This window comes from Vibrio sp. 10N.222.52.B7, from assembly GCF_041474275.1.
GTDB classification, from domain to species: domain Bacteria; phylum Pseudomonadota; class Gammaproteobacteria; order Enterobacterales; family Vibrionaceae; genus Vibrio; species Vibrio crassostreae_C.
Genome location: NZ_JBFRTU010000052.1, coordinates 16,139 through 66,375 on the forward strand (window position 1 = coordinate 16,139; position 50,237 = coordinate 66,375).

39 protein-coding genes and 1 pseudogene are annotated in these 50,237 nt (G+C 44.4%); 16 read left to right on the top strand and 24 right to left on the bottom strand.

The genetic code is table 11. The annotated features are described in order from the left end of the window. From AB4512_RS14400 to dsrO, 3 genes and pseudogenes are all read right to left on the bottom strand, one after another. Positions 1 to 743 (bottom strand): annotated as a pseudogene (locus AB4512_RS14400) (tetrathionate reductase subunit TtrA); the annotation flags it as partial. A gap of 14 nt (positions 744 to 757) precedes the next feature. Continuing rightward, complete coding sequence (gene nrfD / locus AB4512_RS14405) at positions 758 to 1,906, bottom strand: NrfD/PsrC family molybdoenzyme membrane anchor subunit (RefSeq protein WP_017064228.1); 1,149 nt, start codon at positions 1,904 to 1,906, stop codon at positions 758 to 760. Next, a complete protein-coding gene (gene dsrO, locus AB4512_RS14410; RefSeq protein WP_372175090.1) occupies positions 1,903 to 2,739 on the bottom strand; it encodes a sulfate reduction electron transfer complex DsrMKJOP subunit DsrO in 837 nt (278 codons plus the stop codon). The genes nrfD and dsrO overlap by 4 nt, the downstream gene beginning before the upstream one ends. Positions 2,740 to 2,996: 257 nt before the next feature. Here dsrO and AB4512_RS14415 point away from each other — a divergent pair, with 257 nt between their 5' ends. The 3 genes from AB4512_RS14415 to AB4512_RS14425 all read left to right on the top strand — a co-directional run bounded on the left by AB4512_RS14415 (position 2,997) and on the right by AB4512_RS14425 (position 7,009). Further along, a complete protein-coding gene (locus AB4512_RS14415) occupies positions 2,997 to 4,865 on the top strand; it encodes a PhnD/SsuA/transferrin family substrate-binding protein (RefSeq protein ID WP_372175091.1) in 1,869 nt (622 codons plus the stop codon). 14 nt (positions 4,866 to 4,879) lie between these two features. Continuing rightward, positions 4,880 to 5,482 carry a response regulator transcription factor gene (locus AB4512_RS14420; protein ID WP_108151820.1) on the top strand — a complete coding sequence of 201 codons (603 nt, stop codon included), beginning with the start codon at positions 4,880 to 4,882 and terminating at the stop codon, positions 5,480 to 5,482. A 315-nt stretch (positions 5,483 to 5,797) separates the two neighbouring features. Beyond that, a complete protein-coding gene (locus AB4512_RS14425) occupies positions 5,798 to 7,009 on the top strand; it encodes a tetratricopeptide repeat protein (RefSeq protein ID WP_372175099.1) in 1,212 nt (403 codons plus the stop codon). Positions 7,010 to 7,201: 192 nt separating this feature from the next. Here the strand turns inward: AB4512_RS14425 and sstT are convergent, their stop codons facing one another. Next, positions 7,202 to 8,416 (bottom strand): serine/threonine transporter SstT, encoded by a 1,215-nt coding sequence (sstT, locus tag AB4512_RS14430; RefSeq protein WP_004732110.1) that lies wholly within the window; start codon positions 8,414 to 8,416, stop codon positions 7,202 to 7,204. A 636-nt stretch (positions 8,417 to 9,052) separates the two neighbouring features. Here sstT and AB4512_RS14435 point away from each other — a divergent pair. From AB4512_RS14435 to AB4512_RS14445, 3 genes are all read left to right on the top strand, one after another. Beyond that, positions 9,053 to 9,373 (top strand): hypothetical protein, encoded by a 321-nt coding sequence (locus AB4512_RS14435; RefSeq protein WP_017072398.1) that lies wholly within the window; start codon positions 9,053 to 9,055, stop codon positions 9,371 to 9,373. After that, positions 9,374 to 10,597, top strand: a complete 1,224-nt coding sequence (locus AB4512_RS14440; RefSeq protein WP_017081815.1) for an HlyD family secretion protein — start codon at positions 9,374 to 9,376, stop codon at positions 10,595 to 10,597. Between the two features lie 206 nt (positions 10,598 to 10,803). Next, positions 10,804 to 11,466 carry an OmpA family protein gene (locus AB4512_RS14445; RefSeq protein WP_029224309.1) on the top strand — a complete coding sequence of 221 codons (663 nt, stop codon included), beginning with the start codon at positions 10,804 to 10,806 and terminating at the stop codon, positions 11,464 to 11,466. A gap of 56 nt (positions 11,467 to 11,522) precedes the next feature. On the opposite strand, the gene AB4512_RS14450 is transcribed toward AB4512_RS14445, so the two are convergent. Then, positions 11,523 to 12,530 (bottom strand): helix-turn-helix domain-containing protein, encoded by a 1,008-nt coding sequence (locus AB4512_RS14450; protein ID WP_372175092.1) that lies wholly within the window; start codon positions 12,528 to 12,530, stop codon positions 11,523 to 11,525. Between the two features lie 285 nt (positions 12,531 to 12,815). On the opposite strand from AB4512_RS14450, the gene AB4512_RS14455 reads away from it, so the two are divergent. Together AB4512_RS14455 and AB4512_RS14460 are read left to right on the top strand one after the other, a co-directional pair. Continuing rightward, entirely contained in the window at positions 12,816 to 13,784 is a 969-nt protein-coding gene (locus AB4512_RS14455) for an alpha/beta fold hydrolase (protein WP_372175093.1), read from the top strand. Between the two features lie 149 nt (positions 13,785 to 13,933). After that, positions 13,934 to 14,125, top strand: coding sequence for a hypothetical protein (locus AB4512_RS14460; RefSeq protein WP_017072403.1), 192 nt, complete (start codon positions 13,934 to 13,936; stop codon positions 14,123 to 14,125). Positions 14,126 to 14,455: 330 nt separating this feature from the next. Here AB4512_RS14460 and AB4512_RS14465 read toward each other — a convergent pair whose 3' ends face one another. The 7 genes from AB4512_RS14465 to malT all read right to left on the bottom strand — a co-directional run bounded on the left by AB4512_RS14465 (position 14,456) and on the right by malT (position 22,943). Continuing rightward, on the bottom strand, positions 14,456 to 14,989 hold the full coding sequence (locus tag AB4512_RS14465) for a DUF4136 domain-containing protein (protein ID WP_136973656.1): 534 nt from the start codon (positions 14,987 to 14,989) through the stop codon (positions 14,456 to 14,458). 387 nt (positions 14,990 to 15,376) lie between these two features. Continuing rightward, positions 15,377 to 16,441 (bottom strand): ribosome small subunit-dependent GTPase A, encoded by a 1,065-nt coding sequence (gene rsgA / locus AB4512_RS14470; protein WP_372175094.1) that lies wholly within the window; start codon positions 16,439 to 16,441, stop codon positions 15,377 to 15,379. A 507-nt stretch (positions 16,442 to 16,948) separates the two neighbouring features. Further along, positions 16,949 to 17,407 (bottom strand): copper chaperone PCu(A)C, encoded by a 459-nt coding sequence (locus AB4512_RS14475; RefSeq protein WP_017068936.1) that lies wholly within the window; start codon positions 17,405 to 17,407, stop codon positions 16,949 to 16,951. 83 nt (positions 17,408 to 17,490) lie between these two features. Continuing rightward, positions 17,491 to 18,087 (bottom strand): SCO family protein, encoded by a 597-nt coding sequence (locus AB4512_RS14480; protein ID WP_004732104.1) that lies wholly within the window; start codon positions 18,085 to 18,087, stop codon positions 17,491 to 17,493. After that, entirely contained in the window at positions 18,084 to 18,524 is a 441-nt protein-coding gene (locus AB4512_RS14485) for a hypothetical protein (protein WP_017061864.1), read from the bottom strand. The genes AB4512_RS14480 and AB4512_RS14485 overlap by 4 nt, the downstream gene beginning before the upstream one ends. 203 nt (positions 18,525 to 18,727) lie before the next feature. Continuing rightward, positions 18,728 to 19,648: a DUF368 domain-containing protein gene (locus AB4512_RS14490; RefSeq protein ID WP_017068934.1), complete on the bottom strand. Its 921-nt coding sequence runs from the start codon at positions 19,646 to 19,648 to the stop codon at positions 18,728 to 18,730. Between the two features lie 586 nt (positions 19,649 to 20,234). Further along, entirely contained in the window at positions 20,235 to 22,943 is a 2,709-nt protein-coding gene (malT, locus tag AB4512_RS14495) for an HTH-type transcriptional regulator MalT (protein ID WP_372175095.1), read from the bottom strand. A 567-nt stretch (positions 22,944 to 23,510) separates the two neighbouring features. Here malT and AB4512_RS14500 point away from each other — a divergent pair. The 3 genes from AB4512_RS14500 to glgB all read left to right on the top strand — a co-directional run bounded on the left by AB4512_RS14500 (position 23,511) and on the right by glgB (position 30,685). Then, positions 23,511 to 25,964 carry a glycogen/starch/alpha-glucan phosphorylase gene (locus AB4512_RS14500; RefSeq protein WP_372175096.1) on the top strand — a complete coding sequence of 818 codons (2,454 nt, stop codon included), beginning with the start codon at positions 23,511 to 23,513 and terminating at the stop codon, positions 25,962 to 25,964. Positions 25,965 to 26,149: 185 nt separating this feature from the next. Then, complete coding sequence (gene malQ / locus AB4512_RS14505; protein ID WP_017067441.1) at positions 26,150 to 28,330, top strand: 4-alpha-glucanotransferase; 2,181 nt, start codon at positions 26,150 to 26,152, stop codon at positions 28,328 to 28,330. Between the two features lie 174 nt (positions 28,331 to 28,504). Next, positions 28,505 to 30,685 carry a 1,4-alpha-glucan branching protein GlgB gene (gene glgB, locus AB4512_RS14510; protein ID WP_017064240.1) on the top strand — a complete coding sequence of 727 codons (2,181 nt, stop codon included), beginning with the start codon at positions 28,505 to 28,507 and terminating at the stop codon, positions 30,683 to 30,685. Positions 30,686 to 30,765: 80 nt separating this feature from the next. On the opposite strand, the gene AB4512_RS14515 is transcribed toward glgB, so the two are convergent. The 6 genes from AB4512_RS14515 to AB4512_RS14540 all read right to left on the bottom strand — a co-directional run bounded on the left by AB4512_RS14515 (position 30,766) and on the right by AB4512_RS14540 (position 36,373). Then, positions 30,766 to 31,236: a TetR/AcrR family transcriptional regulator gene (locus tag AB4512_RS14515; protein WP_004732091.1), complete on the bottom strand. Its 471-nt coding sequence runs from the start codon at positions 31,234 to 31,236 to the stop codon at positions 30,766 to 30,768. Between the two features lie 223 nt (positions 31,237 to 31,459). Continuing rightward, positions 31,460 to 32,299, bottom strand: a complete 840-nt coding sequence (locus AB4512_RS14520; RefSeq protein ID WP_017064241.1) for an energy-coupling factor transporter transmembrane protein EcfT — start codon at positions 32,297 to 32,299, stop codon at positions 31,460 to 31,462. Continuing rightward, positions 32,296 to 33,990 (bottom strand): ABC transporter ATP-binding protein, encoded by a 1,695-nt coding sequence (locus AB4512_RS14525; RefSeq protein ID WP_372175097.1) that lies wholly within the window; start codon positions 33,988 to 33,990, stop codon positions 32,296 to 32,298. Before AB4512_RS14525 ends, AB4512_RS14520 begins: the two co-directional genes overlap by 4 nt. Before the next feature lie 6 nt (positions 33,991 to 33,996). Then, positions 33,997 to 34,545, bottom strand: a complete 549-nt coding sequence (locus AB4512_RS14530; protein ID WP_017066579.1) for an ECF-type riboflavin transporter substrate-binding protein — start codon at positions 34,543 to 34,545, stop codon at positions 33,997 to 33,999. A gap of 302 nt (positions 34,546 to 34,847) precedes the next feature. Continuing rightward, the gene (locus AB4512_RS14535) at positions 34,848 to 35,978 is read right to left on the bottom strand and encodes an HlyD family secretion protein (RefSeq protein WP_017061874.1); all 1,131 of its coding nucleotides are present in this window, start codon (positions 35,976 to 35,978) and stop codon (positions 34,848 to 34,850) included. Beyond that, positions 35,978 to 36,373: a DUF3302 domain-containing protein gene (locus AB4512_RS14540; RefSeq protein ID WP_017061875.1), complete on the bottom strand. Its 396-nt coding sequence runs from the start codon at positions 36,371 to 36,373 to the stop codon at positions 35,978 to 35,980. Before AB4512_RS14540 ends, AB4512_RS14535 begins: the two co-directional genes overlap by 1 nt. Positions 36,374 to 36,623: 250 nt before the next feature. Between AB4512_RS14540 and AB4512_RS14545 the strand changes: the two genes are divergently transcribed. Continuing rightward, positions 36,624 to 37,526, top strand: coding sequence for a DMT family transporter (locus tag AB4512_RS14545; protein ID WP_017061876.1), 903 nt, complete (start codon positions 36,624 to 36,626; stop codon positions 37,524 to 37,526). 32 nt (positions 37,527 to 37,558) lie between these two features. On the opposite strand, the gene AB4512_RS14550 is transcribed toward AB4512_RS14545, so the two are convergent. The 4 genes from AB4512_RS14550 to deoD form a co-directional block, all read right to left on the bottom strand. Then, on the bottom strand, positions 37,559 to 39,139 hold the full coding sequence (locus tag AB4512_RS14550) for a GGDEF domain-containing protein (protein ID WP_017061877.1): 1,581 nt from the start codon (positions 39,137 to 39,139) through the stop codon (positions 37,559 to 37,561). Then, positions 39,139 to 40,608: a hypothetical protein gene (locus AB4512_RS14555; protein ID WP_017061878.1), complete on the bottom strand. Its 1,470-nt coding sequence runs from the start codon at positions 40,606 to 40,608 to the stop codon at positions 39,139 to 39,141. Before AB4512_RS14555 ends, AB4512_RS14550 begins: the two co-directional genes overlap by 1 nt. A 186-nt stretch (positions 40,609 to 40,794) precedes the next feature. Then, a complete protein-coding gene (locus tag AB4512_RS14560; RefSeq protein ID WP_017061879.1) occupies positions 40,795 to 42,264 on the bottom strand; it encodes a lactate dehydrogenase in 1,470 nt (489 codons plus the stop codon). A gap of 82 nt (positions 42,265 to 42,346) precedes the next feature. Continuing rightward, entirely contained in the window at positions 42,347 to 43,057 is a 711-nt protein-coding gene (gene deoD / locus AB4512_RS14565; RefSeq protein ID WP_017061880.1) for a purine-nucleoside phosphorylase, read from the bottom strand. 346 nt (positions 43,058 to 43,403) lie between these two features. On the opposite strand from deoD, the gene AB4512_RS14570 reads away from it, so the two are divergent. Beyond that, positions 43,404 to 44,378 carry a L,D-transpeptidase family protein gene (locus AB4512_RS14570; RefSeq protein WP_372111989.1) on the top strand — a complete coding sequence of 325 codons (975 nt, stop codon included), beginning with the start codon at positions 43,404 to 43,406 and terminating at the stop codon, positions 44,376 to 44,378. A 157-nt stretch (positions 44,379 to 44,535) separates the two neighbouring features. Here AB4512_RS14570 and AB4512_RS14575 read toward each other — a convergent pair whose 3' ends face one another. Next, a complete protein-coding gene (locus AB4512_RS14575; RefSeq protein ID WP_017061882.1) occupies positions 44,536 to 44,802 on the bottom strand; it encodes an Lpp/OprI family alanine-zipper lipoprotein in 267 nt (88 codons plus the stop codon). Positions 44,803 to 45,163: 361 nt separating this feature from the next. On the opposite strand from AB4512_RS14575, the gene AB4512_RS14580 reads away from it, so the two are divergent. After that, on the top strand, positions 45,164 to 46,495 hold the full coding sequence (locus AB4512_RS14580; RefSeq protein ID WP_017061883.1) for a DEAD/DEAH box helicase: 1,332 nt from the start codon (positions 45,164 to 45,166) through the stop codon (positions 46,493 to 46,495). 115 nt (positions 46,496 to 46,610) lie between these two features. Here the strand turns inward: AB4512_RS14580 and AB4512_RS14585 are convergent, their stop codons facing one another. Further along, on the bottom strand, positions 46,611 to 47,858 hold the full coding sequence (locus AB4512_RS14585; protein ID WP_372074510.1) for an SGNH/GDSL hydrolase family protein: 1,248 nt from the start codon (positions 47,856 to 47,858) through the stop codon (positions 46,611 to 46,613). Positions 47,859 to 48,324: 466 nt separating this feature from the next. Between AB4512_RS14585 and AB4512_RS14590 the strand changes: the two genes are divergently transcribed. Beyond that, positions 48,325 to 49,266, top strand: a complete 942-nt coding sequence (locus AB4512_RS14590) for a lipase family alpha/beta hydrolase (RefSeq protein ID WP_372175098.1) — start codon at positions 48,325 to 48,327, stop codon at positions 49,264 to 49,266. Between the two features lie 38 nt (positions 49,267 to 49,304). After that, entirely contained in the window at positions 49,305 to 50,192 is an 888-nt protein-coding gene (locus tag AB4512_RS14595) for a lipase secretion chaperone (protein WP_372074472.1), read from the top strand. Positions 50,193 to 50,237: the final 45 nt, after the last annotated feature.

The window sequence follows — 50,237 nt, forward strand, 5'->3', positions numbered from 1 at the left end:
GTGCCGTAGCTGTTAAATGCAAAGCGCTTCAAGATGTCGTCACGGCCTTCATTACCGGCATTGGTCACAAGCAGTTGGTTGGCTTTTGGTCCGTATTCAGGGTTGTTTGGATCGAGTGGTGTTTCGATGTCACGAATCGATCGTAAGCCCTCAACTTTACCTTCACCGAATAAGTCACCACCCTCGGTGATCTCAGAGATAAGTTGTTCGTAGCTGATCGGCTCCCACTTGCCTTCACCTCGTTTACCAACACGTTTTAACGGTTGAGTGATTCGGTATGGGCTGTTTTGAATCTCCAACATGCCGTTACCACGGGCACAGGCTGTCGAGCGGTTATTGATGCCTGACTCACCAGACAAGCCAATGTAGGCGTCTTTTACCGGTGTTTTGAACGGGATCTGCTGATCACTTGATAGTGGGTGATACGGATTACCTGAGATACGCAAGATCTCGTCATTGCGATTATCGATACGTACACGCAAGCCACACAGTGTCCAGCAACCAAAACACATTGATGGTGCAACGCGTTGGTTTGGATTCGGCGAGATCTTACCTTGCTCATCGACACTGTATTCCGTCTCTAGCGAATTACCGTGATGGATGTGGTTGGTTTTCTTACCCGCGGTGCCATCGATAGCACCGTGAACCATGTGTTTTGTGGTTGTCGCATAACCTGCAGCAAAAGCTCCAACACCACCGGCAGCAAGGCCTGCTTTTAAAAATTGACGACGTTTGTTATCCATGATGATTCCTCAGACTACAAGCTATGTGAGCGGTTAAGTGGTGAAGGTGTATTTTGGTTTGGCTTCGATGTTGTCTTTGGTGCAGAACCAGTTGTTCGTGTAGAACCAGTAGACACGATCTCAGAGGCGAACAACGCAAGTGCTAACCAAAGACCACACATACCAACAATGCCGAGTAATCCTGCGCTACCCATCGGCAGTTCATAAGGGAATGGGCCAACATCGAAACGTGGAATGGTTTGAACTTCCATCATGGTGACCCAACGTACCGCCCATGCAGAAACTATGGTCGCAAGCGCAACACAGATAATTCCTAGCTTACTTTGCGATAGGCGTTGCAGTGGTAGAACCAAGATCATGCACAGCAAAATGCTGGTGGTCATAATGCCTAAATTGATGCCCCAAGCGTCATTCTCATACAGGCTGAAGTGACCATGGTTAGATGCCCAAATCGACGTGAGAATGATGGCAAGGCCACCCGTTAAGGTAATGGTTCTTTGTATCAGAGCTAGGTCTGTTGGTTTTAAGCTTGGCTTGCTTGAAGGCAGAAGAGCCCAAATCAACAGCGTTAAACCCGTTGCAGCAAAGAATGCGGTCGTGAACCAAAGTAGTGGAGAAGCCGGTTGATGCCAAAGCGGTCGGCTCGCCAAAATCGCAATCTCTGCGCCTGTATAAAGCGCGATGCTTAGGCCCGAAATAGCCGTCACAGCAGCGAGTGCAATCATCAGCTTTGATGATATTTGCCATTTACCTAGCGTCAGCCAAGACAAACGTTTTAGAAATGGGTTTTCACTTTGTTTAAGCTGTGCGATGTCGTCACGCAGGTAAACCCAAGCCGTCGTGACAGCCAGACCAGAAAATAAAGGTAGAAACAAAGAGCCCAATGACATCCATGACCAAGGCGTAATATGAGCATAGAAGTGCCACGCACGTCCGGGTTGGTGCAAGTCACCGGTTAATGCTAATGGTCCAACAATCGCGCCAATGGCCATCACAAGCACAAGGGCAGAACGGAATTGGTGACTGGTTGAGTTTTTAAAGATCAGTGCAATCAAGAACAAAATAGCGGCCGCGTAGGCTGAACCTATGTAGAAGAAATATTGAACCGCCCACGGTAGCCAAGCGATCTCTTGAGCGGGGACTAACACCTCAGTGATATTCATGCTGTCTCTCCTTGTTTGCCTTGTGTCGCGATTGCCAATTCTTGTTTGCTAGAGGATGAGTTATCGATGGCGGCTGGATCATAAATCGCAGGTTGGCCTTCAATGTGACTAACGAATCGCTCGTTCATGCCGATATAGAAAACATGGGGGTTGGTATTCTGCTCTGGCTTAAGCACCTTGATGTCGTCTTGGTTTTCATTGAGCAGACGGTTGATCTCGTTGTTTGGATCTTTAAGGTCGCCAATGACACGCGCGCCACCGACACAGGTTTCTACACAAGCAGGCAGTAAGCCGTCTTCAAGGCGGTGTGCACAGAAGGTGCATTTGTCTGCGGTAAGGGTGTCGTTATTAATGAAACGAGCATCGTAAGGACAAGCTTGAACACAGTAAGCACAGGCTACGCAGCGTTCGTTGTCGACCATGACAATACCGTCTTCGCGTTGGAAGGTCGCTTGAACTGGACAAACCTTGATACAGGGGGCGTTGTCACAGTGATTACATAGGCGAGGTAACATGAATGATTTCACGTCTTGTTGAGCCGTCGAACCATCATCAAGGGAGACTTCATACTGTTTTACGGTGGTTCTGAACTGGCCAATTGGCGCTTGGTTTTCAACGCTACAGCCAACAGTGCACGCCTGACAGCCAACGCACTTACGTAAATCAATCGCCATGGCGTAGCGTTTGCCTATTTTGCCTTTGCGGTCAGGTTGGTTGTTATTGCGAATGGCTGTGCTTGCGACTGCGGTGTTGATTCCGGCAATGGGAATGAGCGCAGCACCAGCGGAAACCTTGCCGAATTGGCTGAGAAACCGTCTTTTCAATGAGTCCATAGAGGTACCTATAAATGGGTATTCGATCTGTTAGGCTCATTGTCAGTTTTTGACCGTTCACGGGGTATTGTGGATTTCCACATACCCAGATCAAACTTGATCTAGAACAAATGTGGTTTTCGCTATCTAGCTGTTATGCTTTGTTTTAGAGGCTTATTTAAGGCGCTCAAGCATGAGCTAAGCGCGAAACACGCCGCTGACATAAAATGAATCGAGAATAAATTGAATAAACAGTCCGTTTGGAGAAAGAGATTTCAGTGACAGTCAGAAACCTAATGACAATCGTTGGCCTTTGTTGGTTGAGCCTAACCGCAGGCGCGTGTTTAGCGGCTCAATCGGAGCAAGATATTGCAACGACAAGCACTGTTGGGTCTGAGCAAATCATAGAAGTTGGCGTGTTGGCGACTCGAGGTAAGCTTTCCGCACAGCAGCGTTGGCAGCCGACGATGGATTGGCTGTCGGAGCGCATTCCCGGAAAACACTTTGTTCTCAAGCCTTTCAACTTGGAAGAGATGGCCGAAGCGGTAAAAGATGTGACTGTTGATTTTGTTATCACCAACCCCGGTCAGGCGGTTCGATTAGGACGCCAGTATGCGCTTTCTTGGATGGCGACCATGACCAGTCATAACTTTGAAGCTCAAGGCTCAAGTAATACACGCAGCATTGGTTCCGCCTTGGTGGTGAGAAGAATGTCGCCTTATATCTCTCTCGAACAACTTAGCGGTAAGCCGATTGCGGCAGTCTCTGAAAATGCTTTTGGTGGTTACCTCACTATGCGTTACCAAGTGATGCAACAAGGGCTCAACCCCAATCACTTTTTCTCTAATACTCAGTTCTTAGGTTTCCCTATTGATGCTAGCTTGTATCAACTACGTGAAGGGCACATTGAAGCTGCGGTGGTGCCTGCGTGTTTGGTCGAGAGCATGATCAGCGAAGGTTTGCTGGTGGCGGGTCAATATCGTGTTATCGAGAATCAAGCACCAGAAGGGGTCCGATGTCAGGTGTCTACACCGTTGTACCCTAACTGGTCGTTTGCCAAAACAGAGCGAGCGTCTTCGGCACTGGCGAAACAAATGAGTCAGGTGTTATTTGCGATGCCAAAAAGCAGTGCGCCAGCCATTGCAGCGAATGCATCGGGCTGGACGTCACCGACAAGCTTGCTGTCGATCGACAAGCTATATCAACAACTCGACATGCATCCACTGCAACAACCTTGGTGGAAAGAAGCGTTAATCTGGCTCAAGTACAATCAACAGTGGGCATGGGCGTTCTTTATTCTTGTCGTGTCGCTGAATGCTTACCACTTCTGGCTAGAATACAAATTCAGTAGCAGCAAAAAGCAACTAGAAGCGACGCTGTACAAGCTGAAAAGTAAGAGTGAACAACTAGAGCACTCACAACGTATCGCGGTAGTTGGTGAACTGGGAAGTAGCTTGGCACACGAGATTAATCAGCCTCTGGCAGCAATTCGGAATTATAGCGAAGGTGGTTTACTGCGGATTTCGAAGAACAAACCGCTGACTGACATAGAGCCTGTATTTGAGAAGATCCAGTCGCAAGTGGACCGTGCTGATGCGATCATCCAGCGCTTGAGAAACATGATCAAAAAACGCTCATCAGATAAATCTCAAACTGATATAGAAGTGCTTCTTACAGATACCATCGAGCTACTGCAATTTCGATTAGAGAAACACAAGATAACCATTGAACGTTATGTCGTGGGTAAACCTATCACGCTACATGTTGACCCTGTCGGATTGCAGCAGGTGGTTGTAAATTTGATCAACAATGCGACGGACGCGTGTAACGCACAACAGCATCGCGAACAAAGCGCTGCGTCTGATATTGATAACAAAAACAGCGAACCACCAACAATTAAAGTGATTACCGAGTATCAACCGGATAAAATGATGCTGTCGGTTATCGATAACGGCACGGGCTTAGATTTCACCGAGCAACAAGTCACTCAAGCCTTTGTGAGTAGCAAAGAAAACGGCTTGGGGTTAGGGCTTGCGATTTGCCAAGATGTGATTGAAGACCATAGCGGCCAAATGGCCATCAAATCATTAACTCCTCACGGCTGTCACGTCGCAGTGACGTTACCTTTTTCTCTTTCAAATGATTGATAAGGAATCTTGTTATGCCTGAACTTCATCAAACGTTGCCGGTCTATGTGGTTGATGACGATGAGTCGATGCGTGACTCATTGGTGTTCTTATTGGAAGAGCACGATTTCAAGGTGACAGCCTATGAAGATGGCCCGAGCTTTTTGGGTGCAGTGGATCTGAGTGTTCCAGGATGCGTGGTATTGGATAGTAGAATGCCCGAAATGAGAGGGCAGCAAGTTCATGAGTTGATGGTGAAGGCGCAGAGCCCACTGTCGGTGATCTATCTGACGGGTCACGGTGATGTACCAATGGCGGTCGAGGCATTGCAAGCCGGTGCGGTGAACTTCTTTCAAAAGCCAGTTAAAGGCAGTGAGTTAGCTGAGGCAATCAAACAAGGTTTGGATGCTTCTGAAAAGCATTTACACATGAATGTTTATCGCCAAGCGTATGCGTCGTTAACTGAGCGAGAAATCGATATTCTTAAGCAGATTATCGACGGCAAACGTAACCAGAAAATTGCCGATGAATTATGTATCGCGATGAGAACGGTAGAAGTACACCGAGCGAGTTTAATGAAGAAATTTTCTGCTAAAACGGTTGCTGAACTGGCTTACATATACGGTCAACTGAACTAACTACAGCGACACGAAATTGCTGATAGGTATTCATCAATTTCGTTGTCGTTTTTTAAGATTATTTTGCTCAAAGGTGGTCTTCATTATCGAACTCTATTGAAGCAAGATCACACCATTTATGGAGTGCATAAGGATAGGTCTAAGTAGACTTTTTATCGCTATGTATTCCTGAGATACTGAACTAAGTTCATTTTGGGGCGGAACGTGTCAATAACGGCGCTTTTCCCTATAATTCGAAACATTCACTATGGTTGATGACACCTCGATATAGAGATTTGTATCAGCCGAGTTAGGTTAATATATTTTATGAGTACAATGGGAATCGCAATTGGTGCGACGGCTCTTTCGTTAATACTTGTGGCCGTTTGGCTGATTTCTTTATCGCTAAGAAAGCAACGGTTAGAGCAAGAACGAAAAGCGCGAGCAGTTGCTTACCGAAAGGCGATTGAAAAGGCTCGAATACAAGAACAAAAAGAACGCCACTTTAAGGCTGAAACAGGCCATACGCCATCGATTTTGTATTTAGCGAAAGAGGCTGAACGTAACAATATTAAAGAAGCTTTGTATTGGTATGACAAAGCGGCGCAACTCGATAATATCAATGGCATGTACGGCATTGTGCGCCTAAGCATGAAGCGCAAAGAAGACCTAATTTTAAGAGAGAAAGCCAACTTTTGGCAGCTTGCGATATCCGCATTGGACAATGACGTGTCTGCGAAATTTGAGATGGGCAAAGCGCTTGTCTTTGGTCGTGGAACTGATAAAAACATCCCTAAAGGTTACACCTATATCGAAGAATCTGCGGCTGGTGGTAATACTGAAGCAATGCTGTTTATCGGTGACTGGTGTCTAGATAAAGAAAACCCAGACTACTCTGCCGAAAGCTCTGTCGAGTGGTACCAAAAGGCCGCGGAAAAGAATAGCTTAGACGGCAAGATCAAACTTGGTATGAGTTATTTGAACGGTGTGGGTGTTGAGCCTAACCATGGCGAGGCTGTTTACTGGTTTGAGACGGCCGCAGAAAAGAACAGTGCAGAAGCCATGTTTAGAGCTGGCGAAGCTTGGATTGACCATGGTGAACACGGCAACGCGATTGCTTATATCTGGCTATTTTTGTCTGCTCATTTTGGCTACTCAGAAGCGAAGCATTTGCGGGATAAAGTTGGTGGTGAACTGGGTGTCGATGCCGTCGTGGGCTTACAAGCTCTGACTAAGCCGATCATGACTAAGTTGACTCAAGAAGCGATCACTAAGCATTCAATCATTAAAGCGCTCAATAAGCTCTACAAGCGCAATATACCGATCCCTAAGAAAGTGAAAGAAGCGTCTGATGAAGAAGGTGAGGCATTAAAAGTAGATGCGAGCCATCTAGATACTCAAACGGCGAGTGCTCAAGATACGAATGTTGATTACAGCCAACAACCTAATTCCGAGCAAGCATCAACAGAGAGACAAGCGACCCCAAATAGTGACCCTCTAGACTTCAGTCAGGCAGCCGTGGATCCAAGCTGGAAAAGCAACCACTAAAACGTGTTGGTTAGCTTTGATGAGTTAGACAAAAATGACTGAAGCTATAAATCTATAAATCTATATAGCTTCTAACCGTAATCTAGAAAACCAAGACAACAAAAAAGGGAAGCGAATGCTTCCCTTTTTATTTGTGTGCTATTTGCTTTTAGAGCTTAGAGCTTAGAGCTAAAGCCTAATACCCAAGAGCTGTTAAGCTTTGTTTTGCTCAGCTTTACATACAGCCGCAGTGAACACTACGTCAGTTGAGCTGTTAAGTGCTGTTTCAGCCGAATCTTGAATCACACCAATGATGAAACCAACCGCTACAACCTGCATCGCTACATCGTTTGATATACCGAATAGGCCACAAGCTAGAGGAATCAGTAGCAGTGAACCACCGGCAACGCCTGATGCGCCACATGCTGAAATTGCAGCAACAAGGCTTAGTAGAATCGCAGTGAAGATATCAATCTCAATACCCATTGTGTGTACAGCTGCAAGCGTTAACACAGTGATGGTGATTGCAGCACCCGCCATGTTGATGGTTGCGCCTAGAGGGATAGATACAGAGTAAGTATCTTCATCTAGCTCTAGCTTCTTACAAAGGTTCATGTTCACTGGGATGTTTGCAGCGCTTGAACGAGTGAAGAATGCCGTTACACCAGACTCACGAATACATTGCAGTACAAGTGGGTATGGGTTCTGTTTTGTCTTTACAAAGACAAGCAGTGGGTTAACGACAAGAGCAATGATCAGCATTGAGCTTAGTAGAACCGCTAGCAGTTGACCGTAGCTTGCTAGTGCATCGAAGCCCGTTGTTGCGAATGTAGTCGAAACAAGGCCGAAGATACCGAATGGCGCAAGACGAATAATGAAGCGAACAATGTGTGAAACACTGTGGCTAAGGTCTTCGAAAACCGCTTTGGTTGTTGCAGATGCGTGGTGCAGTGCAAGACCAAGACCGATAGCCCAAGCAAGAATACCGATGTAGTTCGCGTTCATTAGTGCGCTAACTGGGTTATCTACAAGCTTGAATAGAAGCGTATGAAGAACTTCTGCAATACCTTGAGGAGGGTTAGCACCTTCAGCGCCAGCAACCAGTGTCAAAGTGGTTGGGAACATGAAGCTCAGTACTACAGCAGTCAGTGCTGCAGAGAACGTACCAATCAGGTAAAGCACAATGATTGGACGCATATGAGTATGCTGACCTTTCTTTTGGTTTGCGATAGAAGCTGCAACAAGAATGAATACTAAAATTGGGGCAACAGCTTTCAGAGCACCAACAAACAGACTACCTAATAGGCCTGCATCTTGAGCTGCTGAAGGAGAAACCATGGCGAGAACGACACCGAAAACAATACCAGCAAGGATCTGTAGAACGAGATTTCCACGAGCGATGCGGGCGAGCATGTTGTGATTTTGCATAAAATACCTGCAATTGTTAATTTATTATAGTGATGTATTTTTTTATAAAGTTGTACCAAATCCAACTATACACTAGTGGAATGGGCGGTCATATTAGCGGGATCTAAGAGGGTGTCTAGGAATAGTTTACTTTTAGGGTGATTGTTTGCGCTGCGTGGTATTTTTAGAGCTAAATGTTAAATTTTTGTGCTTTTGTTGAGGTATAAGTCTGCTGAATAATGTTCCATTGGCTTAATGTTCTAGTATTTATGGTGTGTAAACCATTACTGATAAAAACATTGTGTTCGGAAATAGCTGCCTAAACTTGTATAGGTAAAAAAGCCACTTCAACAGACATCATAGACATCACCTACTTTGCTTAATCTACGTTGGTGCATGACTTGCCATGTTTTGTCGTTATCTAATCTTTCTATCGGCATTCCCACCTACTTAAGCAGCGTTAGCTTTGAATCTCATCAGCTCTCCTTAATAGCGTCAGGCTACTGAACTTAATACCTTGCTACTTTGATATATCGCACACCTTATCTGGTGATCTATATCATCATGTTATTTTATATGACGTAATTTATCTAAAATTGCCGTTGTAAGTGGGTGGCATATATCCTGTGTTGGTCTTAATTTACAAGAGTATGAGCAATGAGTTTAATCAGTATCCCTTATGTAGAGACCTCTGCAGATACCGTTTTACATATAGCAGCCGCTATCGTGCTGATCAGCACCATAGCGGCTGGCCTGTTCGGTTTTTGGAAGCTTCACGAGATCCCTATTCAAAAGGCTCATAAGACTGACCACCATCAGATAGGGTTGATTACCGCGCTCACTTGGATTGGCTTCATTTGGCACTGGGTGTGGGTGCTCGCCATTATCATTGCTTTTGTAGATTTTGAAAAAGCCATTATCCGACTGCGTGATTTATGGAATTCTCCGGCTCAAGTTAATCAATCAGAGGATGTCTAAATGTTAGAAGGTTTAGCGGTTTGGTGTTTGTTCATCTATTTATTAAGACTTGTTGGCATGCCTTGGAACACAGGGACTAAAGCATTCGCTTATCTAGGAGGCAGTGGTTGGTTGTTATTTGTGTGGGTAGGATTAATTAACTATACACCAATGGATTTGTCGGGAGGCTCTGTGGTGCAGTCTCCTCACATTCAGCTTCGCCCAACCTCAACCAATGTCTCGGGCAAGGTCGACCAGATTTATATCACCCCGAACCAACGCATTGAGAAAGGGCAGTTAATCTATGAGATTGAAAACGAGCCTTATCAAATTGCTTATGAACAAGCGAAGATTTCGCGCGACTCGGCAAACGTAGCGGTTAGCACTGCGGCTGAAGAAGTAAAAATCGCTGAATCCAGCTATCAGGCAGCGTTACATGATTTTGAAATGACACAAAGTGAGCTTTCAGCTGCTCAGTCAAATAGAGACTTACAGAAAAGAACGTTGAAGCGTTATCTTGAACAAAACCGAGTCGTGCGTAATACGATCACTGAAAGCATGATTGATAACCAGCAAACGGTCGCCGATTCTGCTGTGTACACTGTGGCCAAGCTTGAGTCACAGCTGAGCAAAAAGAAATCTGATGTAGAGAAAGCCAAGCTACAAATAACCAAAGCGGAACTCTCGGTTGAATCCCGTCAGTCAGACTTTAACGAAACAATTCAGAAGGTGAATAAAGCGAAATGGGATCTTGATAGCACCAAGATTTATGCACCCGCTGATGGCTTTGTGACTAACTTTATTCTTCGTGAAGGTCAGCTTGTTTCTAGAGTTCCACGATTGCAGATGTACACCAACGAGAAATACGTATTGATGAGAGTGAATCATCAAGCGATTAGAAATGTTAAACCGGGTCAATTGGCTGAATTTACAACGCCAGTTTATCCAGGGAAAGTATTCACGGCAGAGGTTGAAGGTATTATTGAAGCAACCGGCGAAGCGCAAAGTAACTTGCTTGGCTTTGACCAGAATGTTCGCTCTACGACAGGCAAGAACCTACAAAACAAACATCACTTTGTTAGGTTGAAAGTCTTTGAACCTGAAGGCTATAGCGTACCAGTCGGCTCGGTTGGTTTAGCTTGGATTAGCGGAGAAAAGCCAACAGAGCTTATGGCGTTTCTTGATGTAATACGTGGAATCATTTTACGTATGAAGTCGCAGCTCTATTACTTCTACTCTTTCTAGAGCTAGAGCTAGAGCTAGAGCTAGAACCAGAGTTAATTCGGTTATTTAATTCCGAATTATTCAAAATAAGATTATTAATGAAATTACGGGCCACAGTCGTGGTCTGTAATTTTAATATGTTTGCTATTCAGTGAATATTTAATCGAAAGTCTAAATTTAACTGGAATATATTTATGCTATTCATATCTTCTGAAATAAAAAGATGCATTAAACCTATTATCTCTCTGTTGCTATTAACGAGCTTGGTGGGCTGTCAGGCGACTCAACGTCAGGACGCAACGACTGGTGAGATGGAAACGAATTCCACAACAAAAGGGGCTGCGATTGGTTCTTTGTCTGGTGCTGCGATTGGTCTCCTGTCTGGAGATAATTCAAAAGAACGGAAAAAGAGAGCGTTAATTGGGGCAACGGCTGGCGGTCTCATCGGTGGAGGAGTCGGCTACTCACTGGATAAACAAGAGGAAGCTTTGCGTCAGGAGTTGCTAGATTCAGGCGTTCAAGTAAAGCGTGTTGGTGAAAATGAGTTAGTGTTGGTGATGGAAAACGGCATCGGTTTTCGCTCTGGTGAATACCTACTTGAAGCGACGGTATACAATTCATTGAATGGTGTTGCGAGAATATTGGTCGAGTACCCAGATTCGTATTTGCAGATCAAAGGCTATACCGACAGTACTGGCAATGATGCTTCTAATCAGCAGTTGTCTGAGAAACGTGCTGATTCAGTAAAAGCTTACTTAGTGAATCAAAAAGTGAAAGGTGGACGAATCAGTACCAGCGGCCTTGGTGAACGTTACCCTATTTGTGACAATGCAACCGAAGACGGAAGAGCCTGCAATCGCCGTGTCGAGATCAGTATCCAAGCCATCTAGCGAGGTGATGCAATCTTTCTCATCCGCAAGTAGAGACACTCTGCGGATGTTTTATTTTATTCCAATGATTTGAGATATTGCTTGGGTGTCATGCCTCGATGCTTCTTAAACATATGCGTAAAGCTATCGAGATGGTTATACCCTAAACTGCTTGCAACTTCTTCGACTGGTATTGATTGGCTTAGCATTTTGACCGCTTTGTTGCTTAAGACAAAACCACACATTTCGGTAAAGTTGTGGCCATATTTATGGAATCTACGTTGAAACTGCTGAATTGATAGGCCCAACAGGTTCGATACTCTTTCGAGTGTCGGTAAACCAAAATGACATGAGTAGTTGATGGCTTCATAAACTAACTTAGTGTCATCGCTAGGATCGGGCATGTCTAAACATCGGTCCAAATCCTCAAAATTCAGCGAAAAGGTTTGTTTGGTATCTTGATTTTCAGCCAGATTTGCCAAGCGTAAGTTGGAATGAAACCAGATCTCTGTTTGATGATGATTCCATGTTACGTCACAGCCAAAATAGTCTCGATATAGGTTCTCATCCGCACGCTCCCCAGAAAGTAATACGCGCATCGGAGCGAAATCTACCCCAAGGTATTTCTTCAATATCTTTAACATCAAAACAGCGACTCTAATACTGTCATGAACGTCTAAGTGTTCTGCGTCATACTGATTGTTGTAAGTCCACTTGATGATAGACCCCGCAGGTGCAGCAACCCAAAAAGCACCGGATTGAATACACCCCATGCCGTAATTTACCTTTCTTATCGTCGACATTAAGTCATGACCAGAGAACATCCATTGGCCTAATCCGCCCAAGTCTTCGACCCGGAAATGGCGTACAGCCTCGAGCATAAAGTTTGGATTTTTTGTATAGCATTCGAGTTCTTCATAAAGCTGAAATACCTCAGAAATGGGCAACAGGTTCATTGTGTGATTAAACGCGGATTGGGGAATTGTCTGTGGGGAGATTGGATCTGAATAATATTGATTACATACGTTGTAATACAAATTCATCAGGCTATTTACCCTTATAAAGTAAGTTGTGTTGATAGTCATTGATCCATCCAAACCTCTGTGAATTAGGTCATAAACATAGCATATATGACGTAATTTAACGAGTTTTAACAGACCCCAACGATGTTAGTTAACATCAAATATATCGGTAAAGTAGTGGCGATAATATTAGTAATAATGGTGTTAACTACAATTGTTGATAGCTGTAAATACTGAGTTGAGTAAACCCCAATACTATTTTTTGAGAACCATAAATAAATTGGATGGAAATTTTTAATCATGGTTTCAGCGTCTTTTAACTTCAGAGAATTAAATAGAGATTAATTAATGACACATACTCCTAAGATAGAAAAAATTAGCGTGTTTGATCGTATTAACGCATCGGCACTGATGTTATTGACTTCTGAATATAAAAGCTTGGAGCAGTTGCGAAGAAAAAACGACTATCCAATGTTCCCAACATTTGAAACGACACCATCCATGCCAATAAAGCGAACCAAGATAAATGGTGTCGATATTCGATACGCACATTCTGAAGCGATTGGTAAACCGACTCTTGTGATGCTTTCCCCTTTTCCTCAAAGCATTCTTGCGTATGCCCCTATTTGGACAGGGTTGGCTGAACACTACAACCTATATGCTTACGATATGCCAGGATTCGGCGGCAGTACTGGCGGGTTTGAATATATGTCTTTCAAGGCCCAAGGTGACTTTTTAAAAGATTTCTTGAATCATTTTGATATTCAATCACCACACTTATTAGGGCCTGATGTTGGTATGCCGGCGATCGTTTATTACACGGGCACTTATGACAATGATGTCAAAAGTTTATTGATAGGTGATGGCCCAGCAATTAATCCTTCGTCAAATGCAAGCGCCATCCGAAAAATGGTCGACTCATCGTTTTGGCGCACTGTTTTTAAAGTGACAGGGGCTGGCTCTTTAGTTCAAGGCTGTATCAAGGTTTGCTATACGAACTATCGCCCCAATCAAGAAGAGATTTCCGACTATATTGCTTCTTATCGCAATCGAATTCCTGCCGTCATGCAATGGTTTAAAGATTACCCAAAAAGTCTAGCAACGGTTGATCCATTGCTCGATAAAATAGAGTTACCCACTCAGATATTTTGGGGAGAAAACGATGCAATTCTTTACGTCGATAATGGAGAACGTTTAGCTAAACGCATGTCGAATGCTGAGTTAACAGTATTCAAAGACAGTGGTCATTTTTGTTATCAAGATAGGTACCAAGAGTTTTCGCTAATGGTGAAATATTGGATTGATAAGACGCAATAACAGTTAAATGATTGAGTAAATATGATTGAAATGGAACTACGAGAAGGTTCATGCTCAATAAAAGTGAATGTCGATTTATTGAGCGCCTTTCGAGCTTTTTACCACTTCTTATCCTCATCCCTTACCTAAAACTAATCAAGGCATTGTAAATGCAGAAGCTAACCCTTTTAGCGCTAAGTTGTATTCTATTATTAGGTTGTTCTATTAATAAGGCAGCCGAAGAAAAAGACCACTTCGTTGATGATTATATCGAAATTAATAAACAAAATATTAAAGACTTACCTCAGTTGTTAAATGCTATCGCGTTTGAATATTCTAGGTTTGCTAATCAAGCTGAATAGCCGCTTTTGCCCTCGCTGACAATTATGTTTCACGATCCTGTTTTAGAGTCGAGTCTGGTACATAAAGAGCATTTGAGTACGTTAGGCATCCCCTTAAACGTCTCGCTATATATAGACGAAAATGGAGCTCCTAACGTGATTGGAGTGAAACTCGTCACTCGGACGTGAGTTACAGCGTTAGCTTTAAGGTTGAGGGTATATAACAATATGATGCAGCTTTGATCTATTGCATTAGTGGCTTTGGTGCCTTCTTCCTCTAATGCCTAGGCTTCCTCTATCTGCACATTCAATGGCCGATATTTGAAGAAGTTATCACCTAGAAGTTTTCAATCATTTGTACGAAGGGTACTGTTGAAACATTTCAGCGATCTCCTCGTAAATCAGCTCTTCACGTTCCTTAGAACTCATTGAGCGAGTCAATTTTCGGCTTGAATTCGCTGTCCATACAACGATGTTGGTTCTATCATCGATCAGTTCCACAACCAATTGTCCGTACGTCTGTCGGTGATAATTTTGTGGAGTGGACATTCCCCCACGGAAATTGTTCCAACCATAGCCAATACCAACTGACGAGCCGGAAGACACAAGTTCAGATTCTTGCTGAAGTTGGTAGCGGACGTATAGGTCGCCTCCGTCCTCTACAAACGAAACCCCTGTGCGGCTCATTTCTTTAATGATCGCACTTTCAATCCTGATTGAGTCGATACTAATCGGTATTTTGTTCTTCTCTTCTGCCGCAGTCCCGGGCGAGCTGAAATCATAGGTTTTATACATTGAGAAATCGGTTTGCTTATCGAAGTCAGTATTTATTGTAGAGCAGGCAGCTAGAGGAAGCGTTAATAATATGGTGGTTAGACGAAGCATTTTCTATCTTCTTGGAAGGTGGTTTGAAATGAAATTTTCTTCTGAAGGTGATTATACTTGTCCGGTATTCGATACTTTATGTTCGTTATATTCAGTCAATCTGATAGTAAAAGTGACGCGATTAATCGTATTTTAACTTTATTGTTCAAGGGCGAATTATATTGAACTGGATAAAGAGAATCATTAACGTGATGATTAACTCGCTAAGAAAAATTCCAACTATTATAAATGGTGAATTTTTACTTTCGGAAGCAGACGATATCTTAATATCCCTTGTTGATGAGGAAGGGAATTTGTAGATAAAGCCCCACGCGATTGACACGTGGGGCTCGGTGTTTCAGCTCAGCGTTGAGCGATTAACTCAGATTACCGTCAATATCCAACTGCTTAAGCTGAGCCTTTCTTAATATTGCGGCTTTCTGACTGTACGTTTCGGTACATTTTGGAAAGCTGCTTATTGTTAGCGCGTTGCTCTGCAAGAGAAGCGCCGTTTCTTGCTTGCTCTCTCAGTAGCTTTTGATAGTTAGTAAATCGTCTTTCAGACAGTTCACCACTCTCAATGGCAGCCCTTATCTTGCATCCCGGCTCTGATTCATGATGACAATCAGAGAAGCGGCAGTGCATTGCTAACTCTTCGACGTCTGAAAAAGTTTCACTCACGCCTTCAGCGCAGTCTGCAAGTTGTAGCTCTCGCATTCCTGGAGTGTCGAGAAGCAAGCCACCTGATGCGAGCAAGTGGAGTGATCGTGATGTGGTTGTATGACGACCTTTACTGTCGTCTTCACGAATACCACCAGTTGCCTGCGATGCTTCACCTAGCAATGAGTTAACCAAAGTCGACTTACCCACACCAGAAGAGCCCATTAGCGCGACGGTCTTGCCGATTTTACACCAAGGTGAAAGTACTTGGGTTGAGTCTTGCTCTAGGCTGTTGACCGCTTCGATCATCAGCATCGGGTCTAAGCTTTGTACCTGTTGTACTTTGCCTTCGTAGTCGTCACACAAGTCTTTCTTAGTCAGGACGATAACCGCTTCAACTTGTGCTTCATTTGCGAGTGCCAGGTAGCGTTCAATGCGACTCAGATTAAAGTCGTTGTTCAATGAAACCACGATAAACACTGTGTCGATATTGGCTGAAATATATTGTTCAGCCACACGACTGCCTGCAGCTTTTCGGCTAAAGAGCGATTGGCGTTCTAGTAAGCGATCGAATTGCAGTTCAGAGTTCAATATTACCCAGTCGCCAACGGTCATTGCCGGTTGGTTTTGGTGGATGGGTAGAACAATTTCACCTTGCTCTGACGCTAATGTATAGCCATTGCGGTGATGTGCGACGATACGAGCAATGACGGAGTGATCATAGTCTTCGAGTGTCAGTTGTTGTTGGAATACAGGTTGCCATCCAAGTTGTTGAAGTGACATTGGATGAGAAAATGCGTTTTGTGAATTCATGTCTATTTACCCAGACGTGCGAGCTTTCTTTTCTTGTGAGAGCATTAAAGTCTTATCAGTGCATTAAAGTCTTATGAGAGCATTAACGTCTTGTAAGATCTCAGGTTGTCGATGAGATCGAAAAGCGTTGGTCAGTTCAAAAAGCGTCGAGACGTCAAAAATGTTTGAGCTTGGGTCGAATTCAAAATCGATAGGACCCCGGATTTGAGTCATGCTTTACAGGCATGCAGATATTGATCACTTACGATCAACAGTAAACCGGGTAAAAGTGTGCGGTAGCCAGCTGATGGCTTAATGTTGGTAGTTCGAGATTAAAGTTTGATTAACCAAACAAATTAACGCGTTACTTTTACTGCCAGTTTTAGTGTTTTCATTACAATCATCTTCTATTCTCCTTGGTTTATTAATGTGTTCAGGCTTTGAATAAAAAGCGCGCTCAGTTTAACAAAAAGCCACGATGGCGAGAAGTCATCGTGGCTTAAATTATTTTATCAATTGTGAATACGATTAATGATGGTCGTGGTTCATCTTTTTCATGCCGCTCATCACTTTCTTCACTGGTGCGTCGAAGGTTTGCGTTTCACCGTTAGCGAAAGTCAGAGTCATCTCGATTTGCTCACCTTCTTTTAGGCTACTTTTTAGGTCGAACAACATGATGTGTAGGCTACCAGGTTTAAGTACCGCTTCACCGTTTGCAGGGATGGTGATCTCTTGAACTTGGCGCATTTTCATAACATCGCCATCCATGATTACATCATGAAGTTCTACTTTACCTGCTGCAGGTGTTGTTGCAGAAACAATAGCGCGATCTTTATCGCTGTGGTTCATCAGAGTCGTGAACACCGCGCTGTTCACTGCTGAAGGCGGGGTTGCACGAGCGTACGCGTCATGAACCATAATATCGCTACTAGCCTGAGCAAAAGGGGTGAGCAATAAGCCTGCTAGAGCAAGTGCTTTTAACTTCATGTTGTTGTCCTTAATTTTTATGTTTTTGGTCTGGGACCTGACTTTTTTTGAACTTTATTGAGTAAGTTCTTTGTTTTTACGTTTTACTGCGTCAGCTTGTTGATAGCCTCAACAATTGGCGCTGGCGTCAACGTGTGCGGTACTTTGGTAATCAAGGTACCGTCGGGCTTTAAAAAATAAAAATATGAGCTGTGGTCTAGGGTGTATTCCAACTCTGAACCTTCCAGCTTGGTCTTTCTGAAAATAACACCGTAGTTGTGTGCAAGCGTGGTTGTCACATCCAAAGGACCACTTAATCCTTCCATCATTGGGTGGAAGTATTGTGCGTATTCGTATGAGGCTTCTGCTGCATCACGCTCAGGGTCGAGAGAGACAAACATCGGGCGAATCTTGGCTTTTGCTTCATCAGAGACTTGGTTAAGTGCTCCGGCCAACATAGCCAAAGAAGTGGGGCACACATCTGGGCAGCGTGTGAAACCGAAGTAAACGATACGAATTCTGTCATCGGTTTGGTCAAAGATTTCCGTTGGTTGGTTGTCTTTGCCGAAAAGAGTCGTTGCGGAGAACTCTTGTTTTGCAGCGTGTTGTTCTTGAACTTCGTTTTGCCCATCAAGATAGCTTTTGACACCAAAGCCAAGTACAAAAGCGACAACCAATGCTAACGACCAATTTCTACTCATCTTGCCATCCTTATTGCAGGGTTTACAGTATCGACACCATCAGTGAGTTCACCGATCCATGTCATTTTATCTAAAGTACATACAGGTAAAATCACATCACCTTCATAGGTATTGTTGCCAATGCTCTTTAATTGAAAACGCGCTGATCCCATTTCCATTTCTAAACCTGTGAGCGATAACACCAGTGTCTCAGATGCAGCACCTTCCCAAACTACCTTTATCTTTGTGGGTAGAAGAGGTTGCGCGGTTTCTCGGTCAAGCGACATTGAAATGGATTCCTGCTCACACGATGTGGTTGAAAGCATGCAGTAATCATCCAAGCTGACGTCGGCAGTTGAGTGCTCCATCGCTGATTTAAATTGCTGAATTGCTTGCGGCCCATAAAAGCCTGCCACGAGAGCGATCCCAACAGCAGCAACCTTTAATGCAGAGTGCATGTCGTGTTCTCATTTAATTTTATAAGAGCGGCGATGTTATCACACCCCTCAATACGTGCTTGTATCAAAAAGCAATTTTGTGCGTATGGTAGAACTAAAAAAGCGAAGCCATTGGCTTCGCTTTTGTCTGTTTAATAGATATGTGAGCTTAGTATTTCTATGCATTATCCGTTCTAAACGCTTTCCAGAAGCTGGCTGAATGATTAGTCAGCATTACGCTCTGCAAACTTCTCCAGGCCTAAAACTAATGCAATCGCAGCAAACATCATCACAATCGCCATGACCAACTGAGAAGGCTGAGAGGTTACCGCTTCAAAATCAAACGGTGATAGGTTTTCTTGAATCAGAGGAACTTGTTCACCTTTTGAGTTTGTGCGCCAGCTGATGGTCTCTTTCCAAGGCCAGATCTTAGGCAGCGTACCGATCATCAAACCGGTTAAGAATACCAATGTGAAGTCGCGGAATGAACGCAATAGCCAAGATAGTACATGTGAGAAAGTCAGCAGTCCGATCACACAGCCCGCAAGGAATAGCGCAAGTACATCGACTTGAAATGATTTAACGGCGCCAAGCACGGGGCCATACATGCCAATCAGGAGCAGAATAAAGCTGCCTGAAATACCGGGTAAAATCATCGCGCAGATAGCAATCGCACCCGCAATCAATACGTTGATGCTGGTTGGTTCCATTTGCAGCGGTTTAAGCACGGTAATGCTATAAGCGAAAGCAACGCCAAGCAGCAAAAACACGAAGCGAATCATATCGCGTTTCTCTACTTGCTTAAGAATATGGAAAACCGAGACCAAGATCAGGCCGAAGAAGAAAGACCACAGTGGAACAGGGTGGGTGACTAATAACCAAGAAATCAATTTTGCGAATGTCGCAATGCTCGTGAATACGCCCGCGAACAGTGAAATTAGGAAGAAACCATTGATGTGATTAAACGCGGCTTTGAAGCCTTCGAGTTTCCATAAGCCAAGTACGCTAGGGTTAATTCTGCGAATGCTTTCTAGCAGCGTATCGTAGATACCAGTGATGAATGCGATGGTTCCGCCCGACACGCCAGGTACAACGTCTGCTGCGCCCATTGCCATGCCTTTGAAAAAAGTACTTAAGTAGTTCATTGCTTCATAGAGTTGAGGATGATTTTGTGCAGTATACAAACTTTAGTGTAAAAAAAGTATGAATATGCTTTTGGGGAAGGGCTTTTATTACTCTATTAATTGTAAGGCAATAAGTTGAAGTGAATATTTGCCTAACATTTATATAACAACCACTTAGTGATTTGTCATTAAGAGCAGAGATGAAACTGATCCCTTATCGATATTGCATCTTGGTTGCAATATGCAAATGCACTTTGCAATTCGCATGACAAATTCATGGTTTTTATGCGGTGCAGGGCTTATAAAACGTCGAATAAAAGTTGGCACGCTAACTGCATTATATACATTGACCCTTCTTAAGCCGAGGGTCACCTAGCCAACTGACGTTGTTAGTGAACTTATGATTTGTTCACAAATATATAGAGCCAATCGCGATTATTGCGGTTGGCTATTTTTTTGCCTGTCGTTTGGTGATCGTCTTTTTACTTTTCCCATTCCTACATTTTTAGGTTCTAAACTTCAGATGAAAAAAAAGCCAGCCACCATCGGTGACTAGCTTATGTTTTCTCGAATCAATCTCGAATCAATCTCGAATCTCGAATCCGTTTTAGTACCCCATCAACTGCAGCAAGTTCTCCGCTGTGCTGATTGCTTCTTTACGGTTAGCAATGTTGAGCTTTTGGTAAAGGTTACGGATGTGAGTCTTGATTGTGGTACCCGCTACATCGAGTTCTTGAGCGATCTGCTCATTACTGAATCCTGAGTAGATCAGACCAAGTACTTGCCATTCACGCTGGGTGAGTGGGCTAGTACGCACAAGCTCAGGAATGTTCGGGTGATTAACCAAGTTCTCAACAAAGTCTTCATCGAAGTGAACCGAGCGGCTGCGTTGGGTCGCGGAAATATCTTTCATGATTTGTTGTGCGCGGTGACGTTCTAAATCACCTAAGCCTGGCTTGTTGCTCAACTTATCCAAGATATGCCCGATAGTCCCACCGTCTACCAAGAAGTTACCGACCATACCGGTTTGGTTAGTCATATGAAGCGCTTCTTCGAGTAGTATTCGTGCGCTGTCTTCATCGTTAATTTGTGTACGTAACACGGCTTCAACGATCAAGTTGCGGTTGGTGTCTGTAATCAGGTGTGAACGCTGGGCTTCACTCTTAAGGAAAGTCAGCGCTTCTTCTGCGTCTTCATACTGATCAAGGATGATGTGAGCACGAACGATGTTTCGCCACTGAAGTTGGCAGAAGTGGTTACTTGCCGATTCAGGTCGAACAGCCACACTCAGCCAATCACGGATAGCTTCTTTATCGCCTTTTACTTGCCAGAACAGAATCAAAGAAAGAGAAGCATTTGCCGTCCAATCTACGTGGTAAGTCGATTGACGCAATAGGTGCTGAATCTGGTCGATAAATTTCGACGCTTTATCAATCTCACCACGGCTCAATGAAATACGAGCCAACATAGAATAGCTGTGCAGGTGTTTACTCGGAGAGTGGTGACCAAGGATATCTAAGCCTTTGTAGCAACACTCTTCCGCTTCATCTAGTCGGTTCCAACACCAGAAGATCTGAGCGCGAACACGCAGCAAGAATTCGTGCAGAGGTACGTATTGCAGCTGATGTTCTTCAATCAATTTGAATGCACTGTCTTGTAGCTCAAATGCAGCTTGAACATAACCTTGAGCAATCAAGATTTCGCTTTGTTGCAGAATCGCCCACAGGGCCTGATGGTAAACCTGATACTGACGTGCCAGTTTTTCTGTTTGTTGCATCATCGGTAGCGCACGGCTTAGGTTACCCATTACGTGATTCACTTCGCCCACAACCGAGGTTGCGACAATGCGGCTACGATAAACGGTGGTGTTCAACTGACTCAACGAAAGCTCAGCCAATTCCAATGCTTTCTCAGGCTCATTGCTGTTGATGGCAACTTGTGCGCGTAAGGCGTTGTATTGGCCTTGCTGCTGAGTATCGAGTTCAATGTTTCGAGCTTGATATTGAGTCTCAGCCTCTTCCAACAAAGTACCCACTTGGTCATAACGGTGCTGACTTTGTGCAAGCCAAGCACGCAACATCGAAAGCTTTGGCTCACTGTATAGTTGATCTGTGGTTAGCTGTTTGATCGCCATTTCTAATGACGAAAGCTCACCTTGGTTGAACATCGGCCAACCGTGCTCAGTCAGGATTTGAATGATCAGTTCTGGATCTTCAGCGCGCTGTGCGTGACGTAGTGCTTGGTGTGGTGTGTTTTGCTTGATCCACGCTTTTGCAGCACTTCGATGCAGTTCTGCTTCTTGCTGAGGAATTCGAGCTTGGCGCTCATGTGCGAGGAATTCACCAAACAAGTTATGGAATCGGTACCAGTTTTTCTCGCCTTCAAGCGGGTAGATGAATAAGCCAAATCGGTTGAGTGATTCGATCATACCCAGTGCGTCTTCACGCTGTGTAAGCGCGCAGACTAATTCGTCATTGAAATGATCAAGTACTGAACACTGCATTAAGAACTGTCGGGTTTCTTTATCCAGTAGATCGAATACTTCTTCAACCAAGTAATCCCAAAGGTGGGCATGGTTAAAGTGAGAGAATGACTCTGCGGACTGTGCAAGAGTGCGTTTTTGGTGTTGTGCTTGTAGCGCGATAAGTTGTAGTGCAGAAGGCCAACCTTCTACATAACTACAAATGCTATCTGCCGTGGTGTCATCAATGCCGTCGGCTACGCGTTGGTTGAAAAAGCGTGTGGTTTCTTCGGTATCAAACGCCAACGAGTCATTACCTAATTCGATCATTAAGTCACGAACGCGCAGGTTTGCTGTACCAAGTGGTGGCGTACCACGACTGGTGACAACCAACGTTAGGTTATCGGGCATGTGTTTGAGGAAGAAGCGCATGGCTTCGTGGATGTCGTCATTGTTGACCAAGTGATAGTCATCCAACACCAGAAAGCACTCGTGATGGAATTCCGACATCTCGGCAAATACTTCACTTAATAAAGAATGCAGCGATGAAAACTGTCGCTTTTCTGCCAGTTTTTGGGCATTCGGACAGGCATTTTGAGTCGCTTTATTAAGTGATTGAAGTAGGTAGTTGATAAAGCGGAAGGCATCATTGTCGCTATCATCAATGCTGTACCAACCCACATTAGGTTTATCTACCAACCATTGTGCAGCCATGGTGGTTTTGCCGTAGCCCGCTGGAGAGCGGAACAACACAAGCTTATAGCAATCTGCATTGTGAAGCAGATCGAGAACCCTAGGTCGTAGGATTGCATTATGTAAGCGGCCGGGACGAGTCAGTTTCGAAGGGATCCACATATCGAAGTTTTACACCTATTCCGTGGCTATGTTCTGGAATATCCCAATCTATCGTTGAGTGCACTCCAATGACATGAGCCTAATTACTTAAGTCTTTACTCATATTACGTGAAGCCAAACGTTACCGACTACGATCCTCCTCAGAAACCTTGCACTCCTGCATGTTTTTGGGTGTCTACGCCCTTTATTTGAGACTTTGCTCACGTTGCGGGTTGGTTTGTGAATGTGACTTCGTTCATCCCTACACGGGAATCAATGCAAAAGATGAGAGTTGGAAATTATTTTCGTGATCTGAAACTCAGATTTGGCAATGACTTTAAATGGGTTAAATAAAAGTCACATCAATTGAAGTTAAGTTATCGAACGGGAGCTTGTGATCTTAGTCACTCCAAGTTTTTGTTCGCAGTCAGAACATGAGAGTCAGATCACTAACCCTAAGTCGGTACGCCCCCTACGCCCTCCCATCTACTCCTAGTCAGTTGCATTAGCGGGAGGATGTTTAGTTTATGGTGACCATGCACGATATGTCACAGATGAATTAGAACTATTAAAAGCGAGATTTCTGAAATGAAACCAACTCAGCAAAAAACTTTCGATAAAGTGTCATTCCAAGAGAGTGTTAAGAAACATTTATCTGCAACCTACGCAACAACGATTGAAAACGCAGATAGCCGCGCATGGTACCTAGCAATGGGGCGTGCGCTAGCAGAACTCACAACATTTGATCTGTTAGAAACTGAAAATGACGAAAAAATTAAGAACGCGAAGAGCGTTAACTACCTTTCATTAGAGTTTTTGATTGGTCGTTTAACCGGTAATAACCTGATCAGCATGGGTCTGTATGAACAGATCACTCATGCAATGGAAGAGCTAGGTCAAAACCTAACTGATCTTCTAGAAGAAGAGCGCGACCCATCACTAGGTAATGGTGGTCTTGGTCGTCTAGCCGCTTGTTTTATGGATTCTTGTGCCGCTCAAGAATACCCAACAGTAGGCTACGGTCTTCACTACGAATACGGTCTATTCAAACAGTCTTTCCAAGACGGTCGTCAGCAAGAAGCACCTGACGCATGGCGTGGTGTTGAAGGTTACCCATGGGAAGTAGCTCGTCCAGAACTAGCACAACACATTGGTTTTTACGGTCATGTAGACGTTGAATTCATCGACGGTAAAGAAGTACGTACTTGGGTTCCAGGTATGGAAGTAAAAGCAATGCCTTGGGATCTACCAATCGTAGGTTACGAGTCAAGCACGGTTTACCCGCTGCGTCTTTGGGAATGTCAGGCAATTGCACCATTCTCACTAGCAAGCTTCAACAACGGTGATTACTTCGAAGCGCAACACTCGCTAATCGATGCAGGTAACATCACTAAGGTTCTTTACCCGAACGATAACCACGAGAAAGGTAAGACACTGCGTCTAATGCAGCAGTACTTCCATTCAGCAGCATCGGTTCGCGATATTCTACGTCGCCACGAAGCAGCAGGTTTCTCTCTAGAAGATCTGCCTAAGCAAGAAACGATTCAGCTGAACGATACACACCCAACGATCGCGATTCCTGAGCTAATGCGCATCCTGATTGACGAGAAAGGTCTATCTTGGGATCAAGCATGGGAAATCAGTGCTCACACGTTCGCTTACACGAACCACACATTACTTCCAGAAGCGCTAGAGACTTGGTCTGAATCTTTAATCAATCGTCTTCTTCCACGTCACATGGAAATCATTTTTGAAATCAACCACCGCTTCATGCAAGAAGTTCGCAAGATGTGGCCTGGTGACGGTGAGAAGCAAGCGAAGCTTTCTATCATCCAAGAAGGTTTCCACCGCATGGTTCGCATGGCAAACCTATGTGTGATTGGTTCTTACAAAGTAAACGGTGTAGCTGCGCTTCACTCACAACTGGTTAAGAAAGACTTGTTCCCTGAGTTCAACGAAATCTTCCCAGGTAAACTGACTAACGTAACGAACGGCATCACGCCACGTCGTTGGTTGAAGTTCTGTAACCCAGGTCTATCTACGCTAATCACGGGTAAGATCGGCACTGAATGGCCAGCAAAACTTGAGCAGCTAGAAGGCATCGCTAAGTTTGCAACAGACGCGAAATTCCAAAAAGAATTCATGGCTGTTAAGAAAGAAAACAAACAGCGCCTAGCTGATTGGGTTCAAGAGAACATGGGTATCGAGCTAGATACTAACGCTATCTTTGACGTTCAAATCAAACGTCTTCACGAATACAAGCGTCAGCACCTAGATTTGCTACACATTCTATCTCTGTACCACCGTATTCTTAACGAACCTGGTTTCGAGAGTGAGCCACGCGTATGTTTCTTCGCAGCGAAAGCAGCACCGGGTTACCACCTAGCGAAAGAGATCATCTTCGCGGTTAACAAGATTGCAGAGAAGATCAACAACGACCCTCGCATCGGTAACAAACTGAAAGTGGTATTCATTCCTGACTACCGTGTAAGCATGGCTGAAATCATCATCCCTGCAGCAGACGTTTCTCAGCAAATCTCACTAGCGGGTAAAGAAGCATCTGGTACGGGCAACATGAAGATGGCTCTAAATGGCGCGCTAACTATCGGTACGATGGATGGTGCAAACGTTGAGATTCGTGAAGAAGTGGGTGATGAAAACATCTACATCTTCGGCCTAGACGTTGATGGTGTTCAAGCTCTGAAAGCTCAAGGCTACAACCCATACGACTACTACAATGCAGACCCACTACTGAAAGCATCTCTAGACCTACTGACTGGCGATGAGTTCACTCCAGGTCAACCAGGCCTTCTACGTGCAACGTTTGATAGCCTGCTAGACGGTGGTGACCCTTACCTATGTCTTGCTGACTTCGCATCTTACGTGAAAGCGCACGAAGACATGGGCACGCAATACAAAGACCAAGCAGGTTGGGCTAAGAAAGCAATTCTTAACACAGCATTGGTTGGTAAGTTCACATCAGACCGCTCTATCCGCGACTACGTGAACAACATCTGGAAACTTGAAGCGGTTAACCGTTAATACTTCCAAAGTAGCCAAGGCAGTTTCTGCCTTGGCTCAATTAGCTTGTGAGCAAACGAAAGGCTTAAAGGTTTCGTTTATAAACAAGCTGCTTACAAACCGATTGTCACAAGCTAATTGATTAGTAAAAATTAAATTAACAACCCTACAAAATAGAAAGCGTCAGAACGTTTTCGGAGAGAGCGATGAAAGAACAGACCGTATTAAAACAAGTCGCAGAAATGGCAAACATTGCCGACAGTTACGTTAGTGCGTGGGGCGATGAAGCACAAGTATCAGACGAGACGATCACGTCTCTATTGGCTTCGTTGGGCTACGATACAAGCAGCGATGATGCACTGCTTAAGTCAGCAGAAAGAAAACACAAAAAAGATGTACTAGACCCAGTTCTTGTCTTGCGTGACGGTGAGCCAGTAGAAGTGGCGCTTAATCTAGGTGTAAGTGCTCGTGAAAGTGAGTTCAGCTGGCGCTTAGAAACCGAGCAAGGAGAGGTACTTGAAGGCTATCTTCAATCTCAAGTCATTCGTGACGAGCGTGCCGAGGGTGGCCCTTTAGTGTTTGCATTGCCAAGTGATTTGGCATGGGGTTATCACAAGCTCATTGTGAGCCGTAAGCGCCGTAAGAAGCCTTACGAGATGACACTGATTATTACGCCAAAAGCGTGTTTCAAGCAGTCACCAATCGAGCAAGGCAAAAAGCTTTGGGGACCCAGTGTTCAACTTTATACCCTAAGAACTCAGCATAACTGGGGTATTGGTGATTTCGGAGACCTAAAACAGCTTGTTGCGGATATCGCTTCTCGTGGTGGTGACTTCGTTGGTCTAAACCCAATTCACTCATTGTTCCCTGCGAACCCTGAAGGTGCGAGCCCATATAGCCCATCTTCTCGTCGCTGGTTGAACATCTTATACATTGATGTGAGTTCAGTTCCTGAATTTGCACTAAGTGCAGAAGCACAACAAACAGTCGGCAGCGCAGAGTTCCAACAGCGTCTACAAAAAGCGCGTGAAGCACACTGGGTAAACTACACCGAAGTGTCTGAGCTTAAGATGAGCATCTTGCCTCTGCTATTCGCAGAATTTAAGACTCGTCATCTAGACAAAAACAGCGACCGTGCACAAGCGTTCTTAGCCTTCGTAGAAGAGGGTGGCGATAGCCTGATGCATCAAGCGGCGTTTGATGCTCTACATGGTGAACTGCATGCAGAAGATTCTGGCATGTGGGGATGGCCGGTATTCCCTGAGAAGTACCGTACATTCGACAGCCCAGCGACACAGAAATACATCAAAGAGAACTTAGAAAACGTTCATCTGTACATGTACCTGCAATGGCTAGCAGATTGCCAGATCAACGATGCACAGTCTCTTGCAGAAGAGAAGGGCATGGCTGTTGGCCTGTACCGTGACTTAGCGGTAGGTGTTGCAGATTCAGGCAGCGAGACTTGGGCTGACGAAGGCAACCTAGTGATGGATGCGAGCATTGGTGCTCCACCTGATATTCTTGGTCCTTTGGGTCAGAACTGGGGTCTACCTCCGTTAAACCCAGAAGTGCTTCAAGAAACAAGCTACGACGCTTACATCAAGCTACTTCGTGCGAACATGAAGCACTGTGGTGCACTGCGTATCGACCACGTTTTAGGTCTACTGCGCTTGTGGTGGATTCCAAAGGGTGAGAACGCAACTAAGGGCGCGTACATCTACTACCCAGTACAAGATATGCTGTCTATTCTGGCGCTTGAATCTCACCGTTACCAATGTAGCGTTATCGGTGAAGATTTAGGAACGGTACCGGATGAGATTGTCGACATCCTTGCAGATGCTGGCGTGCACTCTTACAAAGTGTTCTTCTTCGAAACATCAGAAGATGACGGTGGTTTCATCTCACCAAAACACTACGCATCACAATCGATGGCGGCACTGTGTACTCACGATATGCCAACGCTTCGTGGCTTCTGGCACTGTGATGACCTGAAAATGGGCCAAGAGATTGGCTTATACCCAGATGCAGAACAATTAGAAACCTTGTTCGATGACCGCCTAGAGTGCAAGCAAGGTATCTTAGATTCAGTAGCATGGCATGGTTTCCTACCAGAAGGTGTGGGCCGCGATGCGAGCCAAGTACCGATGGACTCTTACCTTGCTGAGGCACTTCAACTGCACGTAGCGGCTGGTGGTTCAACACTACTGAGCGTTCAGCTAGAAGATTGGCTAGAGATGGACAAGCCAGTAAACATTCCTGGCACGGTTGATGAATACCCTAACTGGCGTCGTAAACTATCAATGAACTTGGACGAAATATTTGCTCACGAAGGCGTTAATCGTATCGCTTCTAAGCTGACTGACGTTCGAGAAAAAGCCGGTAAGTAATGACGTGAGTGACTTGAAATTAGGTGGTTTTTTGCTTACGCCGTACGAAACTACAACCTCGGTCACTCAATAATGAATGCTCATCTGGTAGAATAAACCGTCGTTATATTGCCCGCACTAATAGCGGGCATTTTTGTATTATGTTTTTTGGATGTTTGGTTAGGGAGAAACGTTTTGGAACTAAGTTCGATTTCAAAGCAAAAACAAATATATACCCAACTATCACAGGCTTGTTTCACAGACCCATTCGCGTTTTTAGGGCCATACCTACCTTCTGAGCAAGGTGCATTACGTGTGTGGATTCCTGGGGCAGATAAAGTCGAGTTGATTGTTGGAAAGGAACCTCGTATTGAGTTAGCGCGAGAGGGTGAAAGTGGTTTCATTCTTAAGCAAGAGAGAGACTTACGTTTTACTCACTATAAGCTTGCGGTTGATTGGGCTGGCGTAGAACAGATCATCGATGATCCTTACCAGTACCACGATCTGTACGCGAGTTATGAAGATCTTCATACACCGAAAGATATGTATCATCACATGGGGGCTCAGTTTATTACGCTAGAGCGTGATGGACAGACGATTTCAGGTACGCGTTTCTTGGTGTACGCACCGCATGCAACTGCGGTAAGCTTGGTGGGTAACTTCAACGCTTGGGATGGTCGCCGCCACCCAATGCAACGCCTAGATTACGGTATGTGGGGCTTATTCATTCCTGAACTGGAAGAAGGCGCTCAATACAAGTTTGAATTAAAAGGACCAAATGGCGAAGGCTTACCACACAAAGCTGACCCATGGGGTTTCTACTCTGAGCAATACCCATCGTTCTCATCTGTAACTTACGATCACGCTCGTTACCAGTGGCAAGATACTCAATGGCAAAATCGCCCGGTAACGCAAAAGCGCAAAGAAGCGCTTTCGTTCTATGAATTGCATGCAGGTTCTTGGAAGCGTAACGCTGAAGGTGAATTCTTAAATTATCGCGAGCTTGCGGCAGAGCTGATCCCATACCTAACGGATCTTGGCTACACGCACGTTGAACTAATGCCAGTTTCAGAACATCCATTCTACGGTTCTTGGGGCTATCAGCCTGTAGGTCTATTTGCACCGACTAGCCGTTTTGGCTCTCCAGATGATTTCAAATACTTCGTCGATCAATGTCACCAAGCGGGTCTTGGCGTTGTTCTGGACTGGGTTCCTGCTCACTTCCCAAGTGATGATCACGGCCTAGCAAACTTCGATGGTACGCCATTATTCCATGATCCAGATCCACGTCGTGGTTGGCATCAAGATTGGAACTCGTACATTTACGATTTAGGCAAAGAGCATGTTCGTCGTTTCTTAGTTTCTAATGCACTGTACTGGTTCGAGCAATTCCACATTGATGGCATCCGTGTTGATGCGGTTGCTTCGATGTTGTACCTCGACTATTCGCGTAGCCATGACCAATGGATCCCGAATGCGGATGGCGGCAACGAAAACTACGACGCTATCGCAACCCTTAAGTGGATGAACGAAGAAGTGTACAAGCACTTCCCGAATGCGATGACCATTGCGGAAGAATCGACGGCGTTCCCTGGTGTTTCAGCACCGACCTTTATGGGCGGCTTAGGCTTCGGCTTTAAGTGGAACATGGGTTGGATGCACGATAGCCTGTCTTACATTCAAGAAGATCCAATCAACCGTAAGTACCACCACGATACGATTACGTTCCCACTGGTTTACGCACACAGTGAGAATTATGTATTGTCTCTGTCTCACGATGAGGTGGTTTACGGTAAAGGTTCTATCCACAACAAGATGCCTGGTGATGAATGGCAGCAAACGGCAAACCTACGTGCTTATATGGGTTACATGTATGCGCAACCAGGTAAGAAGCTGAACTTCATGGGTGCAGAATTTGGTCAGACGGCTGAATGGAACCATGACGACCAGCTGCAATGGTTTTTGCTGGATTACGAGCGTCATCAAGGTGTTCAGCGTTTAACGAAAGACCTGAACAATCTGTACCGCTCTGAAGCTGCAATGCACGATCTTGATTTTGATCCGAAAGGCTTTGAATGGCGTCTACAGGACTCTGCTGAAGCGAGCATTCTTGCGCACGAGCGCATCAGTGAATCTGGTGAGCGAGTATTGATAGTGTCTAACTTTACGCCAGTGCCTCACGAGCATTTCCGCTTAGGTGTTCCTGCAAAAGGTGAATACGCATTGTTGTTGAATACAGACTCTGTCGACTATGCAGGCAGCGGTTTTGAAGTGAAGCAGACTGCTGAGATTGAATCTGTAGAGAGCGAAGGGCTAGACACATCGATTGAGCTGCGTTTACCACCGTTATCGACCGTTTTTTACAAGCTAAATTAGGTCTATAAGTTGAAGTAAGCGATAACTAAAAAGAAAATGGGAGCCGAATGGCTCCCATTTTTGTATTTCTAGTGCTTGGTTTAATGCTGCTTGAAGTTTGTGAGATAGAACATTGAACGTCCTACGACAGTCTCAAGGATTCGAACGGTATCAAGCCCAAAGCTATTAAACATTATCTCGCGGAATTGACCATCTGAACTGATGTTAAACTGTTCAGGGCTCTTGACCTGGGAGGCATGGAAAAACATCAATTTGATCACGAATCGAAATTGATCATTATCTAGAGCGTTTTGCCAAGATTGAATGAATACTTCTTCCGATGAGAACTCTAGATTCTCTATAACAATTGATAGCATGTGTTGGTGTAACGCTGATCGGATAGCGCGGGTCGATGGATAATAGCCCTGAAGCGTCGTCAAACTAATGCCAATTTCTTGAGCAATCCTTGCATAAGTTAGTGCTTCATGTCCTTCAGCCAGAAAAAGGTTTAGTACGATCTCATCGTAGTGCTTTTGATTTTCTAGTTTCTGTACTTGAGTAATTCGAGCCATTACAAATCTCTACTGATTGTAACATTCTGTAAACGAGTATATTAAGAGCTTATGAATTAAATCTCAAACTCCAAGGGTAAATAACTGGTCAATTTATCGTTAAATATAGTCAGTATTGTGTCATTGGTTCAATTATCAATCAGATTTTGGCATAAACAAAAACACCGCCCTATTGAGCGGTGTGTTATTTAAAGTCTTTGTTTATCTATGCTAATTCAGATGACTAGAACGGATACCAAAATAACTGCGGCTCTAGAATGCGTTTCGCAATGGCTAACACCACGATAAAAGCGATGACACCTAAACAAACAAAGTCGATACGTTTCAAAGGTGCATAGCTATACCAAGTGCGAGCTTTGTGTCGGCCAAAACCTCGTAACGTCATTGCGTTAGAGATCTCGTCTGCTCGGTCCAAGCTAGAGAAAATGAGCGGGCCTAGAACCTTAGCCACATTTTTGATTCGAGTAATTAGAGGCGCTTTCTTTGAGAGCTCTACACCACGAGCCTGTTGAGCATGCATGATATTGATGAAGTCTTTCTTAACTTCTGGCAAGTAACGCAGTGTTAAGCTGACCGCATAGGCGATCTTGTAAGGAACACCGATACGGTTGAGGCTAGCTGCAAACTCAGTCGGATGCGTTGTGAAGACAAAAATCAACGCTATCGGGAACATGCTCATGTATTTGAGCGTCACAGTAACCAAGTAAAACAGAGTCTCTTGGCTCAACGAGTAGTTACCCGGCAATGTCAGCAATAAGGTTTTGCTGCCGATGAGCTCAGTACCTTGCTGTGGAGCCAGCAGATACATGAACAAAGCATTTAGGCTCAATACACTCGCCGTACCCAATAACAGAGGCTTATATACGCGTACAGGCACATTGGTCAGCTTTAGCAGGTATAAACCAGTCACAATAAGCAGTGCAATCAATCTTAGGTCGAACGTAGTTAAGACCACGGTTACCCAAGCTAAGAAGAGCGCAAATTTGGTGATGCCGTTAAGTGCATGAAGCGGTGATTTTGTATCAATGTAATTGATGCCGAATTTTACTTTTGATACGTTCATTGAGCGCTTCTCTCGTAGTCGATGAAGTACTGCATGAATGCGTTGGTGTCGTCGATTTTCATCATAGTCGCGAGTTCATAAATGCTGGTGGTACAAAGATTTGCGCGTTCTAACAGCGATGGCTGACTGAATACTTCCGTCATCGCGGCATTGGCAATCAGCTTGCTGTCAGCAATGACAATTGAGCGTGTGGTGTACTCTAGAACAAGGTGCATGTCGTGTGAAATGATCACGACGGTGATACCTAACTCGCGGTTAAGCTTTTGGATAAACGCCAGCATTGAGGTGTAGTTGCGGTAATCTTGACCCGCTGTTGGTTCATCCAAGATCAGAAGCTCTGGCTCCAATACTAAGATAGAAGCGATCGTTACGCGTTTTTTCTGACCGTAGCTTAGCGCTTCGATTGGCCAGTGGCGGAACTTGCTCAAGCCACACAGCTCAAGAACGTTTTCCACCTTCTCTTTGATTTCCTGCTCTGCAACCCCACGATTACGCAGACCGAATGCAACTTCATCAAAAATCATATGATGAGAGATCATATGATTTGGGTTCTGCATCACGACACCGACTTTCTGGCTTCTTTCAAAGATAGAAAGCTCAGATAGGTCTTCACCATTTAGATAGGAAGAGCCTGAATCGGCATCGATCACACCCATGATGAGTTTAGTGATGGTAGATTTGCCTGAACCGTTTTTGCCTAAGATTGAAACGAACTCACCCTTACCAATCTTAAAGCTGACATCTTCGAGAGCGTTCTTTTCACCATCGTAAGAGTAAGTCAGGCCGTGGACCTCAAGCAAAGGTTGGTACTGCTTCTCGGCAACTGGAGTCGGGCGCTCTGCAAACCAAGCCTGAACCGCAGGGCGGAATCTTTTGTAATCGAGAGCTTTGAGGTTTGATAGCTTATCTTCACTGGTCAAAAGTGCTTTCGCTGCCTTCAGAGCAGATAAATAAAGTGGTTCACGAATACCGTGTGTTTCAAGCAGTTCAGAAGCTAAGATTTCATCGGGTGTCATGTCCGCGACAATTTCACCGCGCTCCATCAAGATCACTCGATCGATATCGCGATGTAGTACATCTTCAAGGCGATGCTCGATGATGACTATAGTCTTGTTGGTTTCTTTATGAAGTTGGTCGATGATTTCGATAGTCGCTTTACCCGTTTTCGGGTCAAGGCTAGCCAAAGGTTCATCAAACAACAGGATGTCAACGTCATCAACTAAGATGCCCGCTAATGACACGCGTTGTTTCTGGCCGCCGGATAAATCATGTGGCGAGCGATCAAGCATATCTGCTAAGTCGACCATTTTTGCTGTCGACTTAACCAGAGGGTACATATCAATGTTCGACACTAACTGATTTTCCAGTGCGAATGCGATGTCTTCGCCAATACTCAAACCGACAAATTGGCTATCAGTATCTTGTAATACTGTGCCAACCTGCTCGGTATAGTCGTGCATAGAAAAATCAGAAATGTTCTTACCGTTGATCTCTAGAGAGCCAGTCACCTCACCTTTGATAGCATGAGGAATCAGACCGTTAAGGCATTGACCTAGGGTAGATTTACCACTACCGCTTGGTCCAATAATGACGATTTTCTCTCCTTTCTCTATCCTTAGATTGATATTTTTTAGCGTCGGTTTATCCAGCGACTCATATCTAAAAGAGAAGTTCGAAAATGCTATAGTCATTATCGCTTATGCCTCAGTCAGGTTACGGCTTTGTTTGTTGCGTTTAGCGACTGATTTTAGGATCAGTAAGCCAACAACAGCGATCAGAACGGTGTTACCCGCAGCAATGATAGAGAGTTGAGTGAAGACTTTAGTAAACGGTTCTGCATAAAGGATGGTATCTAGGAATGCAGAGCAGCCGTAACCAACCACATTACCGGCAAGGGCAAGTACCACAAACAGCGCGAAGTCCTTCATAGGCAACTCACCTTGCTGAAGGCGGTTCTTGGTCAACATCGGGAATAAGCCGATAACCATGCCTACGATACCTGAGCCTAAAACCCAAGTTAACCACACACCCCAGCCTGCGAACAGATCCGTTACCCAGTGACCGATAAAGCCAACTAAGAAGCCAACAATAGGGCCGAACAAAACAGAAAACAGTGCTAGAACTGCCATTGCTGGTTTCAATGTCGTGTTAGCAAACACTGGGACACCAAACATAGGTAAACCACCAATGCCGTACAGTGCCGCGCCAATGGCGATAACGACCACTGTTTTAGCTGAAAAGTTCATAGATAACCTCGAATTCTGAAAAATAAAGCAAAATAAAGAATAAATATTCGCCATTATTAATATGCGTCTCAATGAGAACGTTTTTTGGGCAAATATAAAAAATAAGGCGCGCATTATACAGTAGAACCCTTCCATAAGGGAAGGTAAGTGTCTAGATGTCTAAAATTCCATCTGAACACCTAAATATCGTGTAAAAAGCGTAATTTTACGGTTAATCCAGCAACAAAAAAGTCAGAGCGAGTCTGACTTTTTCATTCGTCTTAACAATGTGTTAAGCGGGTTCGTCACGTACCTTTGACCGTTTAGTGGTCTAGGTATAGATAGTTTTGCCAACTCTTCATGCGAATAAGGACCTTGCGCATGATTGAAACGTGGGTGAAGCTGTCAGAATAAACGGCAACTTCAACCGCGGTACCCATAGGTAAATGGTAGTCAGACAGGTCATCAGTGATGGTCATTTTAGCAAATACGCGTCCATTAGTACGAAGTGCATTGGTACCAATAAGTGTCCCGCGCGCTTGAATTTGACTCTCACCAATAGCTGGGATTATTTCATCAATGCGTCCTTTGAAAATCTTGCCTGGTAGTGCTCTGAATAAAAATTCAGCTTCGAAACCAGGATGCAGTCGTTGCAATGAGTTTTGTCTGAATGCTGCGATGTAGTATTTTTCTTCCGTATGGACAAATGTCATGACAGGAGCAAGAGGTAGCGGTACAGCCATTACGCCTGGACGCAGTGCTAGTTGTGTAACATATCCATCCGTTGGTGCTCTCACGACCGTTTGGTCAAGGTTGAATTGAGCCTTACGTAAGTCTGCAAGTAATCCTGCCACTGCGGTGTTCTCGCCACCAATTTCAGAATTTAGAGCGATCTGAGCTTGTTGTTGACTTGCTTCTGCTACTTTTACTGCTGCTTCCGATGCCTTATAAGCTTGTCTACGAGTATCCAATTGTTGTTCGGTAAACGCACCACTTTCAAAGCCACGCTTATAACGAGAAAATTCGCGTTGCGCTTTGTCTCTTTCTGCAATCGCTTTGATTTTAGCAGCTTCAGCTTCAGCAACTTGAGATTCAAGCCCAAGTGCTCCTTGGCTTGCTTCTTTTACTTTCGCTTCGAGCTTAGCGACTTCTGCTTCAAAAGGGATAGGGTCAATTTTAAAGAGGATGTCTCCTTTCTTTAAAGGAGAATTCGCCTCAACAGGAACCTCAATGACTTTACCTCTAACGCCTGAAACAATTGGAGTCGTTGAGTAAACTTGGTTGCCAAGTTGTGTGAAAGGATGGTTGTAGTTCATTAATAGGATCAATGTTCCTACGATGACCACACCACCGAGCACTGCGGTAGGCACTGTCCATTTGTTTAGTGGGATATTAAATACTTTGAAAATAGTGATACAAAGTGCCGCGTAGGTCATTATCAGTAGTAAATCCATTACTTAGCCTCCTGATCTTGAACGTTGTTTGACTCTTTTTTTGTGCTGCTTTGTTTAGTATTTGCTTGTTTGAGCTGTGCGATCTCTTCTTGAAGGGTGCTAACTTGATCGATTAAAACATCCACTCGGTGATGAATATCGTGCTGCTCTTCTTCGAGTTTTTCGAAGCCCCAGCCTCGGTCTTTCCGCCATAATGTTGCCCAAATCCATAGAAAGGGCCAAATTGTGTGCAAAGTGAATAGGCTAACCCAGCCTGAGACGTGAATTGCGTCTTGGTGAGGATGATTACGTTCTTTGGCTATTTCATAAGGGATATCGTGAATAACGATGATGCCGTAAAAGATGACTAGAGCAACGAAAATGAGTAAGCCGAGTGCAAAGTAGTCTAAAAACATAACAGATCCTTGTAATGTTAGATGTTAGTTATAAATATAGTACGCTATCATCCAAGTAATTGTTATAAAAATGATTTACTGAGTTATAAATAATGAGTATTCGCTTCTAATGTGAGCAAAACCATTGACGAATCTTATAAAATCTCATCGCGTTTGAAGAGGCTATTTCGGCTTTCTGGTTGGTATTTTAGCTGAAATGATGACAGCTACGATTCTAAATGACGTGCACAACCACAAAGGATAAACACGGATGTATATAGGTGAATTGGCGGCTATTGGTGCTGCGATTGTGTGGGCGTGTGCGACATGGATTTATGGACAGTTTGGTCATCGCTTCTCTGCGATGCAATTGAACATTGTTAAGGGTGTAGTGGCGTCAGGGATGATGTTGCTGGTGATGCCTCTTATTCCGATGCCGGAGTTTGAACTGAGTACCAACCATTTTCTGATATTGGCAATTTCAGGTGTGATTGGCATTGCGATTGGAGATAGCGCCTATTTTGCGGCGTTGAAAAGAATCGGTGCCAATAAGACGCTGTTACTGGAATCTTTAGCCCCGCCTCTTTCTGGTGTGCTGGCATTAATGTTCCTGGGCGCTGTATTGACAGTGCAAAGTTGGCTCGGTGTCGTGATTACAACACTAGCGGTGACCTTCGTTGTCTTCCAGCCATCAAAATCGGCGAGCGGTGAATCGAATAACAAAGCGCAGTGGGGTGGCATTGGTTATGGGCTTGTGGCGAGTGTCTGTCAGGCATCTGGTGTGGTTATTTCTCATTACGCGTTAGTGGCGGGTGATATCCCACCATTGTTAGGTGCTTTGATTCGCCTGACGATTGGCGTGTTTGCTGTGATGCTGATTATCCCTTTCGTTGAAAAGAAGCCGTATTCATCGATAAAAAGAGATTTATGGGAAATGACCAAGCTCGATAAACTGTGGTTACTAGGAGCAATCTTTGTCGGGACGTTTCTCGCTCTATGGCTTCAACAAGTGGCGTTGAAGAATGCTAACCCTGCGATTGCACAAACGTTGATAGCGACCAGCCCGGTCTTTATTTTGGTGATTTATGCGCTGAAAGGGGAGAAGGTGTCAAAGCAAAGTATCATAGGCACACTTGCCGCCCTTGCTGGTATTTCTCTGTTCTTTTATCAATAAGCAGTTGGCCTAAGCTACAGAGCTATATGCCACTACTCTGTACACACTTGATTACGGCCGTTGGCTTTAGCTCGGTATAGCGCTTTATCCGCACGGTAGAAGGTGCGTTGAGTATTCTCTCCGTCACGATGCAAAGTGATACCAATACTCACGGTCAAACCACGCTCCCCAAGTATTTCATGCCATCCAAATTGGAAGATGCGCTCTCGATAATTTTCAGAGTGCATTTCTGCCTTCGGAAGATCAGTGTTCTCTAGAATGACGAGGAACTCTTCTCCACCAAATCTGACACATGACGCGCCTCTAAACTTAAAGTATGAACGTAGCTCTTGAGACACACTAACAATCGCTTTATCGCCCACTAAGTGACTCAGTTCATCATTGATAGACTTGAAGTGGTCAATATCAATAACCATCAGCGCGAAAGAGGTATCGTGCAGCAGCATGTCTTTCAGTTTCACATCTAACCAGCGGCGGTTGTGCAACCCTGTTAATGGATCTGTGAATACGTCTTGTTGAAGCTGAGCCACCGCATTCTTGTGTTGTTCGGTTGTCTCTTTGAGCTCTTTGTTCTCTTGTTCAGAGAGAATGAGTTTGAGTTGTAATTCAAAACGGGACAGGCGGCGTAGTTGGCTTGCACCGAGTTCACTGATCGGGATCTGCTTCATCAGATCGGTTTCAATTCGGTAGCCTTTTTTCTCATAGCTTAGCGCTTCTTGAAAACGCCCTTGATTCATACACACATCACTCAGCGAATCGTAGAATCGTTTTGCAAGTACTGGCGACGAGTAGGCTTTCACGCGTTTGTCTGTGCTCGACAAAATCATGCTCGCGTAGTCTTGCTTGCCGGTTGCACTTAGGCAATGTGAGAGCTCTAGACGAGTCATGGTTGCAAGCCAGCTTGCTTGAGTGCTGTTGGCTGGGTATTGAACCTTAGACAGACAGCGTAGCGCTTCATGGTGTTTTTTCTTAGCGCGCAGCACCTTTGCTTGGTAAAGCAGTATTTGAGCTGTGAGCAACTTGTCACTGACCAAAATACTCAGTTCTTCGCACTCATTCAGTAAATCGCTGGCTGCTGTAATGCGATTGAGTAGAAGTAGGCTTGCTACCATATGCAGCTTGAATTTGAGGCGAAGTGAGCGACTGCTTATCGCATGGTCTATGCTGCTGATTTTTTGGTAGTAACGAAGTGCTCTGTTGTGATCGCCATAGGAATCACACAGGTTGCCCATGCCTAAAATAGCTAATACATACTCATCGATATGACCGTGTTCAACCGCGATAGTCGATGAACTGACGAATTCATTGAGTGCTGAGGTGTAATCACCAGTTTCAACTAAGCGGTCACTTAAACTGGTTTTGACTGTCAGAATATCTTCGATATCGGCAGGAAGGTGGAGCAGATCGAGTGCTCGTCTCAACTCTTCGATACTGGTTTGATTTTGTTGTAACTCGGCACGGTATTCAGAGCTAATGATATAGCAGTGCGCTTGCTCTGTTTGCGTTGTCGAAACGTGCTGACGAATGTGGTTCCAGAAGATGATCGCTTCTTCACCTGATACTGATGAAGGGTCTAAACCGGCGTCTGTGATCTTGCTTAATAGAGTTTCCATTATTCTATTACCTCAGCATCGTCTTCTTCTAATTGTTCAAGCGTGAACGGGAACGTCAAAATATCATTGAGGCTGACGGTCGGTTTCGAACCCTTTAGTCCTTTTCTATGCCATGGATAGATATCAAGCATGGTGCTGAGAGTTTGGAAGGTTTGCTCTGCGGCTTCGCCTTTTTCGGAAAGCATAAGGGCCACACGTTCAGAACTTAGCCTTGCGATGAAGTCATTCTGGTTACATAAAGCATGAGCAATCTCGGTACAGACATCTAAGTAATCAGTATCGACATGATGGAACATAATGATGCTGTGGTTTGAACGTTTAAGCTCTGTCTTGAACAGCACCAACTTTTCCCACCAAAAGGTTTCAGAGACAACGTAAGAGAGGTGCTTTTCAGGATCGTACTCGTGCTGACCGCGAATACGATTAATCAGTTTTCGTGCTCTCTGTTCAAGTTGGCGTTTTGAACTGCGTGCTTTGTCCAAACCGACACGTGTCGTTTGCTCTTTGAGCATGCCGATAGAATATTGACGGTACTTTTTAAAGGCGACGAGCGCGGCTTGGAAGTCTTGGTTTTCTTCCGCCACCAAGGATTGTTGGTAACAGATTTGGCTCAGCAACTCGCCATTATCGAACTCGTTTGCGGATTGTTCTGCGAGCCTCAGTAATTCCGCCGCTTGTTCTGGTCTTTTTCTCAGGAGCTCCAATCTAGCTCGGCTGATGTATGAGTGCGCCTTCATCCAAACTAGGTTGTGTTCAACTGCCAGATTGTGCGCTTTGGCCGTGGCGCGCTCCGCGTCATCTAAGCGTTCAAGACCAAGTAGGGCAAGGCCTCGAAAGTCCCATACCTCTGCATGCCAAGTGTTATCTTTATGGTCTTTTAATGCTTCTTCTGCACCGTCCAATACCGACAGCATTTCAACATAGTTGTTGAGCAGGTAGTAATCCCACGCAAGCAGTATTCTGGCTTTACCCTCTAACCAACCAATGCGGCTATTGTTAGCAACTTTAACGGCAAGCTGGTGGGTAGAACGTGCAAGTTTATATTCGTGGGTCATCCGCCAAATATTGCCAAGGCCAATGAGGCATTCAATTTGAATTTCGACTTCATCAACCAACGCGGACTGCTCTAAAGCATTGATCCAGAACTGTTGGGCGGAATAGTACTTGGCTTGTCCCCAGAACTGGAGCGCGTGTAAATGGAGGATTTCAGGGAGAAAAAGGTCGGTATCTAATCGGCTTTGGCGCTTGTAGGCTTCCTTGATGTATTTTAAACCTTTTTGGTAATCCATCAGGTTCCAGCTACATCTTGCCATTAACATTAATGACTGGATGGCACCCTCTTCAAACAGAACTTGCTCTGATCGGACTAGGCACTGTTGGGCAATCTCTAGGATCACCGATGGCTCAGAGTCGACACGAGTTTTGAGTTTTTCTAATTCTGTTTCAAGAAGGTACTGATTTTTGTCCAAGACTTACATCCATGATTATCGAACATATTGATAACACAATCATTATAAGAGTGTAATTTGAGATAAGCACCAATTATCTTTCGTAGAGCGTCAAAGGAACATCGATCTTTTCTAATTATGGGTGTTACCTCATGTTGTCGCTTTAAAATCAATGAGTTCCCGAATAATTACCTAGAGGCTTTGTTGCTATGAAAGTAGTTGCTTTAGAGTTAATGGCAGCTCCCCTACGCCTAAGCGTTGTGCTGCCGTGAGCCCTTGCTTATCTTGGTAGCACAGATTGTGCCAAGCTCTAAATATGTCGAGCAATGGAAGAATGCCCCCAGGACGAAGCTTACGTCTGGGCTCATTAATAAAGCTATCAAATAACAACTGAAAGCGCTGTTGATAGAACTTAGTTTGTTGAATTGAGGCTGTGTTAAACCACTGTTTTGGTTCTGGATTGTTACCGGTTAGGTAGCAGATACCTTTCTGGTTATCACCCTGATTGGCAATAGCCCAGCGATCTCGCCACCAACTCATGTGAACGATGTCGATCTTTTCAAAACTTTGGTCGTCTTGCCAGCCTGAATCTTCTTCGACATACATGAGGTCAATATTTTGACTCTGAATGCGCGGCAAACATACACTTAAAGCGGCAGATCTTAGTAATGGATCTTGTGGCATATAGATGGCGACATGCTTGTCTTCGTTACACATATCCAACACATGTAAGAAGTGAGCATAAGAGGTATAAGGCGGTCGAATGAGAGCGCCTTTTGAAGGGTAACTAAATGTGGTGAGGTTACCCATAGGGTCCTCAACGTTACCTCTCGCAAGAATCACTTGGTACTGCTGTTCAATGCGCTCTTTTAGTTTGTCAGAGGGCTGAGGCAGTTCGAGATTTGCTTCTGAAGAGTGCTCTTTGGATACAAATCGTGCCACATCATCATAAGGGTTATGGTCGACGTTTCCTGATGGTTCTTCATTTTGAGAGTAGTTAACGTGTTGGCAAAGTATATAGCCAGAATGCGCCTCGCCCGTCGCTATCCACACCACACCGTTGTTACTTTGTGGTTGCAGACGCTGGTAGTGAGATGCGAACTCGTAATCTTTCGCATGGTTAACCCATCGTGCATCGATCATCGCTAATTTACGACGACAACGGCTCGCGATATGGTCAACATGATCATAGAAAGTCTTTGGGTTGATCTCTAATTTTCGGCAGATTTCACGTACGGAATAGCCCATGAACAGTAAGCCCATGAGGTTCTCTTGAAATTGGAGTTTTTTATTGGATCCAGACCATTTATCAACGAAGGTTGTTTGGCAGTCTTTGCATCGATAACGCTGCCTGTCGCCACTGTAGCCGAAGGCATGATAAAGATGTTTATGGGTATGAACCGATAAGCCGAAGTTATCGCAATCATCATTACGACAAGCAGGGAGCCCGTCGCTGTGGAGTTGTCTTAGGCGATGAAGTTCGCTTAACACTTCACGATTGTTAAGTAAGGGGGGGAAAGCTCCACATTCACGACAAACCATCGCTGGACGCTTAGGGTTCGCGTGTTGCAAAACATACCGTTTTGCATCGCTCAAGCCAAAGTTGTCACACGCCAATGTTTTACAAAAGTTGAGTTGCAAACCATCCGCATCTTTTGGCAGCTTGTCGTTAGACACGATCTCCCCCTCGGGATTATTTGAGCAGCCAAGCGAGCCTGGCTGCGGGGTAACGCTTTTCAATGTATCTTTTATCAAATCGTTAGATGTTGATTGCTGTCTCTAGAGCAACTTTCATCATGTCGTTGAAAGACTTTTGACGCTCTTCAGAACTTAGTTTTTCACCACGGATGATGTGGTCAGATACTGTTAGGATAGTTAGTGCTTTAGCACCAAGGTCTGCAGCAACGCCGTAGATACCAGCCGCTTCCATATCAACACCTAGGATGCCTAGCTTTTCCATTTTTTCGAAAAGGTCAGCTTCTGGAGTGTAGAAAAGGTCTGCAGAGAATACGTTACCAACTTTAACTGGAACTTCTTGTGCACGAGCTTGGTTTACTGCTTCTTCTAGAAGACCGAAATCAGCGATAGCAGCGAAGTCGTGGTTGTTGAAACGAATGCGGTTTACTTTTGAGTCAGTAGATGCACCCATGCCGATAACAACGTCCATTAGTTTAACGTCGTCACGTACCGCGCCACAGCTACCTACACGAATAACGTTTTTCACGCCGAACTCAGCGATTAGCTCGTGTACGTAGATGCAGCATGATGGGATACCCATACCGTGGCCCATTACAGAAACTTTCTTACCTTTGTAAGTGCCTGTGTAGCCAAACATGTTGCGAACGTCACAAACTTGCTTCACGTCATCAAGGAATGTTTCTGCAATGTATTTTGCGCGAAGCGGGTCGCCCGGCATAAGTACTGTTTCTGCGAAATCACCAGCTTGAGCATTAATATGAGGTGTAGCCATGGTCGTTCTCCAAAGTTTAAACGGTAATTATAGGAACAGGATTTAATCAATTACCGATTCTGTTGAATTGAATTCGTTTTGTTGAGGCAATATTAGCGAGTTAGAACATGGCTCCATGAGACTTTAGTCACAAAATAGGTCTGCCATTATAGTTTTATTAATATTGATAACCAAATATGTTGAAAGCGTAAAGGCAATCGATTTTGTATGGGTAAATTGCAAGTGAATGAGAAGAAAAGGCTTACATATAAACTTGTTGCCTATTAGTTTCGAGACAACAATACGTTGTAGAGACGTTTGATCAGAGATAATCTAAACTTTGATAAAAGACAAACCAAGGATTTGTATGTCGTATTGCGTTAACTCGACGCCTTTGCAGTCAATGAAAACACGACTCCACAGGGCGGCGTCGTTTGTTGTAAGAACTACTTTGCTTGCCAGCGGGATAGCTTCATCGTGGGTGTCTGCTGCAACCTTTGAATTGCCACCAACGGAAAGCCGCATTGTGGGCAGAATCCAGCAGCATGAAGTGGCGGCGGGCGAAACCTTGGCCATCATTGCCAAGCAATACGATATTGGTTTTCTCTCTTTAATGGCAGCCAACAAAGGGGTGGATCCTTTTCTTCCCGCGGAAGGCTATGTGTTAAGCATTCCAAGCCGCTTGATTTTGCCTGACACCCCAAGAAAGGGGATTGTCATCAATCTTGCTGAGTTAAGGTTGTATTACTTTGAGCCTGAGAAAAATCAGGTGCATGTTTTCCCTGTCGGCATCGGTCGAGTGGGGCGTGATACTCCCGAGATGATCACCAAGATAAGCCAAAAAAGACCGAATCCAACATGGACGCCACCAAATTCAATCCGCAACGAGTATCTTGAAAAGGGCATTGAATTACCGAGAGTGGTTCCTGCCGGGCCGGAAAATCCATTGGGAGAGTACGCTTTGAGGCTTGCTTATGGCGCTGGCGACTATTTGATCCATGGTACAAACAAAGATTTCGGGATAGGTTTACGAGTTAGCTCTGGTTGTATCCGAATGGAACCTAAAGACATTGAGTGGCTGTTTGAGCAAGTGAACCGTGGTGAACAGGTCACCATTATCAATGAGCCGATTAAGGTGTCATTAGAGCCTGATAGAAGTGTGTTTGTAGAAGCGCACGAGCCATTAACTCGAAGTGATGGTTCAAAGAAATCATTACAGATCCCTGTGGAACTAAAATGGTGGCTTGAAGACGCAGAACTGCCAAATTCAAAGGCGAAAGCGGTTATCTTTGCTCAAAACGGCGTACCTGTAGAGATAGCACCACCTGTGATTGAGTTTTAATTCGATTGCCTCTTCTGCAACAAGGGGCGGTTTTATCTTGTTTACTCGCATTAGTGTCACCCAAAAAAAGCACCACATCCGATAAGAAGTGGTGCTGTCTATATACTGCTTTTTGCGACTTATTTAATCTACAGCTTAATCGCGATTAGATCTCAAACTACTTAGTGTAAGACTCAGCGATGTTGTCGATGCGTTCGTTAGCACGATCCGCTTCTTCTTTCGCTGCCATAGCGGCTGCTTCTGCTTCTTGAGCCTTCATTTCTGCGGCTGCTTTGTCACTCTTAAGTGCTTCAACTTCGCTTGTAAGTTGAGCCACTTGGTTAGTTAGTTGATCCATTTCTGACACTGCAGCTTCTTCTGGTTCTGAAGAACAACCGGCTAAAATGAAAACTGATGCTGCAGCTGCGATTAACGTCTTATTCATAAGAACTCCTTGCTTATTTATCATCAAAAGATGCGCTATACATTCTTTATCATATAGTCGCTTCATTAATGATTGTAGCGACTAATTTTTTAACTGCAAAAACAATAACTAAAGAAATTGCTAAATTTTTGAGTTAATTAGCTAAGTATCACGTTGTGTCTCATTTATGAGATGAAGGATTTAGAGACGACTTGAAGGTGTTTTTGGAGAGCTATCCCTTTGCTAGCAATGCATACGTTGTTCTAGCTAAAGATAGATAAAGGGATAAATTTACTGTGATCTCTATCCTTATAAAGTACTTTCGCGGTATCATGTCACGTTAAATTAATTTTATTCAATACCATCATGACTGGAGAGTCCTTTGCACTTTAAAGATTTAGGCTTAGATAACCGCTTACTGAAGAACTTAAAACATTACGACTTCAAGAAGGCGACAGAGATCCAATCAAAAGCGATCCCTGTTGCTATTGCTGGTAAGGATCTATTGGCTTCATCAAAAACGGGATCAGGAAAAACATTGGCGTTTGTGTTGCCAATGATACATAAAGCATTAAAAACAAAAGCGTTTTCTGCTAAAGATCCTCGTGGTGTAATTTTGGCTCCTACTCGTGAGCTAGCGAAGCAAGTTTACGGCGAACTGCGTAGCATGCTTGGTGGTCTGTCTTATGAAGCGGCGCTTATCTTAGGTGGTGAGAACTTTAACGACCAAGTTAAAGCACTGCGTAAGTACCCTCGTTTTATCGTTGCGACTCCAGGCCGTCTTGCTGACCACCTAGAACATCGTTCATTGTTCCTAGATGGTGTTGAAACGCTAATCCTTGATGAAGCGGACCGTATGCTTGATCTGGGTTTCGCTCCAGAACTTCGTCGCATTGCCAATGCAGCTAAACACCGTCGTCGTCAAACGTTGATGTTCTCTGCAACGTTAGATCACGCTGAAGTAAATGGCATTGCAAATGAAATGCTAGACGCACCTAAGCGTATCTCTGTTGGTGTTTCTAACGAGCAACACTTAGATATCACACAGAAATTCTACTTATGTGATCACCTAGATCACAAAGAAGCGATTTTAGACCGTGTACTGGAAGAAGCTGAATACCGTCAGGTAATGATCTTCACAGCAACACGCGCTGATACTGACCGTTTAACAGATAAGTTGAACGAGAAGAAGCTTAAAGCGGTAGCACTGAGTGGTAACCTAAACCAAACGCAACGTAATGCTATTATGAGCCAGTTCGAGCGTGCGGTTTACAAGATCTTGGTAACTACCGATGTTGCTTCACGTGGTATTGATATTCCAAACGTGAGCCACGTTATCAACTTTGATATGCCTAAGCATACGGAAGAGTACGTGCACCGTGTAGGTCGTACTGGCCGTGCGGGTAACAAAGGCGATGCGATTTCTTTGGTTGGTCCAAAAGACTGGGACAGCTTCAAGCGTGTTGAACTTTACCTTCAACAAGATTTGACCTTCTCTGTACTTGAAGGCCTAAAAGGTAAATTCAAAGGCATTAAGCCACGTAAACCTGCGTTTGCTAAAGGCGGTCCTGCTAAGAAGAAGACCAACACTCAAGCGAAGAAAACGCCGAAGAAACCAGTTAAGCGCGATAAGAGCTTCCACCAAAATGTGGCAGTGGGTGATACCGTGTTTATCCCTAAGAAGAAAGTCGCACCAAAAGTGGACGACGAGTAATCACCAGCCAGTTTTAAAGCGTTTGCTAGTAAAACTGACATAAATAAAAACCGCCAATATTAGGCGGTTTTTTTGTATCTCGACCTTGGCTCAGCCATTACTTTTCGATATTTAGTTAGAAATTGAACGTCGAGAACGAATACGCCAAGATGTGGTCGGCAATGTATTTATGAGTAGCTGTAGTTGGGTGTGTCACGCCCCAAAATACATAACTGTCTGAACCATAGGTGGCACAGTCATTGGTTAAGCTGTGGCTTCGCAAGTAGTCCGCGGCTGAGCTTCGATTGATATTAAGACAAGCATCACTCGCGTTTCGAAAGCCATGTTGTTCTGGGTTATCGGTAATGCTGGCGAACAACGCACTTGCATCGAACAACACCACGTTTTTCCCCATACCTTGGTAATACTCGGCTTGAGCTTTGATGAACTGGTTGAATTCTAAGATCTTGCCACGAACTTTTATTATCTCTTGTTCGGTAGAGTATTTGAATTGAGGGGCTTTGGTTGCATCGGGTAAGGTGAACAGCAGGATATTGTTCGCACCAGATTCTGTTAAGCGGATCAGCGCGCTGCTAAAGTCAGCCTTTACATCGGCGACTTCTCGGTTGTAATTCATGAAGTCATTGAGGCCAAACTCTAAAGTAAACAGTGAGTTTTCCGGACGATAGTTTTTGGCGACTTTCATGTAGGTCAGATAAGAGGTGACTTGATCATAAACACCAGTCAATGCCACGTATTGGTTGGTACCTGCGGCGCCACCCACAGCCCAGTTATACAGAGGGACATCTTTCGCTTTTGCTAAATACTCCGTCCAGACTAAACCATTCGAAAAGTGCCCTAAAAACCACGAATCTGCGTTCGGAAAAACCCATTGTGAGCCATTAAATAGATTACCAGTGTCGGACAGGCTATCACCAAAGGTGACAATACGATTGATGCTACTGGCTTGAAAAGCGTTGTCGTTGGTCCAGATTGAGTGGTTGTAAGAGAAGCGATTATCTGCGGCAAAGTAGGTGATGTCAGCGGCGTCATGTTGGATGTCGAGCGTCTGTTCGCAACGTTGTTTAATTTCCGATTGCGGGGCATCGCTGTAGAACATGTTTTTGAATGAAACGGAAGACCACCAATATCCGTTGATCGTGTAGTAATCACCATTCTCTTTCTTTGCCCACTTCCAGTCGGTGGCTGGGGAGTCATGAGAGGCATCGGTTCGATACCAACATCTAACATATGAATAGGTCTCTGAGCCTTGTGCACTGAGTACTTGTGCAGATGTAATCGATTCAGGTGTTGGTATTGAGTCTTCAGCGGCATAAGCGCCAAAAGGCAGGGCTAACGTGAGTATTAAAGCCGTATTTTTCATCACTGTATTCTCTTTTATATTTAGATGAGCCAAACAGAAACGCTGTTGCTTGATAAGTGGATAAGTAAATAACTGGTACGACCTATATATAAAGTCAATAATTAGCGTCAATACATTCAGGGTTGTGGTGTGTCGTTAATGGAATAAGCATCAAGTTATCAACGAGTTTTGGTTGAAAAACACCTGTTTCCAAACGGTTATTTGTCGAATAATTTTGGTTTATTGAGAATGTTGAATTGATATTTGAGTCGGGATATTGAAAGAACAATCTCATCAACCTTAGTTAAATGTTAATTTAATCAATTGCTTATGTTTTTTTCTCCTGATTCTGTTTGCCTGATGTTCATCGCACCTGTTTAATTCAAGTTCGCCATCACAAATATGAAGTCGTTACTTTCTGTTTTATAAAATCATCATCTACGGTTCTTTTACTCATCAGAGGTCTAATCTGTTTAAGGAAAGAGCATTGAAAAAGATATTAATTTGGACGATAGCCTGCCTATCCAGTTTTGGCGTATATGCCGGAACGAGCGCATCAGCATTAGAAGCCAGGGGATACACTGAAACGAAATACCCCATTATGTTGGTACATGGTCTGTTTGGTTTCGATACATTAGCGGGCGTTGACTATTTCTATGGCGTACCTGAATCCCTAACCAAAGATGGCGCGAACGTATATGTCGCTCAGGTCTCTGCAACCAACAGTTCAGAGGTCCGTGGTGAACAGTTACTCAGCCAAGTTGAAACGCTGTTAGCTGCAACAGGAGCAAGTAAGGTGAATCTGGTTGGTCATAGCCACGGTGGGCCTACGGCTCGTTATGTTGCGTCAGTTCGACCTGATCTTGTTGCTTCAGTGACCAGTATTGGTGGTGTACATAAAGGTTCTAAGGCCGCTGATCTCGTTCGAGGGAACGTATCTGAAGGCTCTGTCACAGAAGGTATCGCGGTTAAATTAGCAGGTGGATTAACGACACTGATTAACCTTTTATCTGGTGGATCGGATCTCGACCAAGACGGCCTCGCTTCTCTTGAAGCATTGACCACAGAAGGCTCGCTAGCCTTCAACCAGTTTTACCCTGAGGGCGTTCCGACGTCTGAGTGTGGCGATGGTGAGTGGCAAGCAAGTAACGGCGTTTATTACTATTCATGGACAGGGTCTTCCACTTTTACCAACCTTCTTGATCCTACCGACGGAGCGATGACAATCCTAGGCTTAGCCTTCAACGAACCTAATGATGGCTTAGTAGGAGCATGCAGCGCGCATTTGGGCAAAGTGATTGGTGATGATTACAAAATGAACCACCTAGATGAGATTAATGGGTTATTGGGAATTCACCACTTGTTTGAGACAGATCCTGTAACTCTATATCGTCAGCATGCCAATCGATTGAAGTTGGCTGGCTTGTAGTCTGCAAAGCCGTTTAACAAGAAAACAAGGGAAGTATGATGAAAAAGACCGCCATTTTGTCGATAATCACGATAGCCCTGATGAGCACAGCGGCGGTCTTTTTATATCTAAATAATCAAGATACACATACTGACGACGAACAACGCGTCTCCTCATTGAAAGTCACCTCTCAGCAAGATACCGACATCGATAACGCATCAGCAAAAGACATGATGGAATATTTCGTGTCAGGTAATACAGAATTAACCCTTGAAGATATTCGAGACAACGTGGCGAAACACCACGAACAAGCATCAACAACCGTGGTTGATGAAGCACTGTTTGCCAAATATCTTGAGTATAAGTCGGCACTGACATCGTTGGACGTGCAGTTCGGTACCACATCCATTTCCGCTGATGATCTACGTGCACTCAATCAAGCGCTCCTTGACCTCCAAGCTCAGTTTTTCAGTGAGAGCGAGATAAGTATTCTGTTTACGCACGACAACAGAATGAGAGAAATCGCCTTAGAAAAGTTACTTCTGAAACAGGAGGGATTAGAGGATGAAGAATACCAACAAAGACTCGAATCCTATCTATCTGAGCAACCTGATTATGTTCAGTCGAGTCACCAGAATCAGGTGTTACTCCAACAGCTCTCTAGCTCTGAAGGTCTCGATGAACAGGGTAAATACTTAAAGAGAAGCGAACTTGTCGGTGAAGAAGCAACCCAGAGACTTGAAGCACTTGATAAACAAAGAGCGGCCTTTGAAGACTCGTTAGAGGTCTACTTCGCAGAACGAAATGATGTCTTGAAAGATTCATTCCTATCAAAAACCGAACAACAAGAGAAGATTGCGCAACTTAGGACTGAACATTTCCTACCAGAACAGCTTAGAAGGGTAGAAGCGATTGAAAGAATTCGAGCGGCTGAATCTCGTCAGTAGTGTCTAAAAGCGAAAAACCAGCCATGATGAAGTGACCCCGTAAAG

Bases quoted from the DNA above. Each gene is read 5' to 3' on its own strand.
- nrfD (WP_017064228.1), bottom strand. From the start codon at position 1,906: ATGAATATCACTGAGGTGTTAGTCCCCGCTCAAGAGATCGCTTGGCTA.
- dsrO (WP_372175090.1), bottom strand. From the start codon at position 2,739: ATGGACTCATTGAAAAGACGGTTTCTCAGCCAATTCGGCAAGGTTTCC.
- AB4512_RS14420 (WP_108151820.1), top strand. From the start codon at position 4,880: ATGCCTGAACTTCATCAAACGTTGCCGGTCTATGTGGTTGATGACGAT.
- AB4512_RS14425 (WP_372175099.1), top strand. From the start codon at position 5,798: ATGGGAATCGCAATTGGTGCGACGGCTCTTTCGTTAATACTTGTGGCC.
- sstT (WP_004732110.1), bottom strand. From the start codon at position 8,416: ATGCAAAATCACAACATGCTCGCCCGCATCGCTCGTGGAAATCTCGTT.
- AB4512_RS14435 (WP_017072398.1), top strand. From the start codon at position 9,053: ATGAGTTTAATCAGTATCCCTTATGTAGAGACCTCTGCAGATACCGTT.
- AB4512_RS14440 (WP_017081815.1), top strand. From the start codon at position 9,374: ATGTTAGAAGGTTTAGCGGTTTGGTGTTTGTTCATCTATTTATTAAGA.
- AB4512_RS14450 (WP_372175092.1), bottom strand. From the start codon at position 12,530: ATGACTATCAACACAACTTACTTTATAAGGGTAAATAGCCTGATGAAT.
- AB4512_RS14455 (WP_372175093.1), top strand. From the start codon at position 12,816: ATGACACATACTCCTAAGATAGAAAAAATTAGCGTGTTTGATCGTATT.
- AB4512_RS14460 (WP_017072403.1), top strand. From the start codon at position 13,934: ATGCAGAAGCTAACCCTTTTAGCGCTAAGTTGTATTCTATTATTAGGT.
- AB4512_RS14465 (WP_136973656.1), bottom strand. From the start codon at position 14,989: ATGCTTCGTCTAACCACCATATTATTAACGCTTCCTCTAGCTGCCTGC.
- rsgA (WP_372175094.1), bottom strand. From the start codon at position 16,441: ATGAATTCACAAAACGCATTTTCTCATCCAATGTCACTTCAACAACTT.
- AB4512_RS14475 (WP_017068936.1), bottom strand. From the start codon at position 17,407: ATGAAGTTAAAAGCACTTGCTCTAGCAGGCTTATTGCTCACCCCTTTT.
- AB4512_RS14480 (WP_004732104.1), bottom strand. From the start codon at position 18,087: ATGAGTAGAAATTGGTCGTTAGCATTGGTTGTCGCTTTTGTACTTGGC.
- AB4512_RS14485 (WP_017061864.1), bottom strand. From the start codon at position 18,524: ATGCACTCTGCATTAAAGGTTGCTGCTGTTGGGATCGCTCTCGTGGCA.
- AB4512_RS14490 (WP_017068934.1), bottom strand. From the start codon at position 19,648: ATGAACTACTTAAGTACTTTTTTCAAAGGCATGGCAATGGGCGCAGCA.
- malT (WP_372175095.1), bottom strand. From the start codon at position 22,943: ATGTGGATCCCTTCGAAACTGACTCGTCCCGGCCGCTTACATAATGCA.
- AB4512_RS14500 (WP_372175096.1), top strand. From the start codon at position 23,511: ATGAAACCAACTCAGCAAAAAACTTTCGATAAAGTGTCATTCCAAGAG.
- malQ (WP_017067441.1), top strand. From the start codon at position 26,150: ATGAAAGAACAGACCGTATTAAAACAAGTCGCAGAAATGGCAAACATT.
- AB4512_RS14515 (WP_004732091.1), bottom strand. From the start codon at position 31,236: ATGGCTCGAATTACTCAAGTACAGAAACTAGAAAATCAAAAGCACTAC.
- AB4512_RS14520 (WP_017064241.1), bottom strand. From the start codon at position 32,299: ATGAACGTATCAAAAGTAAAATTCGGCATCAATTACATTGATACAAAA.
- AB4512_RS14525 (WP_372175097.1), bottom strand. From the start codon at position 33,990: ATGACTATAGCATTTTCGAACTTCTCTTTTAGATATGAGTCGCTGGAT.
- AB4512_RS14530 (WP_017066579.1), bottom strand. From the start codon at position 34,545: ATGAACTTTTCAGCTAAAACAGTGGTCGTTATCGCCATTGGCGCGGCA.
- AB4512_RS14535 (WP_017061874.1), bottom strand. From the start codon at position 35,978: ATGGATTTACTACTGATAATGACCTACGCGGCACTTTGTATCACTATT.
- AB4512_RS14540 (WP_017061875.1), bottom strand. From the start codon at position 36,373: ATGTTTTTAGACTACTTTGCACTCGGCTTACTCATTTTCGTTGCTCTA.
- AB4512_RS14545 (WP_017061876.1), top strand. From the start codon at position 36,624: ATGTATATAGGTGAATTGGCGGCTATTGGTGCTGCGATTGTGTGGGCG.
- AB4512_RS14550 (WP_017061877.1), bottom strand. From the start codon at position 39,139: ATGGAAACTCTATTAAGCAAGATCACAGACGCCGGTTTAGACCCTTCA.
- deoD (WP_017061880.1), bottom strand. From the start codon at position 43,057: ATGGCTACACCTCATATTAATGCTCAAGCTGGTGATTTCGCAGAAACA.
- AB4512_RS14570 (WP_372111989.1), top strand. From the start codon at position 43,404: ATGTCGTATTGCGTTAACTCGACGCCTTTGCAGTCAATGAAAACACGA.
- AB4512_RS14575 (WP_017061882.1), bottom strand. From the start codon at position 44,802: ATGAATAAGACGTTAATCGCAGCTGCAGCATCAGTTTTCATTTTAGCC.
- AB4512_RS14585 (WP_372074510.1), bottom strand. From the start codon at position 47,858: ATGAAAAATACGGCTTTAATACTCACGTTAGCCCTGCCTTTTGGCGCT.
- AB4512_RS14595 (WP_372074472.1), top strand. From the start codon at position 49,305: ATGAAAAAGACCGCCATTTTGTCGATAATCACGATAGCCCTGATGAGC.